The sequence below is a fragment of the Xanthomonas sp. NCPPB 3583 genome (assembly GCF_041475715.2).
GTDB lineage: Bacteria > Pseudomonadota > Gammaproteobacteria > Xanthomonadales > Xanthomonadaceae > Xanthomonas > Xanthomonas euvesicatoria.
Map to the genome: position 1 here is coordinate 4064892 of NZ_CM191263.1, position 57503 is coordinate 4122394.

At 62.7% G+C, this 57503-nt stretch carries 51 protein-coding genes (1 of these 51 only partly in view); 23 read left to right on the top strand and 28 right to left on the bottom strand.

The window, feature by feature from the left end:
• Positions 1 to 652: 652 nt before the first annotated feature.
• Genes rimI through pssA form a run of 3 tightly spaced genes read right to left on the bottom strand, consistent with a single transcriptional unit; the run spans position 653 to position 2383 of the window.
• Positions 653 to 1135 (bottom strand): ribosomal protein S18-alanine N-acetyltransferase, encoded by a 483-nt coding sequence (gene rimI / locus ACCQ07_RS17365; RefSeq protein WP_007964194.1) that lies wholly within the window; start codon positions 1133 to 1135, stop codon positions 653 to 655.
• A complete protein-coding gene (locus tag ACCQ07_RS17370) occupies positions 1132 to 1587 on the bottom strand; it encodes an alanine acetyltransferase (RefSeq protein ID WP_031424388.1) in 456 nt (151 codons plus the stop codon). Before ACCQ07_RS17370 ends, rimI begins: the two co-directional genes overlap by 4 nt.
• A 22-nt stretch (positions 1588 to 1609) precedes the next feature.
• Positions 1610 to 2383 (bottom strand): CDP-diacylglycerol--serine O-phosphatidyltransferase, encoded by a 774-nt coding sequence (gene pssA, locus ACCQ07_RS17375; protein WP_008576987.1) that lies wholly within the window; start codon positions 2381 to 2383, stop codon positions 1610 to 1612.
• Positions 2384 to 2514: 131 nt separating this feature from the next.
• On the opposite strand from pssA, the gene ACCQ07_RS17380 reads away from it, so the two are divergent.
• From ACCQ07_RS17380 to ACCQ07_RS17390, 3 genes are all read left to right on the top strand, one after another.
• Positions 2515 to 2916: a DUF4124 domain-containing protein gene (locus ACCQ07_RS17380; protein WP_008576986.1), complete on the top strand. Its 402-nt coding sequence runs from the start codon at positions 2515 to 2517 to the stop codon at positions 2914 to 2916.
• Between the two features lie 344 nt (positions 2917 to 3260).
• The gene (locus ACCQ07_RS17385; protein WP_008576984.1) at positions 3261 to 4955 is read left to right on the top strand and encodes a proline--tRNA ligase; all 1695 of its coding nucleotides are present in this window, start codon (positions 3261 to 3263) and stop codon (positions 4953 to 4955) included.
• Between the two features lie 143 nt (positions 4956 to 5098).
• Positions 5099 to 5560, top strand: coding sequence for an H-NS histone family protein (locus tag ACCQ07_RS17390; protein WP_014091070.1), 462 nt, complete (start codon positions 5099 to 5101; stop codon positions 5558 to 5560).
• Between the two features lie 56 nt (positions 5561 to 5616).
• Here ACCQ07_RS17390 and ACCQ07_RS17395 read toward each other — a convergent pair whose 3' ends face one another.
• Positions 5617 to 6876, bottom strand: coding sequence for a threonine/serine exporter family protein (locus tag ACCQ07_RS17395; protein WP_008576981.1), 1260 nt, complete (start codon positions 6874 to 6876; stop codon positions 5617 to 5619).
• A 168-nt stretch (positions 6877 to 7044) separates the two neighbouring features.
• Between ACCQ07_RS17395 and ACCQ07_RS17400 the strand changes: the two genes are divergently transcribed.
• From ACCQ07_RS17400 to ACCQ07_RS17415, 4 genes are all read left to right on the top strand, one after another.
• Complete coding sequence (locus tag ACCQ07_RS17400) at positions 7045 to 8157, top strand: MlaE family ABC transporter permease (protein ID WP_008576978.1); 1113 nt, start codon at positions 7045 to 7047, stop codon at positions 8155 to 8157.
• A gap of 85 nt (positions 8158 to 8242) precedes the next feature.
• Positions 8243 to 9085 (top strand): ABC transporter ATP-binding protein, encoded by an 843-nt coding sequence (locus tag ACCQ07_RS17405; protein ID WP_029820283.1) that lies wholly within the window; start codon positions 8243 to 8245, stop codon positions 9083 to 9085.
• A gap of 2 nt (positions 9086 to 9087) precedes the next feature.
• Positions 9088 to 10014 (top strand): MlaD family protein, encoded by a 927-nt coding sequence (locus ACCQ07_RS17410; RefSeq protein WP_008576973.1) that lies wholly within the window; start codon positions 9088 to 9090, stop codon positions 10012 to 10014.
• Positions 10011 to 10655: an ABC-type transport auxiliary lipoprotein family protein gene (locus tag ACCQ07_RS17415; RefSeq protein WP_011348603.1), complete on the top strand. Its 645-nt coding sequence runs from the start codon at positions 10011 to 10013 to the stop codon at positions 10653 to 10655. Before ACCQ07_RS17410 ends, ACCQ07_RS17415 begins: the two co-directional genes overlap by 4 nt.
• Positions 10656 to 11208: 553 nt before the next feature.
• Here ACCQ07_RS17415 and ACCQ07_RS17420 read toward each other — a convergent pair.
• A complete protein-coding gene (locus ACCQ07_RS17420; protein ID WP_008576968.1) occupies positions 11209 to 11808 on the bottom strand; it encodes an alpha-ketoglutarate-dependent dioxygenase AlkB family protein in 600 nt (199 codons plus the stop codon).
• Positions 11809 to 11923: 115 nt separating this feature from the next.
• Between ACCQ07_RS17420 and ACCQ07_RS17425 the strand changes: the two genes are divergently transcribed.
• Positions 11924 to 13573 (top strand): electron transfer flavoprotein-ubiquinone oxidoreductase, encoded by a 1650-nt coding sequence (locus ACCQ07_RS17425; RefSeq protein WP_372363496.1) that lies wholly within the window; start codon positions 11924 to 11926, stop codon positions 13571 to 13573.
• Positions 13574 to 13603: 30 nt separating this feature from the next.
• On the opposite strand, the gene ACCQ07_RS17430 is transcribed toward ACCQ07_RS17425, so the two are convergent.
• Together ACCQ07_RS17430 and ACCQ07_RS17435 are read right to left on the bottom strand one after the other, a co-directional pair.
• The gene (locus tag ACCQ07_RS17430) at positions 13604 to 14236 is read right to left on the bottom strand and encodes a CoA transferase subunit B (RefSeq protein WP_372363497.1); all 633 of its coding nucleotides are present in this window, start codon (positions 14234 to 14236) and stop codon (positions 13604 to 13606) included.
• Positions 14236 to 14967, bottom strand: coding sequence for a CoA transferase subunit A (locus ACCQ07_RS17435; protein WP_008576961.1), 732 nt, complete (start codon positions 14965 to 14967; stop codon positions 14236 to 14238). The genes ACCQ07_RS17430 and ACCQ07_RS17435 overlap by 1 nt, the downstream gene beginning before the upstream one ends.
• A gap of 134 nt (positions 14968 to 15101) precedes the next feature.
• Between ACCQ07_RS17435 and ACCQ07_RS17440 the strand changes: the two genes are divergently transcribed.
• Both ACCQ07_RS17440 and ACCQ07_RS17445 read left to right on the top strand, forming a co-directional pair.
• Positions 15102 to 16448 (top strand): phosphohexomutase domain-containing protein, encoded by a 1347-nt coding sequence (locus ACCQ07_RS17440; RefSeq protein ID WP_136733937.1) that lies wholly within the window; start codon positions 15102 to 15104, stop codon positions 16446 to 16448.
• Between the two features lie 46 nt (positions 16449 to 16494).
• The gene (locus ACCQ07_RS17445; protein ID WP_014091078.1) at positions 16495 to 17898 is read left to right on the top strand and encodes a mannose-1-phosphate guanylyltransferase/mannose-6-phosphate isomerase; all 1404 of its coding nucleotides are present in this window, start codon (positions 16495 to 16497) and stop codon (positions 17896 to 17898) included.
• Positions 17899 to 18187: 289 nt separating this feature from the next.
• Here the strand turns inward: ACCQ07_RS17445 and ACCQ07_RS17450 are convergent, their stop codons facing one another.
• The 5 genes from ACCQ07_RS17450 to rfbB all read right to left on the bottom strand — a co-directional run bounded on the left by ACCQ07_RS17450 (position 18188) and on the right by rfbB (position 23146).
• Positions 18188 to 19354 (bottom strand): nucleotide sugar dehydrogenase, encoded by a 1167-nt coding sequence (locus ACCQ07_RS17450; protein ID WP_008576953.1) that lies wholly within the window; start codon positions 19352 to 19354, stop codon positions 18188 to 18190.
• A 340-nt stretch (positions 19355 to 19694) separates the two neighbouring features.
• A complete protein-coding gene (rfbD, locus tag ACCQ07_RS17455) occupies positions 19695 to 20597 on the bottom strand; it encodes a dTDP-4-dehydrorhamnose reductase (protein ID WP_039416342.1) in 903 nt (300 codons plus the stop codon).
• The gene (gene rfbC / locus ACCQ07_RS17460; protein ID WP_218555517.1) at positions 20594 to 21151 is read right to left on the bottom strand and encodes a dTDP-4-dehydrorhamnose 3,5-epimerase; all 558 of its coding nucleotides are present in this window, start codon (positions 21149 to 21151) and stop codon (positions 20594 to 20596) included. Before rfbC ends, rfbD begins: the two co-directional genes overlap by 4 nt.
• On the bottom strand, positions 21148 to 22035 hold the full coding sequence (gene rfbA / locus ACCQ07_RS17465) for a glucose-1-phosphate thymidylyltransferase RfbA (protein ID WP_011348611.1): 888 nt from the start codon (positions 22033 to 22035) through the stop codon (positions 21148 to 21150). The genes rfbC and rfbA overlap by 4 nt, the downstream gene beginning before the upstream one ends.
• Before the next feature lie 55 nt (positions 22036 to 22090).
• Positions 22091 to 23146 carry a dTDP-glucose 4,6-dehydratase gene (gene rfbB / locus ACCQ07_RS17470; protein ID WP_011348612.1) on the bottom strand — a complete coding sequence of 352 codons (1056 nt, stop codon included), beginning with the start codon at positions 23144 to 23146 and terminating at the stop codon, positions 22091 to 22093.
• Between the two features lie 235 nt (positions 23147 to 23381).
• Here rfbB and ACCQ07_RS17475 point away from each other — a divergent pair, with 235 nt between their 5' ends.
• The 7 genes from ACCQ07_RS17475 (at position 23382) to ACCQ07_RS17505 (ending at position 31349) form a co-directional block, all read left to right on the top strand.
• Positions 23382 to 24128 carry an electron transfer flavoprotein subunit beta/FixA family protein gene (locus ACCQ07_RS17475; protein WP_218555516.1) on the top strand — a complete coding sequence of 249 codons (747 nt, stop codon included), beginning with the start codon at positions 23382 to 23384 and terminating at the stop codon, positions 24126 to 24128.
• On the top strand, positions 24128 to 25072 hold the full coding sequence (locus ACCQ07_RS17480; RefSeq protein WP_065628121.1) for an electron transfer flavoprotein subunit alpha/FixB family protein: 945 nt from the start codon (positions 24128 to 24130) through the stop codon (positions 25070 to 25072). Before ACCQ07_RS17475 ends, ACCQ07_RS17480 begins: the two co-directional genes overlap by 1 nt.
• A 524-nt stretch (positions 25073 to 25596) precedes the next feature.
• Positions 25597 to 26700 carry a DegT/DnrJ/EryC1/StrS family aminotransferase gene (locus ACCQ07_RS17485; protein ID WP_011348615.1) on the top strand — a complete coding sequence of 368 codons (1104 nt, stop codon included), beginning with the start codon at positions 25597 to 25599 and terminating at the stop codon, positions 26698 to 26700.
• Positions 26685 to 27656 (top strand): glycosyltransferase family 2 protein, encoded by a 972-nt coding sequence (locus ACCQ07_RS17490; protein WP_011348616.1) that lies wholly within the window; start codon positions 26685 to 26687, stop codon positions 27654 to 27656. The genes ACCQ07_RS17485 and ACCQ07_RS17490 overlap by 16 nt, the downstream gene beginning before the upstream one ends.
• Positions 27653 to 28582, top strand: coding sequence for a WxcM-like domain-containing protein (locus tag ACCQ07_RS17495; protein ID WP_011348617.1), 930 nt, complete (start codon positions 27653 to 27655; stop codon positions 28580 to 28582). The genes ACCQ07_RS17490 and ACCQ07_RS17495 overlap by 4 nt, the downstream gene beginning before the upstream one ends.
• Positions 28569 to 29006, top strand: coding sequence for a GtrA family protein (locus ACCQ07_RS17500; protein WP_039416345.1), 438 nt, complete (start codon positions 28569 to 28571; stop codon positions 29004 to 29006). Before ACCQ07_RS17495 ends, ACCQ07_RS17500 begins: the two co-directional genes overlap by 14 nt.
• A 90-nt stretch (positions 29007 to 29096) precedes the next feature.
• Complete coding sequence (locus tag ACCQ07_RS17505) at positions 29097 to 31349, top strand: sugar translocase (RefSeq protein WP_071118786.1); 2253 nt, start codon at positions 29097 to 29099, stop codon at positions 31347 to 31349.
• Positions 31350 to 31533: 184 nt separating this feature from the next.
• On the opposite strand, the gene ACCQ07_RS17510 is transcribed toward ACCQ07_RS17505, so the two are convergent.
• From ACCQ07_RS17510 to ACCQ07_RS17565, 12 genes are all read right to left on the bottom strand, one after another.
• Positions 31534 to 32469 (bottom strand): NAD-dependent epimerase/dehydratase family protein, encoded by a 936-nt coding sequence (locus ACCQ07_RS17510; protein ID WP_011348620.1) that lies wholly within the window; start codon positions 32467 to 32469, stop codon positions 31534 to 31536.
• A complete protein-coding gene (gene gmd / locus ACCQ07_RS17515) occupies positions 32453 to 33493 on the bottom strand; it encodes a GDP-mannose 4,6-dehydratase (protein ID WP_011348621.1) in 1041 nt (346 codons plus the stop codon). The genes ACCQ07_RS17510 and gmd overlap by 17 nt, the downstream gene beginning before the upstream one ends.
• Before the next feature lie 111 nt (positions 33494 to 33604).
• Positions 33605 to 36121 (bottom strand): glycosyltransferase family 4 protein, encoded by a 2517-nt coding sequence (locus ACCQ07_RS17520; RefSeq protein ID WP_372363500.1) that lies wholly within the window; start codon positions 36119 to 36121, stop codon positions 33605 to 33607.
• On the bottom strand, positions 36121 to 38268 hold the full coding sequence (locus ACCQ07_RS17525; protein WP_372363501.1) for a methyltransferase domain-containing protein: 2148 nt from the start codon (positions 38266 to 38268) through the stop codon (positions 36121 to 36123). The genes ACCQ07_RS17520 and ACCQ07_RS17525 overlap by 1 nt, the downstream gene beginning before the upstream one ends.
• A 58-nt stretch (positions 38269 to 38326) precedes the next feature.
• Entirely contained in the window at positions 38327 to 39613 is a 1287-nt protein-coding gene (locus ACCQ07_RS17530) for an ABC transporter ATP-binding protein (RefSeq protein ID WP_372363502.1), read from the bottom strand.
• Positions 39610 to 40404 carry an ABC transporter permease gene (locus ACCQ07_RS17535; protein WP_007964836.1) on the bottom strand — a complete coding sequence of 265 codons (795 nt, stop codon included), beginning with the start codon at positions 40402 to 40404 and terminating at the stop codon, positions 39610 to 39612. Before ACCQ07_RS17535 ends, ACCQ07_RS17530 begins: the two co-directional genes overlap by 4 nt.
• Before the next feature lie 82 nt (positions 40405 to 40486).
• The gene (locus ACCQ07_RS17540; protein WP_372363503.1) at positions 40487 to 43606 is read right to left on the bottom strand and encodes a glycosyltransferase; all 3120 of its coding nucleotides are present in this window, start codon (positions 43604 to 43606) and stop codon (positions 40487 to 40489) included.
• A 372-nt stretch (positions 43607 to 43978) separates the two neighbouring features.
• Positions 43979 to 45166 carry a cystathionine gamma-synthase gene (locus ACCQ07_RS17545; protein WP_372363504.1) on the bottom strand — a complete coding sequence of 396 codons (1188 nt, stop codon included), beginning with the start codon at positions 45164 to 45166 and terminating at the stop codon, positions 43979 to 43981.
• Between the two features lie 99 nt (positions 45167 to 45265).
• Positions 45266 to 46636 (bottom strand): pyridoxal-phosphate dependent enzyme, encoded by a 1371-nt coding sequence (locus ACCQ07_RS17550; protein ID WP_008576911.1) that lies wholly within the window; start codon positions 46634 to 46636, stop codon positions 45266 to 45268.
• Between the two features lie 236 nt (positions 46637 to 46872).
• Positions 46873 to 47091, bottom strand: coding sequence for an HP1242/YdcH family protein (locus ACCQ07_RS17555; RefSeq protein WP_003484103.1), 219 nt, complete (start codon positions 47089 to 47091; stop codon positions 46873 to 46875).
• Positions 47092 to 47442: 351 nt separating this feature from the next.
• Entirely contained in the window at positions 47443 to 48333 is an 891-nt protein-coding gene (locus ACCQ07_RS17560; RefSeq protein ID WP_055026700.1) for an OmpA family protein, read from the bottom strand.
• Entirely contained in the window at positions 48330 to 48713 is a 384-nt protein-coding gene (locus ACCQ07_RS17565; RefSeq protein WP_042774027.1) for a DUF4398 domain-containing protein, read from the bottom strand. Before ACCQ07_RS17565 ends, ACCQ07_RS17560 begins: the two co-directional genes overlap by 4 nt.
• Positions 48714 to 48811: 98 nt before the next feature.
• On the opposite strand from ACCQ07_RS17565, the gene ACCQ07_RS17570 reads away from it, so the two are divergent.
• Positions 48812 to 49945: a PilT/PilU family type 4a pilus ATPase gene (locus tag ACCQ07_RS17570; protein WP_008576907.1), complete on the top strand. Its 1134-nt coding sequence runs from the start codon at positions 48812 to 48814 to the stop codon at positions 49943 to 49945.
• Between the two features lie 396 nt (positions 49946 to 50341).
• On the opposite strand, the gene maiA is transcribed toward ACCQ07_RS17570, so the two are convergent.
• Both maiA and ACCQ07_RS17580 read right to left on the bottom strand, forming a co-directional pair.
• Entirely contained in the window at positions 50342 to 51004 is a 663-nt protein-coding gene (gene maiA / locus ACCQ07_RS17575) for a maleylacetoacetate isomerase (protein WP_372164393.1), read from the bottom strand.
• Between the two features lie 31 nt (positions 51005 to 51035).
• Positions 51036 to 52094 carry a fumarylacetoacetate hydrolase family protein gene (locus ACCQ07_RS17580; protein WP_372363505.1) on the bottom strand — a complete coding sequence of 353 codons (1059 nt, stop codon included), beginning with the start codon at positions 52092 to 52094 and terminating at the stop codon, positions 51036 to 51038.
• Between the two features lie 308 nt (positions 52095 to 52402).
• On the opposite strand from ACCQ07_RS17580, the gene ACCQ07_RS17585 reads away from it, so the two are divergent.
• From ACCQ07_RS17585 to ACCQ07_RS17595, 3 genes are all read left to right on the top strand, one after another.
• On the top strand, positions 52403 to 53791 hold the full coding sequence (locus tag ACCQ07_RS17585) for a DEAD/DEAH box helicase (RefSeq protein ID WP_008576904.1): 1389 nt from the start codon (positions 52403 to 52405) through the stop codon (positions 53789 to 53791).
• A gap of 135 nt (positions 53792 to 53926) precedes the next feature.
• The gene (queD, locus tag ACCQ07_RS17590; RefSeq protein WP_008576903.1) at positions 53927 to 54280 is read left to right on the top strand and encodes a 6-carboxytetrahydropterin synthase QueD; all 354 of its coding nucleotides are present in this window, start codon (positions 53927 to 53929) and stop codon (positions 54278 to 54280) included.
• Between the two features lie 191 nt (positions 54281 to 54471).
• Complete coding sequence (locus ACCQ07_RS17595) at positions 54472 to 54807, top strand: phasin family protein (protein ID WP_014091104.1); 336 nt, start codon at positions 54472 to 54474, stop codon at positions 54805 to 54807.
• A 112-nt stretch (positions 54808 to 54919) separates the two neighbouring features.
• Here ACCQ07_RS17595 and bioD read toward each other — a convergent pair whose 3' ends face one another.
• Positions 54920 to 55594, bottom strand: coding sequence for a dethiobiotin synthase (bioD, locus tag ACCQ07_RS17600; RefSeq protein ID WP_127166848.1), 675 nt, complete (start codon positions 55592 to 55594; stop codon positions 54920 to 54922).
• Between the two features lie 230 nt (positions 55595 to 55824).
• On the opposite strand from bioD, the gene msrC reads away from it, so the two are divergent.
• Both msrC and ACCQ07_RS17610 read left to right on the top strand, forming a co-directional pair.
• The gene (gene msrC / locus ACCQ07_RS17605) at positions 55825 to 56307 is read left to right on the top strand and encodes a free L-methionine (R)-S-oxide reductase MsrC (protein WP_005920832.1); all 483 of its coding nucleotides are present in this window, start codon (positions 55825 to 55827) and stop codon (positions 56305 to 56307) included.
• The gene (locus tag ACCQ07_RS17610; RefSeq protein WP_031424957.1) at positions 56304 to 56702 is read left to right on the top strand and encodes a TfoX/Sxy family protein; all 399 of its coding nucleotides are present in this window, start codon (positions 56304 to 56306) and stop codon (positions 56700 to 56702) included. Before msrC ends, ACCQ07_RS17610 begins: the two co-directional genes overlap by 4 nt.
• Positions 56703 to 56995: 293 nt before the next feature.
• On the opposite strand, the gene gph is transcribed toward ACCQ07_RS17610, so the two are convergent.
• Positions 56996 to 57503: the 3' portion of a phosphoglycolate phosphatase gene (gene gph / locus ACCQ07_RS17615; RefSeq protein ID WP_031424958.1), read on the bottom strand. 143 nt of this gene lie beyond the right edge of the window; only the last 508 of its 651 coding nucleotides appear in the window; its start codon lies beyond the right edge, outside the window; the stop codon is at positions 56996 to 56998.

Below are 57503 nucleotides of genomic sequence, written 5' to 3' on the forward strand. Positions count from 1 at the left end.
GATATGCATGCGTAATCACGCAAACGCTTGCGAGACACAAAAGAAGAGACAAAACGCTGCGATCAGGACACGCGGAGACAGCGCAAGGACACTGCAACGCAGCAAGATTGGGTGTCACGCCATGCGGGGTGCCACGCGAGAAGGCACGCCACCGTGCAAATACCTGTATTTTTCGACGTGCTCGTCGTTGCAATCCATTGCCGCGCTGCGGCATTGGACATACACCGCAACGAAAAAAGCGCTTATCGCCCCATGGCGAAACATTCGCCACCTCGCAGACGGACGTATCTGCCAACGCCCTGCGCGAAGCGCAAACCCATCGCCGCAGTGTCGCCGGCATTCCACATGACCACGTTGGGATCGATTGCACAGGCGCAGCATTGTGTTGACCCCACGCGTTTTGATACGCATGGGTCAGCGCTGCCCTTAATCAATTGGGCTACCGTGTCGCTGCGGACCTCATCAAGCCCGGTGGTAGTGCGCAAGACCAGCCCGTTGGGCAAGCGTGATGCCGCACGCGCCATGCGCAGGTGCGTCATGCAACCGCTCAGCGCAAGCATCGAATCGAAAAACCATCAGCGCCGGCATCCAGCGCAGCAACCGCACCGCAGCGACGCCAACCAGCCGCATCCTCAACGACGAGTGCGTGCGCTCAGGAAAACCCTTCGAAGAACAATTCGATCGCCATCACCAACGCGTCTTCGCGCCCGGTGTGGGATGGGTAATAGCGCGGGCGCCGGCCGATTTCGTTGAAGCCTTCGGAGTGGTACAGCGCGATCGCCGATGGATTGGACGGGCGCACTTCCAGGAACGCGCGCCGCGCACCGCGATCGCAGGCGCCCTTGATCAGCGCGCGCAGCAACACGCGACCGTGTCCTTGCGATTGCGCCTCCGGTGCGATGCAGACGTTGAGCACGTGCGCCTCGTCGGCGGCGATACTGATCACGCCATAGCCGATGACACGGCCGCCCTGCTCCATCACCCAGCCGGGGTAGCCGGCCTGTAGGCAGTCGCGAAAGATGTTGCGCGTCCACGGAAATGGATAAGCGCGCAGCTCGATCTCCATCACCGCATCCAGGTCGCTCTCGCGCATGGCGCGCAGCGAGGTGGGTTGCGGCGCGTTCAATGCGCTCACGCCGGGTCCCGGCGCCGACGCAGCGCGCGCAGCTGCGGCCACAGCGCGCGCTTGGCGGCCGGATTGCCGCGCAGTTCCGCCAGCGGCCAGGAGGCCATCAAGGCCTGGGTCGCAGGATCGCCCGGATTGCAGCCGGACGCGCGCAGCAAGGCCATCTGCAGGCGATCCGGCATGCCGACACGGCTGCGCCGTTGCGGCGCCGACGCTGGCGCAGTGCTGGGCGCGCGGGGCGCTTGGGCCGGTGCCGCCGGTGCATTTCGCCGCGCAACGGGCGCATTGGCCGTTGCAGGGTACGGCGCACGTTCCATACGCGTCGGTGCGGCCGTGGGTGCGCGCTCGGCAACCTCGACAGGCGCCGGCAATGCATCGACCGCAGCGCGGTCCAGATACACGGTGTGCCCCAACGCCTGCAGATACGATACCTGCAGTTCGGACCACATCGGCTCGCTCATCGCCTCGCTCACAAAAACCGGCTCATGGCAGCTCGGGCACGCGCCGCCAGCGTCGCCACAACCACATCAACGGACCCGACAAGGCGTACAGAACCCCGATCACCAGCAACGAGCGCGCCAGATCGATCACCAACAGCGCAATCACCACCGTGGCGATCGCCAGCGCCAGGAACGGCACGCGGTCGGCACGCGGGCCGCGCGCGCCGCCCTTGAAGCTCCAGAACCGGATCCGGCTGACCATCAGCAACGCCGCCACCACCGTGACCGCCAGCGCCACATAGCGCAGCTGCTCGCCATCGAAGCCCAGGCTGTCGTCGGCGAAGGCCCAAACGAAGGACATCATCAGACCAGCCGCCGCCGGGCTGGCCAGGCCGATGAACCAGCGTTTGTCGACCACGCCGACCTGGGTGTTGAAGCGCGCCAGCCGCAGCGCCGCGCAGGCCGCATACAGGAAGGCAGCCGACCAACCGACCCGGCCCATCACGCTACTGTCGTACTTCAGTGCCGACAGCGACCAGTGGTACATCACCAGCGCGGGCGCCATGCCGAAGCTGACCAGATCGGCCAGCGAGTCGTACTGCACACCGAATTCGCTGCTGGTATTGGTCAGACGCGCCACCCTGCCATCCAGCCCGTCCATCACCGCAGCCACGAACACCGCCATGGCGGCCTGGACGAACTGCCCATTGGCGGCGGCGATGATGGCGTAAAAACCGGAAAACAGCCCGGCGGTGGTGAACAGGTTCGGCAGCAGGTAAATCGTGCGCGAGCGCGGGGGCGGTCTCATCTCATCCATCCGCCAAGTGTAGGGCCTGAGGTCTGTCCGGCGGTAGCGCGCTAGCTGGTTCAGCGCCCTGCGCGCCCATCACTTGCCAGCGCCCGCTGCGGATGCTGCAATCGCGGCGGGAATCATCCAGGGGAAGCCACATGCAGCTGTCGTCCGGGCTTTGCGCCCTGTTGATGCTGGTCAGCGCCGCCGCCGGCGCGACCGATCTTTATAAGTGGAAGGACGCCAAGGGCGTGACCCACTACACCGAAACCCCGCCACCGACCGGCCAGCGCTATGAAGCGCGCCGAATCGATGCGCGCAGCGGCACCGCCGCCATCGCTGCAGCAGAGACGGCCGCGCCCGAATCGGCCGACTGCCTCACCGCGCGCCGCAATCTGGAACTGCTCAGCGGCAAGGGCGAGGTCTCCATGGCGGCCGGCGCCGATGGCAAGCCTGGCGCCGTCCTGGACCAGGAAGCCCGGGCGACCCAGAGGAACCTGGCCGACGCCGCCGTCAAGGCCTATTGCAAGCCGGCAGCCCCAGGCGGCCCGGCCACCTGAGCCGGGAAAAGCTCCCAGGGGGACGGGAGTTGCCGTCCCGCCGCAGGGCTGGGGTTCAACGCCTGGTGCCGCGACCACCTGCAGAGCCAGCGCGCCCGACCTGATGGCAACACATGCGTAGGTGGTAGAAAGCGCGCCCCCGGGGCCGCATGAGCGCCCGGCACCGGTGATGGATACGTGCGGACGACTGCGCGGTCTACGGCGCACGTGCGCCGGCAAGCCGGCCACTCGAGCCGCCCCGCAGGGGCCTGCGCCGGCCAGCGACAACCGGCAACGCGCGCCTGGCGATGACCGGCAGGGCGCGAGACTGGCAAACTAGCGGCTTTCCGCCCAAGCGAAGCCCGATGCGTCTTTCCCAGTTCCACCTGCACACCACCAAGGAAACCCCGGCCGACGCCGAGTTGGTCAGCCACCGTCTGATGCTGCGCGCGGGCATGATCCGCAAGCTGGCCTCCGGGCTGTACACCTGGTCGCCGCTGGGCCTGCGCGTGTTGCGCAAGGTCGAAGCCATCGTGCGCGAAGAGATGAACCGCGCCGGCGCAGTGGAAGTGCTGTTTCCCACCATCCAGCCGCGCGAGCTGTGGGACGCCACCGGGCGTTGGGAGAAGTTCGGCGGGCAGCTGCTCAAGATCAAGGACCGCAAGGAACAGGAGTTCTGCTACAGCCCCACCGCCGAAGAGGCCGCGGCCGAATTCGCGCGCCAGGAAATCAACAGCTACAAGCAGCTGCCGCTGAATTTCTATCAGATCCAGACCAAATTCCGCGATGAGATCCGCCCGCGCTTCGGCGTGATGCGTGCGCGCGAGTTCCTGATGAAGGACGCGTATTCGTTCCATCTCACTGACGAGGACATGGCACGCGAATACGACAACATGCGCGCCGCCTACACGCGCATCTTCACCCGCCTGGGACTGGATTTCCGCGCCGTGCAGGCCGATTCCGGCGCCATCGGCGGCGATGCATCGCAGGAATTCCACGTCATCGCCGACTCCGGCGAGGACTCGCTGGCGTTCTCCACCGGCTCCGATTACGCCGCCAACGTGGAAACCGCCAGTGCGGCACCGCCGGCCCCGCGCGCCGCGGCCAGCGAAGCAATGCAGCAGGTGGCAACGCCCACCCAGAAGACCTGCGAAGACGTGGCCCAGTTGCTCGGCATCGCGCTGCAGCGCACGGTCAAGTCGGTGGCGGTGATGACCCAGGCCGGCTTCGTGCTGGTACTGGTGCGTGGCGACCACGCGGTCAACGAGATCAAGCTGGCCAAGGTGCCCGGGCTGGCCGATTACCGCCTGGCCAACGAAAGCGAAATCCGCGAACACCTCGGCTGCGAGCCGGGCTTCCTGGGCCCGGTCAACACCGCGCGTCCGGTGCGCGTGGTGGCCGACCGCGATGTCGCCGCACTGGCCGATTTCGTGGTCGGCGCGAATGTGTCCGGCGCCCACCTGGTCGGCGTCAACTGGGGCCGCGACCTGCCCGAACCGGAGACCGTGGCCGATGTGCGCAACGTGGTCGAAGGCGAACGCGCGGCAGACGGCGGCGAACTGCGCCTGGCTCGCGGCATCGAGGTGGGCCATGTGTTCCAGCTTGGCAGCCAGTACGCGCAGGCGCTGCAAGCCACTGTCATCGACGAAGGCGGCAAGGCGGCGGTGATGAAGATGGGCTGCTACGGTATCGGCATTTCGCGCATCGTGGCCGCGGCGATCGAACAGAACCACGACGATGCCGGCATCATCTGGCCCGCGCCAATGGCGCCGTGGCAGGTGGTGGTCTGCGTGATCAATCCCAAGCAGGACCCACAGGTGCTCGCCGCCGCCCAGGCCTTGCTGGACCAATTGCTTGCCGCCGGCCTGGATGCCGCCCTGGACGATCGCGGACTGCGCCCGGGCGCCATGTTCGCCGATATGGAACTGCTGGGCATTCCGCATCGGGTGGTGGTCTCGGAACGTGGATTGGCGGCTGGCACATTTGAATATCGCGCCCGTACCGCCGATGCAGCGGAAAGCCTGGATAAAGCAGCGTTATTCTCCCGCCTGGCGCATTGATCAAACCCCGGGTATCGGCTTCAAATGGATGAACACAAAGCGCCGAATTATTTCGGCGCATTTGTCACACCGGTTTTCTCACTTTATGATGGCCACCGCTGCCATGGACCGGCATTCTTTTTCTCTCATCTTCCGGAGCAGTGATGTCGATCGATCTTAGTGGCCTGTCGGCCAAGCAGTTGAGCGCCCTGATCAAAAATGCAAAGAAGCAGCAGACCGTGGTTGCCAAGCGCGCGCCGATCGCCAAGGTCCGCACGCAGCTGGTCCGCGCTGCAAAAGCCCAGGGTTATTCCATCGAAGAATTGTTTGGCGCTTCTGCCAGTGCCGGTCCGGGCCGTCCGGCGGGTGCCGGCAAGCCGGGTCCGCGTGCCGGCCGCAAGCTGGGCAAGGTGCCGCCGAAGTATCGCAACCCCGCCAACGCCCAGGAAACCTGGACCGGCCGTGGCAAGCAGCCGCGCTGGCTGGCCGAGTTGACCGCCGCCGGCAAGAAGGTGGAAGACTTCCTGATCAGCAAGGTCGGCGGTGCGAAAAAAGCAACCGCCAAGAAGGCCTCGCCGCGCAAGGCCGTCACCAAGCGCGCCGCCAAGAAGTCCAAGGCTGCCTGATTCAAACCAATAAAAACGCCGGCCATGCCGGCGTTTTTATTGCGGGGTGTTTGCCCTTATAAATTCTTGCGGGCCGGAATGAGCAGATTGCCAAACAGCAATCCGGCCATCAATGCCATCACGATATTGGTCACCGCCAAGAGTGCGGCTTGTCCGACGCTGACATCCTGTTGCTGCACCAAGGTCAAAAAGCCACGCAAACTGACGCTCCCGGGAACCAGCATGATGATGCCGGGCAACCGGATCAGCGCACCGGGCTTGTGGACCACGCGCCCGAATAAATTGCCCGCAGCGGTCAATGCCATTGCCGAAGCGAATACCCCGGCCGGACCACCCCAGGCATGTCCTGCATAACGCGCGATGACATAACCTGACATGGCCGCCGCCATGATCCATAAATAATCGCGTCGATTGGCCTTGAACAGCACCGCGAACGCATAAGCGGCCACCACCAGCGAGGCCCATTCCACCCAGCCGGCCTGCGGCCGCAGCGCGGCCACCTGGGGATGCAGGCCAACCAGCTGGGTCAGGGTCACCGCAATGACCGCACCTACGGTCAGCTTGAGCACCGTGGTGACCGCACCGGCCAGACGCGCGGTGCCGGAGACCCAGTGCTGGCTGGCCAGCTCGTTGAACGCATTGGTCAATGACATGCCGGGCAGCAGCACCACCAGCGAGGCGATGATCACCGTGTTGAGGTTCAACGGCCCGATCAGCGAGGCCACCAGCGCGGCCACCACGCCCGCCAGCAGACCGGCCAGCGCCTCGCCGGCTTCCTTGGTGGCAGCGCGCTTGTCGGTGTACTGGGTGAGCAGGCCGATTGACATGCCGATCGCCCCGGCCGTGGCGATATCCAGCCATGGCAGCTTCCACAGCCCGGCCACGCCGGCGGCGGCCAGCCCGAACGCCAGCACCTGCAGGGTCTTGCCGCGCCGGTCCACCTCGCGGTCCAGCCGGCGCAATGCGGTATGTCCTTGCGCGATGCTCATGCGGCCGTTGGCCACGCTGTCGGCCACATAATCGGCCACGCTGAGCTTGTAGAGATCGTTTTCGCCCGGCGCCAGGCGAATCACCCGGGTGATGTCGCTGGAACCGATCGCCTTGGTGGGGTCGCTGAAGCTCAGGATGATGCCGGTGGGGTTGGACCAGGGCTCGCAGTCCAGGCCCAGCTTCTGCGACAACCCCACCACCGCTGCTTCCAGCCGTTGCGCGGTGGTGCCATAGGAATGCAGGCGCCCGGCAATTTCGGACACGAAGGCGACGCGCTGGGCGTAGGTGGCGCTGGCGGACGGGAGGACGACGGTGGCAGCGGACATGCGTGGCGGGTCGGATCGGAGAAACGCCGTGTCCGGCGAGGCCGCCAGTGTATGCCGCAGCGCGCGTAGCCGGCGCCCTCATCGACGGCCATCGGCACACCGCTGCGGTTGCGTCCCCATCCGTCGCTCACATTGGCCCTGTATGCTGGCGCCACGGACAGGCCACCCATGATCAAACCGCAACCTCCACGCATCGAACAAGACTCGCAGGATCAGGCACAGGTCCGCCTCGCTGGCAGTTGGGTCCTGGCGACCGCCCTGCCTCAGGCAGAACTGCTGCAGGCCGTACCTGACGGGGTGCGCCGCATCGACGCGCGCGGCATCCAGCAGCTGGATTCGGCCGGCGTACTGCAGCTGCTGCGCTTTGCCGGCCGCATGGGCCTGAAGGAAGACGCGATCGATTTCCGCGATGAGCACCAGGCACTGGTGTGCACCATCGAGGAACTCAACGACGAGCGCCCCAAGCCCAAACGCGATTACGGCTTCGTCGCCGCGCTCGACCGCCTGGGCCGGGCCACGCATCGCGTCGGCCAGGACATCTTGGAGTTGAACAGTTTTCTGGGCGAAAACCTGGTCAAGATCATGCGGCTGATCCACGAGCCGCGGCGCTTCCGGCTGACCTCCACCGTGCATCACATGGAGCAGGTGGGCCTGGACGCGGTGCCGCTGGTGGTGCTGCTGTCGTATCTGGTGGGCGCGGTGATCGCCTTCCTGGGCTCGACCATCCTGCGCGACTTCGGTGCGGAAATTTACGTGGTGGAGCTGGTGTCCATCGCCTTCCTGCGCGAATTCGCGGTGCTGCTGACGGCAATTGTGTTGGCAGGCCGCACCGCCAGCGCCTTCACCGCGCAGATCGGCGCGATGAAATCGCGCGAGGAAGTGGACGCGATCCGCACCCTGGGCCTGGACCCGATCGACCTGCTGGTGATCCCGCGCCTGCTCGCGCTGATCTTCACCCTGCCGCTGCTGACCTTCATCGCGATGATCGCCGGCCTGGCCGGTGGCGTCACCGTGGGCGCGTTCGACCTGGATATTCCGCCGCAGATGTATCTGGCGCGCATGCACGAAACCATCCAGTTGCGGCATTTCCTGGTCGGGCTCTCGAAGGCGCCGTTGTTTGCGCTGGTGATCGGCCTGATCGGCTGCCTGGAAGGGCTCAAAGTCAGCGGCACCGCGCAATCGGTGGGCGAACGCACCACGTCCTCGGTGGTGCAGACGATTTCCCTGGTCATCATCCTCGACGCGATCGCGGCGTTGTGGTTCATGAAGATGGGGTGGTGATGAAGCCGGGATTAGACATGCGTGATTCGGGATTCGTACAAAGCCGCAGCGCGGCGCTTGCACTGGTATTGGAGAGGAAGGTGCTGTGACCACTCCCGAATCCCCACTCCCCAATCCCGGCCCACAGGCCGAGGCCGACGACGAACAGCTGGCGATTTCCGTGCGCGGGCTCACCAACCGTTTCGGTAGCCAGACCGTGCACGAAGACCTGGATCTGGATGTGCGGCGCGGCGAAATCCTCGGCGTGGTTGGCGGTTCGGGCACCGGCAAGTCAGTGCTGATGCGCAGCATCCTGGGCCTGCGCGAACCCGATGCCGGCAGCATCCAGGTGCTGGGCGCGGACGCGCGCTCGGACCGGTTCGCCGACCGCCAGCATATCACCCGCAACACCGGCGTGCTGTTCCAGGACGGCGCACTGTTTTCGTCGATGACCGTGGGCGAAAACGTGCAGGTGCCGCTGAAGGAACACCATGGCGAGTTTCCCGAGCGCTGGTATTTCGAACTGGCGCTGCTGAAGATTAAGCTCGCCGGCCTGCCGGCCGATGCGCTGGACAAGCTGCCTTCGCAATTGTCCGGCGGCATGCGCAAGCGTGCCGGCCTGGCACGTGCGCTGGCGTTGGATCCACCGTTGCTGTTCCTGGACGAACCCACCGCAGGGCTGGACCCGATCGGTGCGGCCGCCTTCGACCGTCTGATCCGCACCTTGCAGCAGGCCCTGGGCCTGACCGTGTTCCTGATCACCCACGACCTGGATACGCTGTACGCCATCTGCGACCGCATCGCGGTACTGGCCGACCGCAAGGTGATCGCCAACGCGCCGCTGGCCGAGGTCGAGCAGATCGATCACCCCTGGATCCAGGACTATTTTCACGGTCCGCGCGCCCGCGCCGCGCGCGCGGCCAAGACCGACTCCACCGAGACCGCCTGAGCATGGAAACCAAAGCCAATTACGTCCTGATCGGCGCCTTCACCATCGTGGCCGGCCTGGCCCTGCTGCTGTTCGGGCTATGGGCCGCCAAGTACTCCTCCGACCGCACCTGGCAGCAATACCGGGTGGTGTTCCGCGAGGCAGTGACCGGCCTGTCGGTCGGCAGCCCGGTGCAGTACAACGGCATCGCGGTCGGCTCGATCACCGAGCTGACCCTGGCGCCGAACGACCCGCGGCAGGTGGTCGCGCATGTGCGCGTCAACTCCACCACGCCGATCAAGAGCGACACCCGCGCCAAGCTGGCGATCACCAGTCTGACCGGCCCGTCGATCATCCAGCTCTCCGGCGGCACGCCCGAAGCGCCGGCGCTGACCAGCATCGACAAGAGCGACGCGCCGATCATCCAGACCACCCCGTCGGCGCTGCAGAACATCACCGACACCGCCAATCGCATCGTCGAGCGCATGGACCAGATGCTCTCGGACAAGAATGTGGCCAGCATTTCGGCCACGCTGCAGAACCTGGAGAAGATCAGCGGTGGCATCGCCGATCGCGACGAAGGCATGCAGGCACTGATCGTCAGCGCGCGCGACGCCGCGCGCAATCTGGACACCACCCTGACCACCACCAACGGCACCATCAAGCGGCTGGACCAGAACCTGGTGCAGCAGCTGCCGGGCATCCTGGAAAAACTCGATGCCACCCTGGTCAAGCTGGATTCGGCCGCCGGCAATGCCGACAACATCCTTGGCGAGAACCGCGCGGCCATCAATAGTTTTGCCAACGATGGGCTGGGCCAGCTCGGCCCCACACTGACCGAATTGCGCGGCCTGATCCGCGACCTGCGCCGGGTCAGCGACAAACTGGACAACAACCCTGCGCGCTACCTGCTCGGCCGCGACGCACCCAAGGAGTTCGAACCGAAATGACTGCCATGCGTGTGTTGCGTCCCCTGTTGTGCGTGTCGTTGCTGGCGCTGGGCGGCTGCTCGGTGCTGGCCGGAGGCGACAAGAAGCCGGCCACCATCTACGCCCCGACGGTGCGCGTGACGCCCAATCCCACCTGGCCGCAGGTGACCTGGCAGCTGGTGGTGGCCAAGCCCAGCGCCGCACGCGTTATCGACAGCCCGCGCATCAATGTGCGCCCGACCCCTGGCGAACTGCAGGTCTACCACGGCGCTGGCTGGGCACAGCCAGCCACCGACATGCTGGAAGACAGCGTGGTGCGCGCGTTCGAAGACTCCGGCAAGATTGCCGCGGTGGCCCATATCGGCACCGGCATCCGCTCGGACTACAAGCTGGCGATCGACCTGCGCCGCTTCGAATCCGATTACGCCGGCCAGTCGCTGCCCTCGGCCACGATCGAGCTCAACGCCAAACTGCTGCATTCGACCGACCAACGCGTGGTCGCCTCGCGCACCTTCCTGGTCGCGCGCCCGTCCACCGGCACCGATACCGCCGCAGTCGCGGTGGCTTTCGAGCAGGCGCTGACCCAGATCACCACCGAGCTGGTCGGCTGGACGCTAACCGCCGGGCAACAGGACAGCCAGAACGTGCCGCGTTCGTTGTAAGCGCAAGCGACAGGCTTGAAGCGGCTGACAGGCGACGTCACGCCGGTCTCTTGCAGAGCGGCTGATCTGTGCCATGGCTGCAGGGCGCTTACCCGCCCACCATCGCCAGCCACGCTGCAAGTACGTCCCTGCATGCTTCCTGGCGGCATCCATGCCGCCAAGGGCTCGGCGAGGCTAGGCGGGCAAGGACCAGTTGAGATGCTCGGTGTGCACAGCTTTCAAAAAAGCACGTAGCGGCTTCTCGACGCGGTCTGCTCGTTCTTCAACACAGCAGCCAGTCGACTGTCTGGGCGGGGCGTCCTCGCTCTTCAATCACGTCATCAATGCACTTTCTGGTGCGGTGTCCTTGCCGCTTGCGGGACCGTTGGCGGCATGGATACCGCCATCGAGCCCGCATGGATGGGTTCACGGCGTGTTACGCAAGCGGTGAGGGAACCGCGCACTCGATCCACTCATCGTTTGACCTGGATTGCTGGTTGCGCCCACGCAAGCTGCGGCCGACACGCCCACCGGGCTCACTGCCCAGGCGAGCGCGCTGCAAGTTGCTAGCCGCTCATGGCTGGGACACGCGCACCGCGATCTGACGAAAGGTCAGATTGATGCGCTCGTCGACCGGCTTGGCGGTGCGCGGCAAAGCGTGTTTGTAGTGGCGCTGGGTGTCGCCGCCCATCAGCAACAGGTCGCCGTGACCGAGCTCCAGCATTTGCTTCAGGGCCGCATCGTCGCGGTGCTTGAACGCAAAGCGCCGCGTCGCACCCAGGCTCACCGAGGCAATCAATGGCTGCGCGCCCAGCTCAGGCTCGTCGTCGCTGTGCCAGCCCATCGCATCGCTGCCACTTCGGTAGCGATTGACCAGCACGCTGTTGAACCGGTGACCGGTTTCGTCCTCCAGCCGCATGCGCACGGGCTGCAGCACCTCCAGCCAGGGCTGTGGCGAGAACCGTGTGCCCGAGTAGCGATAGCTCGCCTCCGGATCGCCGATCCAGCTGCTCAGGCGCGGCGAATCCACCATGCGTCCGAACATCCGGATGCGGTGCACCTCCCAGTGCGCCTGCGCCAGCAGCGCCTGCATCAGCGCATCGGCCTGCGCGGGCGGCAGCCAACCGCGCCACCAGTTGATCTCCGCCCCCGGCAATGCCACCCGAATCTTCATTCCGGAAACGCTAGCACGCAGCCCCGCATGGCGCGGATGAATCGACCCGATTTGCCGCCGTCACATGCAATCCCGGAAAATGCGCAACAGCCATCGAGCCAACGGGAGCGGAGCAATGTCGGAAGCGGGAGTGGGCGCACACGCGTCAGAGGCGGTCGAGCGCGACGTCATGGAATACGACGTCGTCACCGTCGGTGCCGGTCCGGCCGGGCTGTCGTTCGCGATCCGGCTCAAGCAGCTCGATCCGAACATCAGCGTCTGCGTGATCGAAAAATCCAGCACCATCGGCGCGCATATCCTCTCCGGTGCGGTGATCGAGCCCGGCCCGCTGGATGCATTGCTGCCAGGCTGGCGCGACAATCCGCCGCCGATCTGCGTGGCGGCCACCGACGACGAATTCTGGTTCCTCGGCAAGGACAGCGCACGCAAGTTCCCGGTGGTGCCGCCGGGCATGCGCAACCATGGCAACTTCATCGTCAGCCTGGGCGCGATGTGCGCCTGGCTGGCGCCGCAGGCCGAAGCGCTGGGCGTGGAAATCTATCCAGGGTTCGCCGCCGCCGAAACGCTGCACGACGACAGCGGCCAGGTGGTGGGCGTGCGCATTGGCGACATGGGTATTGCAAAAGACGGCACGCACAAGCCCGGCTACACCGCCGGCATCGACATCCGCGCCAAGGTCACCGTGCTGGCCGAAGGCGCGCGTGGCCACCTGACCAAGCGGCTGCTCAAGCGCTTCGACCTCACCGCCGACAGCGACCCGCAAGGCTATTCGATCGGCATCAAGGAGCTGTGGCAGGTGCCCGAAGGCCGCGTCACGCCCGGCAAGATCGTGCACACCATTGGCTGGCCAGCCGACAACCGCACCTACGGCGGCAGCTTCGTCTATCACCTGGACAACAACCAGATCGCGCTCGGTTATGTGAGCGGGCTGGACTACAGCGACCCGGCCTACCAACCGTGGGAAGCCTTCCAGCAATGGAAGAACCACCCCATGATCAAGCCGCTGCTGGAAGGTGGCAGCATTGTGTCTGCCGGCGCCCGCGCACTGGTCAGCGGCGGTTGGCAATCGCTGCCGAAAGTGGACATGCCCGGCGCCTTGCTCATTGGCGACACCGCCGGCCTGCTCAACGTGCCCAAGATCAAGGGCACCCACCAGGCGATTCGCAGCGGCATGCTGGCCGCCGAACACCTGGTGCAATCGCAGCTGGCGCCGCAGGGTTTCGATGCCACATTGCGCGCCTCCGACGTCATGGCCGAGCTGAAGCAAGTCCGCAACATCAAGCCCGGTTTCAAGAAGGGCCTGTGGTTCGGCCTGCTCAACGCGGCCTGGGAAACCGCGCTCAAGGGCGCTTCGCCGTGGACGCTGAAGAACAAACCCGACTGGTCGGCGCTGCACAAGCTCGGCGAGTACGAACAGCCCAAGCGCGACTACGTCACCCGCGATCTCGCCCCGCGCGATCGCCTGCAAGCCGTATATTTCGCCGCCACCGAGCACGATGAAGACCAGCCGGTACATCTGAAGGTGTTGGACACCGATGTATGCGCCACCCGCTGCGTGACCGAATACGACAACCCCTGCACCCGTTTCTGCCCGGCCAACGTCTACGAAATGGTCGCAGACACCGCCAGCCCCTCCGGCAAGCGTCTGCAGATCAACGCGGCCAACTGCGTGCACTGCAAGACCTGCGACATCAAGGACCCGTACGAAATCATCACCTGGGTCACGCCGGAGGGTGGTTCTGGTCCGAACTACCAGAATCTCTAAAAGCCAGGGGCCTGACAGGCCCCTGCTTATTTATGCGGCAATGAATGCAACGCCTGTTTTTTTGCGCAGTTCCTCCAGCTCCACTCCATCGGCGTGTTCAACCAGCACCAATCCATCTGCAGTGACATCGAACACCGCTAGATCGGTAATGATGCGGTCCACCACGCCGACGCCGGTCAGTGGCAGGTCGCATTCGCGCAAGATCTTGTGGCTTCCGTCCTTGGCGACGTGCTCCATCAACACCACCACGCGTTTGACGCCGGCCACCAGATCCATTGCACCGCCCATGCCCTTGACCATCTTGCCGGGCACCATCCAGTTGGCCAGATCGCCACGGTCGGTGACCTGCATTGCGCCGAGAATCGCCAGGTCGATGTGGCCGCCACGGATCATCGCGAATGAATCGTGGCTGCCGAAATAGCTGGCACCGGCGCGGGCGGTCACGGTCTGCTTGCCTGCATTGATCAGGTCTGCATCCACTTGGTCTTCGCTTGGAAACGGGCCGATGCCAAGCAGGCCGTTCTCCGACTGCAGCCACACATCCACACCGTCGGGGATGTGGTTGGCGACCAGCGTCGGCAGGCCGATGCCCAGGTTGACGTAGGCACCATTGGTCAATTCGCGTGCCGCGCGTGCGGCCATCTGGTCTCTGGTCCAGGCCATCACTGCTGTCCTTCGCGCACGGTGCGCTGTTCGATGCGTTTTTCCGGCGTGGCGTTGAGCACCAGGCGGTCCACGTAAATGCCGGGCAGATGGACCTGATCCGGATCGATATCGCCCAGCTCCACGATGTCCTCGACCTCGGCGATGCACACGCGTCCGGCCATGGCGCAGGCGGGATTGAAATTGCGCGCGGTCTTGCGAAATACCAGGTTGCCGGCGGTATCGGCGCGCCATGCCTTGACCAGCGCCACGTCGGCCTGCAACGCGGTTTCAAGCACGTAATGCTTGCCGTCGAACTCGCGCGTTTCCTTGCCCTGGGCCACGATCGTGCCGTAGCCGGTGGCGGTGTAAAACGCAGGAATGCCCGCGCCACCGGCGCGCAAACGCTCGGCCAGGGTGCCTTGCGGATTGAACTCCAGCTCGAGCTCGCCCGCCAGGTATTGGCGTTCGAATTCCTTGTTTTCGCCCACGTAGGACGAAATCATCTTGCGGATCTGCCGGGTGGCCAATAATTGACCAAGCCCGAATCCGTCGACGCCGGCGTTGTTCGAGATCACGGTCAACCCGCCGATCCCACTGTCGCGCACGGCTGCAATCAATGCCTCCGGGATTCCACACAACCCAAAGCCGCCCACCGCCAGGGTCTGACCATTGGCCAGTACCCCGTCCAGTGCTGCCTTGGCATCGGCATAGCGTTTGCCGCTTGCCGCACCACGTCCGTCACTGCGCATCACCGCCCTCACCTCGCTGATGTGAAGCGCCCATTCTATCCGCTGACTGTTCCCTGTCCCCGGTCGCAATTCCGCCACACCCAAGACACGGCGCAGCCGCTAAACTCGGGCGTCCCCCACTTCAGGATTTGCCCATGACGCTACCCGCCTTCAAGGCCTACGACATTCGCGGCCGTGTGCCGGATGAACTCAACGAGGACTTGGCCCGCCGCATCGGCGTGGCGCTGGCGGCGCAGCTGGATCAAGGGCCGGTGGTCCTGGGCCACGACGTGCGCCTGGCCAGCCCGGCGCTGCAGGAAGCGCTTTCGGCCGGCCTGCGCGCCAGTGGCCGTGAAGTGATCGACATCGGCCTGTGCGGCACCGAGGAAGTCTATTTCCAGACCGATTACCTCAAGGCTGCCGGCGGCGTGATGGTGACCGCCAGTCACAACCCGATGGACTACAACGGGATGAAGCTGGTCCGCGAGCAAGCGCGACCGATCAGCTCGGACACCGGTCTGTTCGCCATCCGCGACACGGTCGCGGCCGATACCGCAGCGCCGGGCGAGCCCACCGCCAGTGAGCAGAGCCGCACCGACAAGACCGCGTACCTGGAGCACCTGCTCAGCTACGTGGACCGCAGCACGCTCAAGCCGCTCAAGCTGGTGGTCAATGCCGGCAATGGCGGCGCCGGTCTGATCGTCGACCTGCTTGCGCCGCATCTGCCGTTCGAGTTCGTGCGCGTGTTCCATGAGCCCGATGGCAACTTCCCCAACGGCATTCCGAACCCGCTGCTGCCGGAAAACCGTGACGCCACCGCAAAGGCGGTCAAGGACAACGGCGCCGATTTCGGTATCGCGTGGGACGGCGACTTCGACCGTTGTTTCTTCTTCGATCACACCGGCCGCTTCATCGAAGGCTATTACCTGGTCGGCCTGCTGGCCCAGGCGATCCTGGCCAAGCAGCCGGGCGGCAAGGTCGTGCACGACCCGCGCCTGACCTGGAACACGGTCGAGCAGGTCGAAGAAGCCGGCGGCATTCCGGTGCTGTGCAAGAGCGGCCACGCCTTCATCAAGGAAAAGATGCGCAGCGAAAATGCCGTCTACGGCGGCGAGATGAGCGCGCACCACTATTTTCGCGAGTTCGCCTACGCTGACTCCGGCATGATTCCGTGGCTGCTGATCGCCGAACTGGTGTCGCAGTCGGGCCGTTCGCTGGCCGATCTGGTCGAAGCGCGCATGCAGAAATTCCCCTGCAGCGGCGAGATCAACTTCAAGGTGGCCGATGCCAAGGCCTCCGTTGCCCGCGTGATGGAGCATTACGCGTCGTTGTCGCCGGAGCTGGATTACACCGACGGCATCAGCGCCGATTTTGGCCAATGGCGTTTCAACCTGCGGAGCTCCAATACCGAGCCGCTGCTGCGCCTGAACGTGGAAACGCGCGGCGATGCCGCACTGCTGGAAACGCGTACGCAGGAAATTTCCGCCTTGCTGCGCGGCTGATCTACCATTCTCCCCCACCTTTGACGCACTGGAGTTTCCCCCGCCCATGAGCGACGTCCTACCCATTATCTTGTCCGGCGGCTCCGGCACGCGCCTGTGGCCGCTGTCGCGCGAGTCCTATCCTAAGCAATTCCTGCCGCTGGTCGGCGACAAGAGCATGCTGCAGTCCACCTGGTTGCGCGCGGCTCCCGTCGCAGGCCACGCCCCCATCGTGGTCGCCAATGAAGAACACCGCTTCATGGCCGCCGAGCAGTTGCAGCAGTTGGGCGTGAAGCCTTCGGCCATCCTGCTGGAGCCCAAGGGACGCAACACAGCGCCGGCAATTGCCGTTGCAGCGCTGGAAGCGACCCGTGACGGTGCCGACCCGCTATTGCTGGTGCTGCCTTCCGATCACGTTATCGGCAACGAAGCTGCATTCCAGGCTGCAGTGAAGGTTGCCGCAGATGCGGCGGCGCAAGGCAAGCTGGTGACCTTCGGCATCAAGCCGACTGCGCCCGAAACCGGCTATGGCTATATCAAGGCCGGCGCCGGTACCGGTGCAAGCGCAGTCGAGCGCTTCGTCGAGAAGCCCGACCTCGCCACCGCACAAAGCTACCTGGCAAGCGGCGAGTACTACTGGAACAGCGGCATGTTCCTGTTCCGTGCGTCGCGTTACCTGGAAGAGTTGCGCAAGTTCCATCCGGCCATTGCCGATGCGTGCCAGAAGGCGTGGGAAAACGGCAAGCGCGACGCCGATTTCACCCGTCTGGACAAGGACGCCTTTGCCGCCAGCCCGTCGGATTCGATCGATTATGCCGTGATGGAAAAGACCGCCGATGCGGTTGTGGTGCCCTTGGACGCGGGTTGGAACGACGTCGGTTCGTGGTCTTCGCTGCTGGATGTTTCCAACCAGGATGCGCAAGGCAACGCGCACCATGGCGACGTGATCCAGCTCGATTGCCAGAACACGTATGCGTACGGCTCGCGCCTGATCGCCATGGTTGGGCTTGAGGATGTGGTGGTCGTTGAAACGCCGGACGCCGTGCTGGTCGGCCACCGCGACCGCATCCAGGAGGTCAAGGACGTCGTCAGCCAGATCAAGACCGCTGGCCGTTCCGAGGCCACCTGGCATCGCAAGGTCTATCGCCCATGGGGCGCTTACGATTCCATCGACATGGGCCAACGCCACCAGGTCAAGCGCATCACCGTCAAACCGGGTGCAGTGCTGAGCCTGCAGATGCATCACCACCGCGCCGAACACTGGATCGTGGTGAGCGGCACGGCCGAAGTGACGCGTGGCGAAGAAGTGCTGCTGCTGACCGAAAACCAGAGCACCTACATCCCGCTGGGCGTCACCCATCGCTTGCGCAATCCGGGCAAGCTGCCGCTGGAATTGATCGAGGTGCAGTCCGGCAGCTATCTGGGGGAAGACGATATCGTGCGCTTCGAAGACACCTACGGCCGCGCTTGATCGCGCGTCTCACCGTAGACGGCAATATCGACGGCGGCCTTCGGCCGCCGTCCTGCGTTATCCGTGGCCACGTTTATCGCGATACGGTTCGCGCGCGGATCAGAGGCCACACGCCTCATTGGCTGTGTCGCACACCTGTGAATGCGGGCAACGCAGCTGCATCGCCCACGGTTCGCCACCGCGGGTACCTGCCTGCGAGGCGGTAAATAGCACCGCATCGCCGTGAATCCCATGGGCGGCCTGGCGGGTGGCATCGCCACCGCCAGGACTTAATAAGCGCCTGTCTGGCTCAGTTGTCGCCGAACAGGTCGCGCGTATACACCTTGTCCTGCACATCCTGCAGCGCGTCGGCCATGCGGTTGCTGATGATGACATCGGCTTCGCGCTTGAAGGCCTCCAGGTCGTTGACCACGCGCGAGCGGAAGAACTCAGGATCGCTCAGCGTCGGCTCGTACACGATGACGTCCACGCCCTTGGCCTTGAGGCGCTTCATCACCCCCTGGATGCTGGACGAACGGAAATTGTCCGATCCGGCCTTCATGATCAGCCGATAGATGCCGACCACCTTGGGATTGCGCCGTAGCACGTCGGCGGCAATGAAGTCCTTGCGGGTCGTGTTGGAATCGACGATCGCCCGGATGATGTTCTGCGGCACGCTCTGGTAGTTGGCCAGCAACTGCTTGGTGTCCTTGGGCAGGCAGTAACCGCCATAGCCGAAGGAAGGATTGTTGTAGTGACTGCCGATACGCGGATCCAGGCAGATGCCCTCGATGATCTGGCGGCTATCCAACCCATGGGTAAGCGCGTAGGTGTCCAGTTCGTTGAAGTAGGACACGCGCATCGCCAGGTAGGTATTGGCGAACAGCTTGATCGCCTCGGCCTCGGTCGGCTCGGTGAACAACACCGGCACGTCGGGCTTGAGCGCGCCTTCCTGCAACAGCCGCGCGAAGGTTTCCGCACGCGCCGAACGCTCGCCGACGATGATCCGGGACGGATACAGGTTGTCGTACAACGCCCGGCCTTCGCGCAGGAATTCGGGCGAGAAGATGATGTTGTCAGTACCGAACTGCGCGCGCAGCTTGGCGACGTAGCCGACCGGAATGGTCGACTTGATCACCATGGTCGCCTGCGGATTGATCTCCAGCACCTTGGCGATCACGACCTCGATCGACCCAGTGTTGAAATAGTTGGTGTCCGGATCGTAGTCGGTGGGCGTAGCGATGATCACGAACTCTGCGCCGGCAAACGCCTCCTTGGCGTCCAGGGTGGCCTTGAAGTTCAAGCCACCCTGGGCCAGCGCGGCTTCGAGTTCCTTGTCGACGATCGGCGAGCGGCCTTCGTTGAGCAGCTTCACCTTGGACTCGACGATGTCCAGCGCCACTACCTCATGGTGCTTGGCGAGCAATACGCCATTGGACAGACCGACATAGCCGGTACCCGCGACAGCGATCTTCATTGGAATTCCTTGCGACATTGGATGGGGGAGGATGTAGCGCGCTGCATGCAGGTCGCGGCGTAATGACGGGACGGCCGAGCCCGCAATGGGGCTGGCGCGCCCGCTGGGGGATACGCGAGAACCTGCACGGTGCCGGCTGATGCGATACAGCGCACACCTGCATGCATCCAACGTATGCATCGTGCGTGGCATCCGCTTCAGCGGCACATCCACGTCGGCCGCGACCTGCGTGGAGCAGATCGCCGGTCCGGCGCGGATCAACCCTGATGGTAGCCGAAGCGAAGTGCAAGCTATGAGTCGGTGCTGAAGCCGCACCGATCGATGGCACCACCGACGACGCTCATCGTTGGGCGAGCGTGTCCAGCACCTGGCTCAGTCCATCCTGCCAGTCCGGCAGGCGGACGCCGAAGGTGTCCTGCAGGCTGTGGATATCCAGTCGCGAATAGGCCGGGCGCGTGGCCGGCGTGGGATAGTCGGCGGTGCTGATCGCCTCCACGCGCGGCGCACGGGCGAGCAGGCCGCGCGCGCGCGCCTGCGCGAAGATGGCTTCGGCGAAGCCGTGCCAGGTGGTCTGCCCGGCGGCGGTCAGATGCCACAAGCCGGAGGGTTCGCCTGGCTGGCGCAGCGCGTGCGCCGTGATGTCGGCGATTAACGCCGCTGGCGTTGGCGTGCCGATCTGGTCGGCGACCACGCGCAGCACGTCGCGCTCGGCGCCCACGCGCAGCATCGTGCGCAGGAAATTGTGTCCATGCGCCGCGTAGACCCAGGCAGTGCGGAAGATCAGATGACGGCCGCCGGCCGCCTGCACTGCCTGCTCGCCGGCCAGTTTGCTTTGCCCGTACACGCCGAGCGGCGCGGTGGCATCGTCCGGCCGATAGGGGTGCGTGCCCTGTCCATCGAAGACATAGTCGGTCGAGTAATGGACCAGGGGCACACCGGCGCGCGCGCACCATTGCGCGATGACCGCCGGCGCCTCGGCATTGGCACGGAAGGCGGCATCACGCTCCTGCTCGGCACGATCGACGGCCGTATAGGCGGCTGCGTTGACGACGCAACTTGGCTGCAAGCGGTCTAGCAAGCCGGGCAATGTTTCCGGCGCATCGAAATCCGCGGTCTCGCAGGTCGTACCGTCAGGTAGCTGCCCGCTACGGGTCGCTGCCACCACCTCTGCCCCGCCCCTTGCAAGTGCACGCAACAGCTCTGTACCGACCTGTCCGCTGGCACCAACCACCAACGTGATCATGCTGGGAAGGTTGGCAAGCGATCAGGCGGCACATCGGCCAGAAATGGTGCAGCTGCGTCCTTGGTAGAGAGCACAGGATTGCTGATCGGCCAGTCGATACCGATCGCAGCATCGTCCCAACGAACGGCGGCATCGGCCTCCTTGACGTAGATATCGGTGCACAGGTAACTGAACAGTGCTGTTTCCGAAAGCACTGCAAAGCCATGTGCAAAGCCCTCCGGTATCCAGACTTGGCGACGGTTCTCAGCGCTCAGCAGGACAGCTGTCCAACGCCCGAAATGAGGCGAGCCAGACCGCAGATCAACAGCAACGTCATACACCTCACCGGCAAGGACGCTAACCAGCTTGCCCTGTGGACGTGGCCACTGATAATGCAGACCACGTAGGACACTCTTGGCGGAGGTGGAGACATTACTCTGCACAAAGTTCTGCGGCAGGCCGTGCTGCTTGAAACGCTCGGCATTCCACGTTTCGAAGAAGTATCCCCTAGCATCTCCAAAGACTGTTGGCTCTATCACAACGCAGCCAGGCAACGTCGTTTCGATCACTTTCAACGGACCACTCCGCGCTTGGCTAGGGCGTTTAGATACTTACCGTAGTCATTTTTAGCCAGCGGCGCCGCAAGGCGCTCCAGCTGTTCGGTGTCGATCCAGCCCTGACCAAATGCGATTTCCTCAGGACAGCACACCTGCAGACCCTGCCGCATCTGGATGGTTTCGATGAAGTTGGCCGCTTCATGCAAGGACTGATGCGTACCGGTATCAAGCCACGCATAGCCACGCCCTAGCGGCTCGAGATGCAGCTTGCCGGCTTCCAGATAGCAGCGATTGAGGTCGGTGATCTCCAATTCGCCGCGCGGCGATGGCTTCAGGGCAGCCGCATAGTCGCTTGCTCTTCCATCGTAGAAATACAAACCCGTTACCGCATAGTTCGAACGGGGCTTCTCAGGCTTTTCGGCGATATCGATCACCTTGCCCTGCTGATCGAATTCGGCAACGCCGTAGCGCTCCGGGTCGTTGACCCAGTAACCGAACACGGTCGCCCCCTGTTCACGCGCATCGGCGCGGCGCAGGGTCTCGGTCAGGCCATGACCGTGGAAGATGTTGTCGCCCAACACCAGGCAGCTCGGCTTGCCGTCCACGAAGTCGCGGCCGATCAGATACGCCTGCGCGAGCCCGTCTGGACTCGGTTGCACGGCGTACTGGATATTGACACCCCATTGCGAACCATCGCCCAGCAACGACTGGAACAGCGCCTGCTCGTGCGGTGTGTTGATGATCAGGATGTCGCGGATGCCCGCCAGCATCAGCACGCTGAGCGGGTAATAGATCATCGGCTTGTCGTACACCGGCAGCAGCTGCTTGCTGACGCCCTTGGTGATTGGATACAGACGGGTGCCGGAGCCGCCTGCCAGGATGATGCCTTTGCGTTGTGTCATGAGAGCTTCCTTGGAAGGTCGGCACGCACCTGAGCGGCCACCAGAGAGAGGGATGTCAGGACGCCGCGCCGATACGTTCCAGACGGTAGCTTCCGTCCAGCACGCCCTGTACCCACGCCTGATTACCGAGATACCACTCCACCGTCTGCGCGATGCCCTGCTCGAAGGTATAGGCAGGCTCCCAACCCAATTCGTTCTTCAACTTCGAAGCATCGATCGCGTAACGACGGTCGTGCCCGGGCCGGTCGGTCACATGGGTAATCTGGCTCGCGCGTGGCTTGCCGTCTTCGCGCGGACGATGCTGATCCAGCAATGCGCAGATGGCCTGCACGACCTCGATGTTCTGCCGCTCGGAATTGCCACCGACATTGTAGGTTTGGCCGACCCTACCGTTGCCCAGCACCGTACGGATCGCCTCGCAGTGATCGCTGACGAACAGCCAGTCACGCACCTGCTTGCCGTCGCCGTAGACCGGAAGCGGCTCGCCAGCCAGCGCCTTGGCGATCACCAGCGGGATGAGCTTTTCGGGGAAATGATATGGGCCGTAATTATTCGAGCAATTGGTGGTCAGCACCGGCAGCCCATAGGTGTGGTGGAATGCGCGCACCAGATGATCCGAGGCGGCTTTCGACGCGGAGTACGGTGAGTTCGGCGCATATGGCGTGGTCTCAGTGAACTTGCCGGTCTCGCCCAGGGTGCCGTAGACCTCGTCGGTGGACACGTGCAGGAAGCGGAACGCATCCCGACTCGCATCCGGCAACGCCTTCCAGTAATCACGCACTGCTTCGAGCAGGGCCAAGGTCCCGACGACATTGGTCTGGATGAAGGCGCCAGGCCCATCGATCGAACGATCGACATGGCTCTCGGCAGCGAAATTCAGCACCGCATCGGGCCGGTGTTCTTGCAGCAGGCGGGTGACGAGCGCACCGTCACCGATATCGCCCTTGACAAAGACATGGTCAGGATTGCCCTCCAACGACGCCAGTGTGTTCAGGTTTCCCGCGTAAGTCAGGGCGTCCAGATTGACCACGCGGACGCCGCGGGACACCGCTTCCAGCACAAAATTGCCGCCGATGAAACCGGCGCCGCCGGTTACAAGCCAAGTCGTCACTGTTTACCCCTTGTGTGCTGGTCACGCGAACCGTGCCGCGCTTTTTAAACCACACAGGATATACGGTCCCAGCCGCATCCGGCTTAAGCGCGGCACGTGCTGCGGCAAGCTTGGTGGTGCACCGCACCACCCATACGCCATCGCATGGTTCGCTTCACCCGGTTAGAATGCCCCCACTCCCGTGCCTGCCGCCGCGGCCGGGCCTTCCCGCAATAGCTGAAGGATCTCGTACACGATGAAAATCCTCGTCGCCTACAAGCGCGTGGTGGACTACAACGTCCGCATTCAGGTCAAGCCGGATGGCTCCGGCGTGGTGACCGAGGGCGTCAAGCTCTCGCCCAACCCGTTCGACGAAATCGCCCTGGAAGAAGCATTGCGCCTGCGCGATGCCGGCATCGGCACGGAAGTCGTGGTCGCCACCCTGGCGCCGGCCGATGCGGCTGCGCACCTGCGCAACGGCCTGGCCATGGGCGCAAATCGCGCAATCCATGTGGTGACCGATGCGGCTGTTCAGCCGCTGACCGCCGCGCGCGCGCTGCTCAAATTGGTCGAGAAGGAACAGCCGGATCTGGTCATCCTCGGCAAGCAGGCCATCGACGACGACGCCAATCAGACCGGCCAGATGCTCGCCACCCTCTGGGGCCGCCCGCAGGCCACCTTCGCCGGCAAGCTCGTCGTTGCCGATGGCAAGGCCACGGTGACGCGCGAGGTCGATGCCGGCCTGGAGACGCTGGAAGTGGACCTGCCGGCAGTGATCACCACCGATCTGCGCCTGAACGAGCCGCGCTTCATCAAGCTGCCGGACATCATGAAGGCCAAGAGCAAGCCGCTGGAAACGCTGGCGTTTGCCGACCTGGGCGTCGACGCGCATGACAGCCTGACCACCACGCACTACGCCGCGCCGTCCAAGCGCAGCCGCGGTGTGATGGTCAAGGACGCCGCCGAGCTGGTGGCCGCACTCAAGCAGAAGGGGTTGCTGTAATGGCCAAGGTTCTCGTTGTTGCCGAACATCTCAACGGTCAGCTCAATGCGGCCACCGCCAAGACCCTCAGCGCTGCGCTGGCGATCTCGGCCGACTCAATTGATGTGGTTGTGCTGGCTGCCGACCCGGCCGCGGTTGCAGCGCAAGCCGCGCAGTTAGCCGGTGTTGCCCGAGTGCTGACGGTGGCGAACGCCGCAAACGAACACGCCATCGCGCAGGTGCTGGGGCCGCAGATCGCCCAGCTTGCCGGCCAGGGCTACACGCATGTCTTTGGACCCTCCACCACCTTCGGCAAGGACCTGATGCCGGTCGTGGCTGCACTGCTGGGCGTCAACCAGATCTCCGATCTGATGTCGGTCGAAGACGCTTACACCTTCAAGCGTCCGATCTATGCAGGCAACGCCATCATCACCGTCAAGGCCCCGGCCGAGCAGATCGTGGTCGCGACAGTGCGCAGTGCCTCTTGGCCGGAAGCGGCCGGCGGTGGAAGCGCGACGGTCGAGGCGGCCACGGTGGAGGCCGCGTTGCCGACCCATACCCGTTTTGTCGGTCTGGCAGCAGGCAGCTCCGACCGCCCCGACCTGCAGAGCGCAAAGCGCGTGGTCTCTGGTGGCCGCGGCGTCGGCTCGGCCGAGAACTTCCAGCATATCTACAGCCTGGCCGACAAACTCGGCGCCGCCGTAGGCGCCTCGCGCGCGGCAGTGGACGCAGGCTACGTACCCAACGAGCTGCAGGTCGGCCAGACCGGCAAGATCATCGCTCCGGAACTGTATGTGGCCATCGGCATCAGCGGCGCCATCCAGCACCTGACCGGCATCAAGGACGCCGGCACGATTGTGGCGATCAACAAGGACCCGGAATCGCCGATCTTCGAGATTGCCGATATCGGGTTGGTGGGAGATTTGTTTACGCTGCTGCCGGAGTTGGAACAGGCACTGGCCTGAGTGTAGCCGCCGCGGGCGTTCAGCTTCGCGGCGCCTTCAGAATTGTGTGGAATGGCGGGCAACCTTTCCGCCACGTTGGCTCGTGCCGCTATAATCCGCGATCACTTCGCGGGATACCTTGGATGCCCTTTCTGAGCTTCCAGGCCCCGGCCATTCGACGGCTGAAATCCCCTCAGCACTGCGTCGCCGCTTTTGCTGCTGGAACTGACGACTCGGCAAATCCAGATGCTGCGGATGAAGATACGATAGACAGCGTGGCAAAGAGTCAGTATTTGCCGGCCGGCATGGCATACGGACTGTTTCAATCATTCCAGGGCGGGCGCTTGTGCTCGCTTGAGCGCGTCGCCCCATACCGCAGGTTTGGCGCAATACCAGATAAGTGGGGTCGGCACCCCCGCTCACTAGCCGAAGTCAGCTAGCCCGCTGACACCTGCCGCACACGATATCCTTCCGGTCAAAGATCCCTCCTGCGGCATGCCGCAGTATTTCAATCCAACCGCACATCACTTGATACTTCGGATTCCATGGACGCCCTGATTCCCGTCAACTCGTTATCCCGCCACATTGCACCCATACAGGATGCACTGTCTCAGATTGCAACCACGATCGTTGCAAGTGGCTACTATGTGCTTGGTCCGAACGTCAAAGCTTTTGAGCAGGAGTTCGCCAACTACTGCGGCAGTCGTCATTGCGTCAGCGTTGCCAATGGAACCGACGCTCTTGAGCTATCCCTAAAGGCACTGGGCGTCGGCCCCGAGGATACGGTGGCGGTTGTTGCCAATGCGGCGATGTACGGCACCAGCGCGGTCCTGGCCTGCGGCGCTTCACCGGTCTTTGTCGATACGGAAGCGGGGACCGGGCTGATGGCCGTACCTGCGCTGGAAGCGATGCTCGCCGGCGACTGTGCACCGGCAGCTGTGATCGTGACCCATCTCTATGGCCAACTGGCTGACATCGAAGCGATCGTCGCGCTGTGTCAACCGCGTGGCATAAAGGTCGTAGAAGACTGTGCACAGGCACATGGCGCAGAACGAAATGGCCGCCGCGCTGGTAGCTTTGGTGATATTGCTTCCTTCAGTTTTTATCCCACCAAGAATCTGGGCGCCCTGGGAGATGGCGGCGCGATTGTGACAAACCATGACGACTTGGCTATCCGTGCCGCACAACTGCGCCAGTATGGATGGACGGCCAAGTACACCAATACCCTGCGTGGGGGCCGCAACAGCCGCCTCGACGAATTGCAGGCAGCCATGCTGCGCCACATGCTTCCCCTGCTGGACGGCTGGAACCAGCGTCGCCGGGATATCGCAAACCGTTACGCTCAGGGATTGTCCAATCCAAGAATCGAAGTTTGCGGCGTGGTAGGGGCCGACAATGTGGCGCATCTGTATGTCGTGCGCTGCGATGACCGCGAGCAGCTGCGGTCGCACCTGCAATCCGCCGGGGTGCAGACGGAGATCCATTACCCGCTGTGCGACCATCGTCAACCCTGCCATGAGGGTGCATTCGATTCAGTGGTGTTGCCAAACACGGAAGCCGATGCGGTGCGCGTGACGACGCTGCCATGTTTTCCGGAGCTGACCGATGAAGAAATTGATCGGGTTGTCGAAGCATGCAACCGGTTCTGAGCAAGGTGCAGTCACCTTCCCTCAGTCTGGTCGTCCCGATCTACGGCAATGAAGGCTCGATCGACGACCTCCTGCAGGCTGTCGATTCGATCGCTCGCAGCGTCAACGGGAAGTTTGAAGCCATCTTCGTGGTAGATGGTAGTCCCGATCGCAGCTACGCCCTGCTGCGCGATAAATTGCCTGCCGTCGCTTTTAGTGCGCAGCTGGCGACCCTGACCAGAAATTTCGGCGCTTTCCCGGCAATCCGCACCGGCTTGCAACTCAGCCGCGGCGAATTGACCGCGGTAATGGCGGCCGACCTACAGGAACCTCCCCAGTTGGTCATCGATTTTTGGCAGCGCTACGCTAGCAAGCGATATGACGTTGCCTTCGGCGTGCGCGAGGCGCGGAGCGATCCTGCGGCCTCGAAGCTGGCGTCGACCCTGTTCTGGGCGACCTATCGGCGCATGGTCATCAAGGACATTCCCAAGGGTGGCGTGGATATCTTCGCTGTCAGCCGTGACTTCCTCGAACGGCTGTTGCTGTTGAACGAAGCTCATTCCAGCCTGCTCGCGCAACTATTCTGGCTGGGCGGCAAGCGCGAATTTGTCAGTTACCAGCGACGCGAGCGGCAGCACGGCAAGAGCGCCTGGACCTTGAGCAAGAAACTGCGGTATCTGTCCGATAGCGTCTTTGCTTTCACCGACCTGCCAGTCCGCATGCTGACGGCGCTGGGCCTGATCGCGCTGGCATTTACCACGTTGCTCAGTGCGCTGGTGCTGGCTGCGAAGTTTTCCGGACTCGTCGCAGTGCCGGGCTATACCCTGACTATCTTGACCATTCTCTTTTTCGGCGCACTCAATTCATTGGGACTGGGTATTGTAGGTACATACGCTTGGCATGCCTTCGAAAATACCAAGGCACGTCCATTGTCAATCATGCAGTCAGTCGAAAACTTCGAAAAGGATAACCAGTGAGCTATTTCGTGCACCCCAATGCTCTTTGCGAGAGCGCCACCATTGGCGAGGGCACCCGCGTCTGGGCATTTGCCCACGTACTGCCAGGCGCTCGCCTTGGTCGTGACTGCAACATCTGCGATGGCGTATTCATTGAGTCCGACGTCGTGATCGGCGATCGTGTGACGGTCAAGTGCGGCGTGCAACTATGGGATGGCGTGCGCTTGGAAGACGATGTCTTCGTAGGCCCTAATGCAACCTTCACCAACGATCTGTTCCCCCGCAGCCGGGTATATCCCGAGAAATTTCTCGGCACTTTAGTGGAATCAGGCGCGTCGATTGGGGCCAACGCGACAATCCTGGCTGGCACCACTATCGGCAGTGGCGCGATGATTGGCGCAGGTGCAGTGGTCACGCGCTCGGTGCCGCCCAATGCCATCGTAGTTGGCAATCCTGCGCGCATTGTGGGTTATGTATCCGACAAGGACGCGGATCAAGCGGCTTCACTGCCCGTCGTTCAGGGCATCACCGACACCATCGTTCCCGGCGTCAAGCTTTACCAGATGCCCAGCTTTTCCGACATGCGCGGATCTCTGTCAGTCGGAGACTTCGACAGCTTCCTTCCCTTCAATGCGCGGCGGTACTTTCTTGTCTACGGTGTACCCACCCAGGAGACCCGTGGCGAGCATGCGCACAAGCGCTGCCATCAGTTTCTCGTATGCGTTTCCGGTTCGGTCAGGGTGCTGGCAGACGACGGTGCGCGCCGCATCGATGTCGAACTCAACTCACCGAACCAGGGCATCCATCTGCCGCCGATGATCTGGGGCACACAGTACAAGTACTCCAAAGATGCCGTGCTGCTGGTGTTTGCGTCCGAGCCCTACGACACCGATGAGTACATTCGCGATTACGCGTCCTTCAAGAGTCTGGCGAATGCGGGCGGATGAGTCCCCACATGCCGATGCCCTGCTTCGGCGGCATCGGTCATTGTTCGCTGTGGCCCTACGCTTCCTGTTGGGCGGAGCACTCAACACGGGCCTGACCCTGGCACTGTACTGGGTGCTCCTTGATTTTATGTATTACCAGTGGGCTTATCTTGCGAGTTTCTGTGCAGGCATATTGCTCAGTTATCTAATCAACACCCGTTACGTCTTTCGTGCTCAACACAGCTGGTTGAAATTTGCAGCGTTTCCGGTCATCTATCTGGTGACCTACGCAGTTGGAGCCCTGGCGCTGAAAATCAGCGTAGGGCATCTAGGCGTGCCGGCGGCAGTCGGCCCGCTGATCTCCATCGTTGTCACGCTGCCAGTGTCGTTTATCCTGAGCAAGTTATTGTTGCAGCCTCCCAAGCCAGACTCCCACCAAGGCTGAGACATACACAGCGTAGAATGTTGCCCTACCTCCCGCCTGCCTGCCTGCCTCCCGTTGGCGCGGCGCATCCATTCTTGAATCGTGGATTACATGATTACCCTATTTCCTGCCACGGCGCCGGCCAGTCCCCTGATCAAGGCCGAATGGCTACCCCTGCTGTTAGGTGCCGTTATGTCCGTCGTGGCGGGCAGCCTCCTGCTGGTCGGCTGGCCGGCTGGCCTCTTGTCCTTGCTGGATTACCCATTCTCGTATAAGGGCGACGCCTTGAGCAGCCTCTGGCTGACGCAGCGAGCGATGGAAGGATGGATTTTTGAGAACGACCGCAGCGGATTCCCATTCGGCTCCTCCTTCCTGGATTATCCTGGAGCAGATTCCGGCAGCTTTCTGTTCCTGAAGCTCGCCGGCATGCTGACCGGCAGCAGTGCCGCCGCAATCAATCTGTTCTTCCTGCTGGGTTTTGCCGCGAACTTTCTGACGGCATATTGGGTAATGCGCTGGCTGCGCGTCGGTCGTTCGCTGTCCTTTACCACTGCCATACTCTTTACGTTGGCACCGTTCCATTTCCTGCGGTTGCAGCACATCTTCTACACCTGGTATTTCGGCGTCCCGATCTACTTCATGCTTGCGATTCGAATTGTGCGCGCCGATGTATCGCTGGATTTCTGGAGCGCGCGGCCCGCACGTAAGATCACGCTTGCCGCGCTGTACCTGATCCTGAGCTGTTTCGGCGTTTACTACACAGCATTCGGTCTGATCCTGATTGGAACGGCTTGCCTCATGGCGCTGTTCCAGAAGAACTGGACGTCCATCAGCCGCCTCGCAGCACCCGTCATTTTCTTCCTCGCGCTCGGTACGCTGGCAAATGTCGCACCCAATGTGATCAACGATCAGATCAACGGTCACAACCCGGAAGTCGCTGCTCGCGCGCCAGCAGAGTCCGAGATCTACGGCGTGAAGTTGATGCAGTTGATCCTACCGCGCCCCGACCACAGGCTACCCAAGCTGGCCAATGTCACGGCCCGGTACATGGCCAGCACACCGTTGATCAACGAGAACACGACCGCCTCCCTGGGCCTGATCGGTTCCATCGGCCTTGCCATCCTGGCGCTGGTCACGTTCGCGCGCCTGGCCGAGCAGCGCAATGAAGAACGCATTGCCCTGTTGGCGATTCTCTCCGGCGTCCTTCTGGCATTCATGACCATCGGCGGACTTGGCTCACTCTTCGCGCACCTTGTATCGCCCTCCATCCGCGGCTGGAATCGGGCCAGCATCTTCATCACATTTAGCACGCTGGCTGCGGTGGCCATTGCAGTGCAGATGTTATCCGACAAGGTGGGGCGTCGACACCACATGACCATTGCCTCGATCGCTGCGGCCAGCATGCTGGTCATCGGCATCTGGGATCAGACCTCAGCTGTGTGCGGCCAGTGTCAGTCCAGCGCGCGCACTGCGTACGAGCAGGACAAGCGTTTCATCCGCAGCATTGAAGCTGCCCTCCCTTTCGGTGCAGCAGTTTACCAGTTGCCCTACATGCCCTTTCCTGAAGTGCCGCCTAAGAATGCCTTGCACACATATGACCTTGCGGTGGGATTCGTCCACTCGCAGCACTTAAAGTGGAGCTACGCAGGCATGAAAGGCCGTGAGGGCGACCTGTTCTACCGGAATCTGGAAACCCAACCCGCCGCAGCGCAGCTCCAGGCAATCGGTCGCTTCGGCTTCGACGCTATCTATATCGACAAGCGCGGTTATGCCGACCAGGGAGCGCAAGTCATTGCTGAATGGACACAGGCCATTGGCGCGCCGCCAGCAATGACTCGCGAAGATGGAGCGGTTGTGGTCTTTCGTCTCCCAGGGGGGGCGAAGCCTGCAAGCATCGAAGCTGCCAAAGAGGCGGCGTTCGCCGAGCCTGCCGTAGATACCAGCATAACCCTCCCCTCGCTGCGCAGCCTACTGACACAAGGCTGGTCGTCAGATGAGGCATGGGGCGTCTGGTCCGCAGGTACAAGCTCATCGCTGAGCTATCGTGTCACCCCGACAACAGTCGGCAGAACAACAGTAATTTTGCGTGGTAACCCGTTTCTGGCTGGCCCCCATCAAGCGCTTCGCATCCGTGCCTCGGTCAACGGCGTTCAAGCGCTCGACACCCTAGTCACTCCAGCACAAGCCCTGCCGCTGGCACTACGGATTCCCGTCACAAGCCGCCAGCCGGGTGAAGTGGTGCATATCGTCCTGAACTACGAAACACCGGTCTCTCCCGCTAAGATCGGCATATCCGCAGACCAACGGCTGCTTGCCTTCGGGCTGACAAGTCTTGAAATCTGCAAGGCCGATTGCGACAGATAAGCTGCCGTGGCCGCACGATCGCCAGTGTCGCCTGCCACTTTCAGCTGGCGCAGCTCCTCGCGGCCGGCGGTTCATCAGTGCTTACCATAACGCCGAACCAATTCGCAAGGCGGGGCTTCGGCTGAATTTTCCAGCCGAAGCTCGATTGCCTTCAATTCCCTTGGATTGTTCTAACTGCCCAGTCCTAGTGCTGGCAGCTAGCTTCGAGCATCCAGCGCAGCGTGTCCTCTAGCGCAAGACTCTGCCAATCGCCGATCAGCTCCTGCAATCTGGCATTGCTGCCAAGCAACTTCTTGACTTCATTCTCTCGAACGAATGCAGGGTTCACCTGGACGTCAATGTCGTGGCCAGTGATTTTCGAGCAGATCCCGATGATGTCCCCCAGCGAACTGGCGACACCCGAACACACATTGACGATCTGCCCTTCGGCCGCCGGTGCCTGCAGGAGCTTCCGGTAAGCCAGCACGACCGATCTGACATCGCCGAAATCGCGCCACACTTCGGTGTTGCCCAACTCGATGGAAGAGGCATGAGATGCGAAATGGGAAACGATCTTGGGAATCAGGAAATTGGTCGCCTGACCGACCCCGGTATAGTTAAAAGGGCGGGCAATCACCAGGGATAGCCGCTCGCGCCACAAGCTGGCGACATATTCCATGGCGAGCTTGCTCACCGCGTAGTCGTTCGCGGGCGCGGGTGTGACCGCCTCGTCGATCACGCCCTCAGTTGCATTGCCGTAGACATTGGCACTGCTGGCGATCAGCACCCTTTCCGGACGGTGGCGGCTTGCGGCCAACGCCTGCAAGAGGTTCCGGGTGCCGAGCAGATTGACACGATAAAAATCGTCAGCATCCCCGTGACCGACAAAGGCCACTGCCGCTAGATGTACAACGTAGTCGGCTTGGGCATGCGCAACGATGCGAGCGACGTCGGCAGCGTCGCGCAGATCCATCGGCCAGAACTCGTCGGTACCAGCCGTGCCGGTACCATCCGAACGCGTTCCGACGCCGATGACCGTGCAGCCCTGTTCCTTGAGCTGCTGGGCCATGTAGCGCCCGGTGAACCCGGACGCTCCGCTTATCAGAACCCGCTTACCCGTCAGGTCAGAATGAGAAGCCACGCTCGTTCCTCTTCAGATCAGCCTCGACCATCATCTGGCACAGCTGCTCCAGCGTGGTTTCAGGCTTCCAGCCGAGGATACGGGCCGCCTTTTCGGGATCGCCGATCAGCAGCTCCACTTCTGCAGGGCGGTGGAACTTCGAGTTGATGCGCATGACCACCTTGCCGGTGGCAATGTCCACCGCAGTCTCTTCAGCGTCCTCTCCACGGAACTCGACGTCGATGCCTGCGCCCTTAAACGCCATGCCGACAAAATCACGCACGGTTTCGGTGCGATTTGTCGCGAGCACGAAAGTGTCCGGCTCCTCGGCTTGCAGCATCCGCCACATACCTTCCACATACTCGCGCGCAAAGCCCCAGTCACGCTTGGCGTCCAGGTTTCCCAACTCCATGCAGTCCAGCAGCCCGAGCTTGATCTTAGCCACCGAGTCGGTGATCTTGCGGGTAACGAATTCCCGGCCGCGCAGTGGACTTTCGTGGTTGAACAGAATTCCGCTGGATCCGAAGATATCGTAGCTCTCGCGATAATTCACCGTAATCCAGTGGGCATACAGCTTAGCAACGCCGTATGGGCTACGTGGCCAAAACGGCGTGTCTTCCTTTTGAGGGACTGCCTGGACCTTACCGAACATCTCCGAAGTCGATGCCTGGTAGAACCGGATCTTCGGGTTCACCAGACGAATCGCCTCAAGCAGGTGCAGTGCGCCGATACCGGTAATCTGCGCTGTCGTTGTCGGCTGATCGAAACTGACTCCGACGAAGCTCTGGGCAGCGAGATTGTAGATCTCGTCGGGCTGGATCTTCTGGACCATCGCGATCGTCGTCCCCAGATCCGTGAGGTCGTACTCCACCAACTCCAGATTCGGATGTTTCGCGACACCAACCTCCTCGAGGCGCCAGAAGTTGACTGAACTGGTCCGTCGGTACGTGCCATATACCTTGTAACCCTTGCCAAGCAACAGCTCGGTCAGATAGGCACCGTCCTGCCCGGTGATGCCGGTAATGATTGCAATCTTGTTAGTCATCTACATTCTCTTCGGAAATTGGTGAAAGCAGCCCCGCTCTGGATCACGCCCATACGCGTCCGGAGCATCGCCGTGCAGGAAAGCAACGGCGCCATCATAACTTGCCTGACCTCAATCGGCCTCCTGGATCGGATATACCAGACTGGCGGCCGGCTTCAGAAGTGCGGCGGCAAGCTGATCGGCGCTCTGCGCCCAGGTCAACCAGGACAGCTCGTCAGTCCGCGGATGCGCGTTCTGTGCATGCAGTTCGAGCCATTTTTCGATGGCGCTCGCTATCTCCACCGGCGTGTGTCCTGCGAAGTAGGTTGCATGCTCGCCAGCAACCTCGCGGAACACCGGGATATCGCGGACCAGAATTGGCAGTCGTCGCTGTCCCGCCTCGATTAGTGGCAAGCCAAAACCTTCACCCTCAGAGGCGGCGATGAGGCAGGTGCAGGCCTGGTAGAGCTTTTCCAAGAGTTCGTCGCTGGCGGAGCTGAGCCAAAAAAGATTGCGATGCAGCTGGGGATGCGCTTCCAATTTTTCGCAAAGCTCGTCCACCATCCAGCCCTTCTTGCCGACGATCACCAAGGCGACCTCCTGCCCTGCAGACCATAGATGCTCGAATGCGGCCAACACGCCGGCATACCCCTTGCGAGGTTCGAGCGTACCCACCATCAAGAAACTCCTCACCTGCTGCAGGCGAGAGAGAAGCGCGTCGGCATGATCCGGCATGCCCCGACTGGGAGCACTTCCTTCAAGATCAGCGCCAAGGTGGAACCACGCGACGTCCGGCTGCTTGCCGATTCCATTCTCCAGCATCCATGCAGTCACATCATCTGCAACGGACTGCGAAATACAAATCAAACGATCAGATACATCAATGATGCCCCGCAACCAACGCTCGTGATCCCGGCCACCTTGGCCTGGCCACCACTGCGGATGTTGCACGGGCAGAATGTCATATACCACGAAACTAATCAGCACTCCCGTCAAACGGAAGTATTCGAACCAATCGGGAACCAAAGCAACAGCATCCCCAACGAGATCGAGACCAAGGAACACATCGCCGGCATGACATACTAGCGGAGAATCCTCCCCCATCTCTTGGCCAAGTAGGCGGCCAGCAAAGGTGTTGGCACACACATAGCTATGCGAATCGCGATCTAATCTGACTAGCTGGATCCGGTAGCCATTGAGTGGCCTGCGCAGCCACTCGTTTGAAATGGCACGCGTCACTCGCTGGATCCCTGTACGTAAATCATGCGCTGCTAACTCACTGACATCCAGCATGATCATCCGCGCCCCTGGAGCGATACTGCGGTCTAGCGCATCAGCCGCCGCGACTAGCGAGAGCACAGGTGTTTTTTCCTTTCCTAACGCGGCAATTGCCTGATCAAGCGCCGTCTCAGCGTCCATGCGCGCCAATGACTGTGCATGTACGCTTTCACATGCATCAAGGAATGCACCTGCGCTTTTCTCCCATGAAAAATATCCGACACGATGCGAGGAGAAATCGCGCGACTTCGAGACGGCCATATCATCCTGCAGCATCCAGCGGATCCTCTCAGACATCTCGGCGGTGTCGTGAGGATCGAACAGCATTGCGGGATCAGTGACAATTTCCGGGATGCTCGACGCATTTGCCGCAATAACAGCCGCACCACATGTCATTGCTTCCAGTACTGGCAGACCAAATCCTTCGTGCCAAGACGGAAACACAAAAAAACGACACTCGTTGTAGAGCGCCACCAATTCTTGATCAGTCACATAGCCGGTAAATATGATTTCGTCAGGTTGCAATCCTTCTATGGAGGCAACCTGCCTCAGCTCCTCGACGAGCGGCCCCGGCATACGCCCTGCCATGACTAAGCGAGCCGTCTTACGGATTGACGGCGGTAGTACAGCATATGACTCGATCAGCCGGCTGAGATTCTTACGACGATCCGCCCCGCCCGTATACAAGAAAAATTCGCCCTCAATTCCGAACTTTCCGCGAACCAATCGACGCGCTGGATGCAGTGCTTCCAGTTGAGCAAAAATAGTGTCACATCCTGCAGAAATATTGTAGATTCTATCGCCATCGAATCCTCCGATACGGCGTGCTTCTTCGACCGAACTCTCGGAAATTGCCAGCAGTGCGTCTGCTTTCTGCAGAAACGAGAACTTCTGCTCATATGACTTGCGATAGATTGGATCGTGATCGAGATAAACCTCGGGGTTTATCATCGGGATCAAATCATACATTGTTACGACAGTAGGAATTTGACAGACACGACCGACGCTGCTCACTGCGTTGTCATCGTAGCCCTCAAACAGGCTTGATACATGTAAAACATCTGGCCGCAGCGCCGCAAGCGCCGCCTCGCGAACGATCTCGGCCTGGCTGCGGCGCGCGTTATTTGCAGGATTGCAGGCCCGTACGGGAAGAGGAACGTGCCACACATGGATATTACTTTGTGGAATAAGCCGACTTAATGTGGTCCGGATATCTTTCACAGCATCGGGAAAAGCGCCATTCAGTGCGATATGGATATCGTGCCCCCGTGCGTCGCGCGCTACTGCAAGCGCCAACGCCAAGCTATAGCGCCCGATACCCCGGAAACGACTCTCCGACTGCGCTCCCTGCAGATCCATCACGATTCGCATCAAGCAGACTCCCCATTGCGTATGGCCAACATGCGCTCATAGATCTTATGACCACGGGCAGACAGCTTCGCTGCCGCGACCGGCTCGGCAACCACGGTGACATCCACGACCTGGCCGGGACGCGGCCGATCCTCCATCACTGGCTGAATCACGCGATCAATCCCAATATCCGCCGCGACGGCGCCCCTGACCCTGGCATGGACGGAAGGCGCCATACGCAACCAGTTATTCAGCACACGGGCAAGCGCCGGGCGCTTGAGAACACGACGAACCAGAGCAAGCAGGATCCGCTTCAGCGATGCACGAGGCCACCTCACCAAACGCGCCATCCCTCGTAAAGGACGCGTCAGACGCCATGACGCACTAGCCTGGACATCGTGCAGATTTTGCTCGGCAGTGCTGGCACGCAGGTACCAGTGGTGGGCATTTTGAAGTGAAGAATCGAGCTGCATGCGGAGTTCATCCAGCTGCTCACGGACGACCGTGAAGCTGGCACCGGAAGTCTCCAATCTCCGGCGAAGGTCGTGCATGTTCGAGGCGCCCGACAGCTGCAGATGATGCAACTCGCCGATAGTGCTTTTTAGCTCATCGACCTCACTGTTGAGCTTGTCGATGGCTTCTTCTCGCTCATTTGCACGCAGATACCAGTGATGGGCGTTACTCAGCGACTCACTGAGCTTGGCATCGACTTCTGCCAACCGTGCTTCGGCTGCCCGGATGGAGCGCTCATAGATGAGCAATGCGTGCTCCTGCTTTCGCAGCAGCCATACCCAGCCGGCTCGCTCTGCCTCGTCATCCTTCTGGCCGATCGCCTCTCTCAAAGCGCGAAATGTCCATTCCGCACGGGGGCGATTGAATATCGTGTAAAACCCGACCCGATAACGAGCCGGCAGCATGGAGATATCAAGGAGCGGACGGCGAACCGGCAATGGCGGCGCGATCTGGCCCTGCACCAATTCCCGCAGTGTTATCAAGAGCGAAAGAAGCAGGTCGTCTGGCCAGACGCAATCAACTGCGCTCGTCGAGACGGCACCATAGTCGATAAAGGTGGCAGTGCCGTTGTCATTGACAAGCAGGTTCCAACAGCGCAGATCGTTGTGGTAAAGCCCGGCCGCCTCCAGCGCAACAAGTTGCGCAATGATGGAATCGGCTATCTCCTCATAGGAATACGGGGTCTTGTCTTGGATCATCTCCGAAAGCAGACGCCCTGGCAGCTGCTCTCGCAGAATCCAGACGTCGCGACTGTCCTGCAGGTTGTGCATCAGAGCCGGCACAACCACTCCAGGAGGCGGATCGCGCAAGAAGCTCACTTCGTTTTCGTATTCTGCGAGATTGATCTTCTTCCTCGACGCCTCAACCAAGGACATCTGCTTGAGAATCACGCCATCGGCAAAGTAGTAGCGTCGCGTCCCTGCGTGACTGTTCATCGCATGAGCGTGTGATTCCGTGCGCCACGACAGAAATTCGCGGAAATCATTGCCAAGCAGCCAGTAACGGCTGCTTGCGAAATACAAGGGCCTGGCGATACCTGACAGATGCGTTCCCTGATGGGCCAGTACTCGGAGAAACGCATAGCGCTGCAGCAATTGCGCCGGGTCACCCGGCTGCGATGCACCCCAATACAGTGGTTCTTCCCGCACAGCAAGCTCGTATATGCCAACTGCAATGCAAGCGTCGATCTGCCCAATCAACCCGACAACAGGCTCCAGGCCATGCTCATGGATCAGGTGATGAAAGACGCTCAGCCCGAGGACGAGATCATATCTGCCAACCTCCAGCCCCCCGACGATGTCCTCGATCCGGGCGCATTCGAAGGTGGCGGCCACAAAGCCCTGCTCTTCCGCCAGCGCCCGGCAGACCGCCACATTGCGATCGAGAAAATCCGCACCATGGACGATGGCCCCCCGCGCCGCCAGGTTGAGGGAGAAATAGCCTTGTGCGCATCCAAGATCAAGCACCCGAATCGGACGCCCCAATGCAGTCCGCAGGTGGCCGACCACATCGAGGATGACCTCCAGGCGGTCCTCGCAACCACGTGAGCTACCGTCGGAGATTTCTGGATGGCCCAAAATGGGCTGATATTTTTCGGGTAGCGCAGCAACGAGATCGGCGATAGAACTGTTGCCCGGGGAAACGGAATGCGTCATCAATGGAAACCTGGAATTAGCGGCACGCCGGCGGCGCGGACACGGACACGGACGGCAATCAAGGAACGTCGGCGGAAAATTCGGCATTCAAGTCAACGATGCCCCAGAACTGCATGGGACGACTGACATCCAGCAAGATGGCATCATAGCGCCTGTCCAGGGGCACCAACTCGCCGAGCGGATCGCCGCTCGATATCCCCAACGACACCATGTAATGCCCCTCATTGACGCTCAGCGGCAATGCGAAATGGCAGGTAACCACATCGCCTGCGCGTGGAGAAAGCGTCTTCCGCCCGTCGCTCGCCAAAAATGAGTTTGTCCCATAGAGGAACAGCCCTTCGAGCGTCTTCAACAGCAGGCCTGGGACCACGTTGTCGAAGTCACGCTCGAAAACGATCTTCATGTGGAATTTCGTGACCGCACCGCTGTCGATACGCGCGGGAAAACGCTCACCACTACTCGTCACCGCATAGTCGACGATCTTCGCTCCGCCCTGACCCCAACGGTGCTCGTTGCGGTTATACGAAGGGCGGGTGTGGAATACGTCATCGATGCTTTCGCCCGGGATCGCTTCGATCGGAGCGTCCGCACGCGCAGGGTCCGAACTGCTCTTTCGCCCGAAAAGCTCGTCCAGATACAGATTGGAAACTTCACGCGCCGGGCCGTCGGCATAGACGCCGCCATCCTTGATGAATAGCACGCGTTCGCAGTGCTTGACGATGTCACCTACTGCGTGGCTCACCAGGATCAATGTGGTGCCCTGCTCCTTGAATTCCTGCACGCGCTTGAAGCACTTCGCCTGAAAATAGGCGTCTCCCACAGAAAGCGCCTCATCGACGATCAGCACGTCGGGGCGGAACGCCGTCGCTACGGCGAACGCCACCCGCACCTGCATTCCGCTGGAGTAGGTCCGCACTGGCGCATCGAAGTATTCGCCAACTTCGGCAAACCCCTCGATGCCGGGCATGGCCGCATCGATTTGCTGTTGGGAGTACCCCATCAAACCTGCTGAATGGTAGGCATTCTGCCTGCCTGTCAGGTCCGGATTGAATCCCATGCCCAGCTCCAGGATCGCAGCGATTCGCCCCGACCGGGCAATGACGCCTTCAGTAGGCTGCACGGTTCCGGTGATCAGCTTCAGCAGCGTACTTTTACCCGCACCGTTGCGCCCCACTACGCCAACGGATTCGCCGGTCTTGATCGAAAACGACACATTGCGCAGGATCCAATGTTCCTCGCGTGCCTGCACTGGAGCACCGAACCAACTGGCCGCCCGCAACCATTGACTGTTCCAGACCCGATAGGCCTTGCCAACGCCCTCGACACGCATTACCACATCGCTCATAGCGCATCCACCATTTCTTGACTGGCACGTCGGAACACCACCAACGACATCAGGCCCAATATCGCAGTGGCCGCACACAGCGGCATCAATGAGCGCCATTCCGGCGTTGTGCCGTAAAGCAGTACCTGCTGATACGCCGTCACCAGCGGAAACAGGGGGTTGAGTTTGAAGACCCTGGCGACGTCCTCGGGAAGAATGCTGATGTTGTAGACAATGGGCGTCAGCCAGAAAAGCGCCTGCAGCACCACTGGCACGACTTGGGCGATGTCGCGCATGAATACATTGAACACCCCCAGCAACAAGCCCAACGACATCGCGAAGGTCAATGTCAGCACCATCAGGAACGGCAACCAGAGGACCTGCTGCCCCGGATAATGACCAAGCACCGCAAACACGATGAAAATGGCGAGCAGCAGCAGGAGGTTGTTCACCAGCATCGCTCCTGCGGCAATGAAGGGAAGGCATATTCTTGGGAACGCCATTTTCTTCATCAGGTTTCCGTTTTCCACGAATAGCGAGACACATTTATTGATAGTCTCGTTAAACAGGCTCCAGCATAGTGTCCCAGACATCAAATACAGCGCATAGGCATATTTATTGTCGATTCCAGGCAGCTTCGCTGCGAGGACCTCGGAGAGGATCGTTGCGAAAATCAGTACCTGCATCAGCGGATGGATGATCATCCACAACGCACCAAGCTTGCTTTGGATAAAGCGCATCCTCAATTCGTTCTTGATCGAAGAGAAGATGAAGTATCGGTATACCCATAGGGGTCGCAGCAGGTCTTTCATGAGATTAAGCTTACCGAAGAGAGCGGGATCAAAATTGCCACGATCGCGGAAACCGAAAGAGAGAGGCCGAAAAGGATGACCATCACGAGCAGACCACCTCTGCAGGCCGCGGCGAGAAAATCGAAGGATCAGCATGCCGCTGCCACAGCAGTGCCCGGACGATGCTCCATAAGCGCAACGCAGATTGCTGGATCTCCACGTTGCCCCCAAGGGTCGGCAGGATCGCCGTGTTCGCACTGACGCCCTGGCTCTTGAGCAGGTTGAGATCGGCAACCCCCGCGACCAGGACGCGATCGCATCGCCTGAACGCACGGATCAGCGCAGGCTCCCAAGGATCGGATGCGGCAACTCGGCGCAATAGCACAACGACAATCCGGCCACGATCGAGTTGATCCTCCAACAGGCCAGCGAACCAATGACCATGATGCAGGATGTGAGGATAATCGATTACCACCGCATTGGTCAGCTGATGGCCGATGACAGGAAGGGAGCGGGTTGGGCAATGGCGCGGTTCAGACAGGGAAACCAGGCCTGCCGGCATCGTCGCGCCTGAATATATGATCGATGCGTCGATCTCAAATAGCGTTAACTCGCCAGCTAGGCCACTGAGCTCAGCGAAAACGCCACCCGAGCTCTGAGCTGGCGCGGAGGGCGCAATCCACGCGATGAGAGGCGTGGCAGTGCGAATCGGCCGAGCCCACAGGTCGCGAACAAACGCCAGGAGCCGCTGCGCCACATCCGCCCATTTGAAGTGGCCCTGCAGGAGCTGTCGACCACGACGGGTCCGCTCGTTGCGCTGCTCGGCGGGGAGACGGTGCACTTCGCGCAAAAGTCGGCTTAGCCCTGTCCGGGAGGGTTCAGCCCAGACCGAGTGAGGGAGCCCAAATACCGTCTCAGCAGGCGCGAATGTGTAATCAATCAACCAGGCGGTCTGGTCGTTGCAGAAATCGCATTGACCACCCCACGCAGTGGTGATGACAGCAAGACCAGACAACATCGCCTCTGCCAATGGCAGCCCAAAGCCCTCGGCCCGGCTTGGCGCAACCATCACGTCGCACTGCGAGTAAAGACGTTTCAAGCTGGCACTGTCGAGATCTTCCTCGATCAGAATCACATGAGGAAAGTCGGCCCGGGCGCGTCGTGCGCCATGCAGCAAACGACGAACTTCGTTCTGAGGGTTGGCGAAGGTCTTGATGATCAGCGATACGTCGTCGCGATCGCTGAAGGCATCGCCGTAGGACTGCAACAGGACGTCCACACCCTTGCGAGGAAGGCAGGAAGACACATGGAGAAAACTGAAACCACGTTGCTGCAACGAAGTACCCTCTGCCGCAGCAATTGATTCCCAGTGATCCACCCCGGCGCCACAAACGCCGAGTGGGATCGCGACCCCACTGTCCACCAATGCCTTGACCACATGTGTGGAAAGCGCGGAAATGCCTTGGACGAACTCGTTGAAATCGGCAACCCAAGCCTCGGGCACGGCCGATTCTTCCCAGGCATAGGCATGCAGCAGGTTGAAGCGGGAGTCCATGTCGGCAACGCGAGGCGGATACAGCAGCCTGCTGCACACGTCGGCCGCAACCGGCGCGCTTCCAGATGCGCGCGAATGAAGCCGCGCAATCTGCTGATCGGAAGCGAGGAATTCTGGATCGGCGTCGAAGTCTCCCGAGCCATCGGTCGAATGCAAGAGCACATTCAGCCCCTGCGCATCAAGCGCACGCGCCAGTTCACGATTTACCAGGGCGAGGCTATAACTGCTGTCAAACGGCCCTTCCACACGCCACGAGGGGAACTGGGGGAGCGGATGTTGCCTTCGCAACACGTCGCGCAGCAGATCTTCATTTGCATCCATGGCGACGGCCACTTGCACCAGGTCCGTATCCGCAACTGGCACGCGGCTGCCGCATGCGTGCGCCAAGTCCGTGACGAGCGCAGCACGCTTTTTCTGCAACGCCTCGCTCGTCTCTCGCCAGCCCCACTTAGCGGCCGGATGTAACTGGCCGTAGGCCTCGAACGCATCTAGCGCGCGCGACGCACTGCCTGCCCATGAGAATGCACGGGCGCGTTGTGGCCCATGGTGGCGGAGGCTGCGCGCAAAGTCCGTGTCTTCCAGAACGCGCCGCATCGCTCCAGCGATAGCTGCAGGATCGGTCGGATCGAACAAGGCATCGTCGCGCCCGATCACCTCCGGAATGCTACTTGCGCGTGCACCAATCACGGCGGTTCCACAGGCCATCGCCTCGAGCAACGGTAGGCCGAATCCTTCCTGCAAAGAAGGCAGGACGAACAGCTCAGCACCGCAATACAGTTCGACCAGCGACTGATCAGTCACGTGTCCCGTACAGACGATCCGGTCCGGCGACAACTTCAATCGACGCGCAACTAGCGCAAGCCGCGCGCGCTCCAACTCGTCCAGGTGGCCGGTGACCACCAGCTGATAACGTTCCTGCTTCTCTTTACCCAGCAGCGCATAGGCTGCGACCAAGGCCTCGAGATTCTTGCGAGGATCCATTGCCCCGCTGTACATCACGTACCCGCCGACAATCCCATGCTCGTGCGCAAATCGTCCACGCAGCACGCTATCGACATGGATCGGCCTGAAGATCTGCGAGGCCGCAGACGAGATATTGACCACGCGCTCCGGCGCTACCGACAACCGCTCGATTGCATCGTTCCGAACGTAATCGGAGATCGAGAGCAATACATCGGCCCGCTGCAGCGAGGCGACCTTATCTGCATACCATTCTGCGGCCCATGGGGTGGCAATGTATCGCGGATCATGGAGCGGGATGAGGTCGTACAAGGTTGCAGCAGTGCGTGCCCCCCCCGTTCCACGACCGATGGAGGTCACCGCTCCATCGCTCGCACCCTCGATCACGCTAGTGACGTGGACGATATCCGGCTGCAAGGCCTGCAGGAACGACTCGCGCATATGCTCGGAGGCCGTTCGCCGCCACGCGTTTGCCGGATCGCGCCAATGCACGGGCTGAGCCGTGCGGAACGCCACCACGCGCTCGCGTGGCAACAGAGCAGCAAGCGAATCGATCGCGTCGCTGGCAATATCGCCATTGATGACCAACCAGAACTCATGCGCGCGCGGCTCACGCAGCATCGCCTCAGCCAATGCAAGCGAATAACGCCCGATCCCTCTATGCCTGCTGGCGGTCTGGGCTGCCTGTAGATCGATGGCGATGCGCACGACTCAACGATCCCTGGCGGCCATCGCCCGACGCAGATCTTCGTAGATCCGGGCGGCACGCGCAGTCATGCGTCCTTGCGACGCCAGACCACTCGCCCTTCCATTGATCGCCAGGTGACCGGGCCCCATCAGGCCGCCAAATCCGAAACGTACCCCAAGGCGTTTGATCGCCATGAGTAGGCCCGGTGTCGCTGACAGCGCACGCATCAACCGGCGTTTCAGCGACGGTCGCACAAGGACATAGCGAATTGCCCCAGCCAGGACCGCACGTAGAAACCCGGTGCTCGGCAAAACTCGCGACGTGCGCGCCTTCATTTGGCCACTGCCAAGCCGCGCGATGAGCGCCAGGTTTCCGTTACGTGGATGTGCTGCTTAACGCGCAAGCGCCCACTCCAAATCCCCACGCAAATCCCCCACATCTTCAATCCCCACGCTCAACCGCACCAGCGCATCGTTGATACCAAGCTGGTCACGGCGGGCAACCGGAATGGAGGCGTGGGTCATGACGGCGGGATGGTTGAGCAGGCTTTCCACGCCGCCGAGCGATTCGGCCAGGGTGAACAATTCGGTCTTTTCGCAGAAACGCTTGGCTGCGTCGAAGCCGCCCTTGAGGACGATGGAGACGATGCCGCCGAAGCCGGACATCTGGGTTTTCGCGAGCGCATGCTGCGGGTGCGAAGCAAGGCCGGGGTAGATGACCTTTTCGATCGCAGGGTGGGTTTCCAGCCATTGCGCGAGCGCCAGGGCATTCTCGCAATGCGCGCGCATGCGCAGCGGCAGGGTCTTGAGGCCGCGCAGGGCAAGGAAGCTGTCGAACGGGCCCTGGACGCCACCGATGGAGTTCTGCAGGAACGCCATCTGCTCGGCGAGCTCGGCGTTGTCGCCAACCACCGCGATGCCGCCGACCATGTCCGAGTGGCCGTTGAGATACTTGGTGGCCGAGTGCACGACGATATCCGCACCCAGGCTGAGCGGGCGCTGCAGCATCGGGGAAGCGAACGTGTTGTCGACCACGATCAACAGGCCGTGCTTGCGCGCGATCGCGGCAATGGCAGCGATATCGACCAGTTTGAGCATCGGGTTGGTCGGGGTTTCGATCCACACCATCTTGGTGTCGGGGCGGATTGCAGCTGCGAAAACGGCCGGGTCGGTCAGGTCGACGAAGCTGAAATCCAGGCCGGCGGTGCGACGGCGCACGCGCTCGAACAGGCGGAAGGTGCCGCCGTACAGGTCGTCCATCGCCACCACGTGGCTGCCGGCATCCAGCAACTCCATCACCGTCGAGGTGGCGGCCATGCCGGAAGCGAACGCAAATGCGCGCGTACCGCCTTCCAGCGCGGCAACGCAACGCTCGTAGGCGAAGCGCGTGGGGTTGTGGGTACGCGAATATTCGAAGCCCTGGTGCTCGCCGGGGCTGGACTGCGCATAGGTGGACGTCGCATAGATCGGCGGCATTACCGCGCCGGTGCTCGGATCTGGCGACTGCCCTCCATGGATCGCCAGCGTTGCGAGCGACAGCGCGCGCTCGCCGTCATGGCTATGAGTGGTGCGATTGGACATGGAGGTTCCCGAAAAAGTGGGCGATTGTAACAAGCAGGTCTGAATGGCCCGTGCCGCGCGTCTCATCCGAGCGCGCGGCAGTGCCGGATTACTGCACGATCACTGCACGCGACGGCGCAGGTAGTTGAGCAGGTCGATGCGGGTGATCAAGCCAAGAAATTGCGTGCCGTCCATGACGATGGCGACCTGGCCACGGTCGAACACCGGCAGCAGCGCTTCGATCGGCGACGCGACGTCCAGACGATCCAGCTTGCTGACCATGGCAGTGGAAATCGGGTCGCGGAAACGGGATTCGTCGCCATAGACATGCAGCAGCACGTCGCTTTCGTCCACGATGCCCACCAGTTCGCCGTCGTCGATCACCGGCAACTGCGACACGTCGTACAACTTCATGCGCTGGTAGGCAGTAGTCAGCAGATCCTTCGGGCCCACCACCACGGTGTCGCGCTTGTTGTAAGGGCGCAGGATCAGGTCGCGCAGATCGCCATGTTGCGGGCGCTCCAAAAAGCCGTTGTCGAGCATCCAGTAGTCGTTGTACATCTTCGACAGATACTTGTTGCCGGTATCGCAGACGAACACCAGCACGCGCTTGGGCGTGGTCTGCTCGCGGCAATACTTCAGCGCCGCGGCCAGCAGGGTGCCGGTGGACGAGCCGCCGAGGATGCCCTCCTTGGCCAGCAGCTCGCGCGCGGTATGGAAGCTTTCCGCGTCGCTGATGGAATAGGCCTTCTTGACCCGCGAAAAGTCGGAGATATCCGGCAGGAAATCCTCGCCGATGCCTTCGACCAACCAGCTGCCGGACTTTTCGCTGACCGTGCCCTCTTCGATGTATTGGGTCAGGATCGAACCGACCGGGTCGGCCAATACCAGTTCGGTGTGCGGCGAGGCGCTGGCGAAGGCGCGCGACAGGCCGGTCATGGTGCCGGAGCTGCCGCAACCGAACACGATGGCGTCCAGTTGGCCGCCCATCTGCGCCAGGATTTCCGGGCCGGTGCCGAATTCGTGCGCGGCCGGGTTGTCCGGGTTGCCGAACTGGTTGATGAAGTAGGCGCCGGGAGTCTCGGCTGCGATCCTGGCAGCCAGGTCCTGGTAGTACTCGGGGTGGCCCTTGGCCACATCCGAGCGCGTCAGCACCACGTTGGCGCCCATGGCCTTGAGATTGAAGATCTTCTCGCGGCTCATCTTGTCCGGCACCACCAGGATCAACTGGTAGCCCTTCTGCTGCGCCACCAGGGCCAAGCCCAGACCGGTGTTGCCGGCGGTACCCTCCACCAGGGTAGCGCCGGGCTTGAGATCGCCGCGCTGCTCGGCCGCTTCGATCATCGACAGACCGATACGGTCCTTGATCGATCCGCCAGGATTATTCGCCTCCAGCTTGAGGAACAGCTCGCAGACGCCGGTGTCCAGGCGCTGGGCCTTGACGATCGGCGTGTTGCCAATCAGTTCGAGTACGGAGGAATGAATCGCCATCGGGATATCGTCGCTGCGCCACGCGGGCTAGACCGGTCATTATCCGACGAACCGCCGGGGAATGCTCATTCAGCATTGAACCGATTGCACAGGCCGATGAACGAACAGGCTCAACCGTTCGCCGATGTGCCCTCCGCCAGCAAACGCCGCTCCAACTAAAGACGCGGACGGTGGCAAGCCGACGAGGAGGCCGCCACCGCCCGCGACGGTGAACTTGTTCTAACGGTGGGGAAGGATCAGTGGGTGAGCTGGTCGTACATCCGGGTGAGCTTTTCTTTTGCCTGCAACTTCTCGCGCTTCATCTGGCCCAAGGTCACGTCGTCGATCGGGAGCACCCCGAGTTCGGCATCCATGCATTTCTTGTTCAATAGCTTGTGGCGTTGGTAGAGCTGCTTGAACTGGGGATCGGACTTCATCAATGCGTCGATTTCGGTCTGCGGTTGCCCTTCGAACATGGCGTTACCTCCTTCACTTAAAACAAGAACGCCCCGGCCAGCGAAGGCACGGGGCGCAGCTTGGGGATGGAAGACCAACGCGTTGCAAAGGCCGACACACCGGCGGAACCACCAACAACTGCTCCACCATGTTGTCTCGTTGCGTGCCTCTGCATCACTGGCCCGGCCCTCCGTACTTCCCGGGCCGCGGAGTTGCTGCCCGGAGGTACGACCCTACGCCGGTCGCCCAGGGGGTTCAAGACCGAAACGGCCGCATTTGCCGTTCCCTGCCTCAATCAGTGACCGCGGTTCAACCAGGCGTCATGCACGGGTTAAAAGACCTTAACTTCCAATCACTTGCAACAAATGACATCAGGGCGCGACAACGACCTCGGCCGCGCGGGTCTTGCTGGCCGCGCCTTTGGTGCCGGTGACCTGCAGCCGCGAGGCCGACACGCCGCCTGCCACCAACGCATCGCGCAGTGCTTCGGCACGCTTCTTGGCAATGGCTGGATCGGTGTCGAAGCCGACGATGCTGACCCGGCCCTTCTTGCCGATGTTCAGATATTCGGCCAATGCCTTGGCCTGCCCGGCGGCATCCCCGGACAACGCCGCCTTGCCACCGAAGGCGCCACTGCCCAGGGAAAACACTTCGCCGCGGCTGTCGAACTTGGCGGCCGGCAGCTTGGCCCCGGCGACCAGCTCGGCCTCCTCATGCGCCAGTTGCACCGCCTTCTGCTGGGCCGCGTTGAGCTTGGCGGTCTGCTTGCCGGCCACGCTGGTCAACGCCAGCTCGGCGTCCTGGCGGGCGAGCGCTTCCTGTTCGGCGGCCTGGCGTGCCTGCTCGGCGGCCTCGGCCTGGATCTGCGCCTGCACGCGCAGGCGTTCGGCTTCCTGGCGCGCCCGTGCGGCATCGCGGCGACTGGCTTCGATCAGCAAGTCGTTGCGCGTGCCTTCCAGGCGGTCCAATTCGCGCCGCGCCAGCGCGGTACGGGCGGTGAGTTCGGCGATTTCGACCCGCCGGTCGGCCAGAAACACCAGCTCGTCGCGGTCGCGGCGTTTGGCCTCGGCCAGCGCAGCCACGCTTTGCTGCGCCTGCAGCCGCTCAAAGCGCGCCAGATCATTGGTCTGCGGGTCGTTCTGTAGTGCGGCCAGGCGCCGGTTGAGCGCGTCGGCCTGCGGGTCGTCCTTGGCCGCCATCGCCAGCGGCGGCAACGTGACCAGGCTCAACACACCGAGATACAGCAGGGGGCGCAGTTTCATCGGCCGCCCTCCCCGGTATTGAGGGTGTTCTGCAACTGCGCCACTTCCTTCCTGCGCTGTTCCAGTTGAGCGGCGACCACCGCTTCTTCGCTGCGGGCCTTGGCCAGGTCGGCGTCGGCGGCGGCGCGCAAGGCGATCTGGGGCACCTGCTTGCGCTGGCGCTTGTCCAGTTGCGCCTGCTGGGCCTGCATCAATTCCTGGCGGGCCAGGTTGACCAGATCCGGGGCGTATTGGTCGGCATCGGCCTGGGTGGCGCGTTGCACGGCCTGTTCGGCGGCGGTGAGCTCCGGTGCCACCTGGGCGGCGGCCGGAGAGGAAAGGACCATGAAACAGGCGATGCCATACAGGGATCGCCGCAAGTATGCGAAGCTAGCCGTCATTAGGGGAGCCGTAGCGAGAAGTCTCGAGCACGGCCATTGTCGGAAGCCTGCGGCGGACTTGCAACGAGACGCTGCTGTTTGTTGGGGAACCATTGCGCATGGATATCGGCTACTTCCTGAAGCTGATGACCGAAAAGAATGCCTCGGACATGTTCTTGACCACCGGCGCGCCGGTGTACATCAAGATCGAGGGCAAGCTTTACCCGCTCGGCAATACGGGGTTGCCGCCGGGAATGGTCAAGAAAATCGCCTACTCGTTGATGGACGAAGGCCAGGTGCCGCAGTTCGAACGCGAGCTCGAGCTCAACATGGCCATCGCCCTGCCCGATGCCGGCCGTTTCCGTGTGAACGTGTTCAAGCAGCGCGGCGAGGTGGGCATGGTGATTCGCGCCATTCGCAGCCGGATTCCCAGCATCGAAGAGCTCAACCTGCCGCAGGTGCTCAAGGACGTCATCATGACCCCGCGCGGGCTGGTGCTGGTGGTGGGTTCGACCGGTTCGGGCAAGTCGACCTCGCTGGCGTCGATGATCGACCACCGCAACAGCACCACCACCGGGCACATCCTCACCATCGAGGACCCGATCGAATACCTGCACAAGCACAAGATGTCGATCGTGAACCAGCGCGAGGTGGGCCTGGACACGCACGCCTTTCAGAGCGCGCTGAAGAACGCCATGCGCGAGGCGCCGGACGTGATCCTGATCGGCGAGATCCTGGACGCCGAAACCATGGAGGCGGCGATCGCGTTCGCCGAAACCGGCCACCTGTGCCTGGCCACGCTGCACTCCAACAACGCCGACCAGACCATCGAGCGCATCCTCAATTTCTTCCCGGAAAGCGCGCACAAGAACGTGCTGATGAACCTGGCGCTGAATCTGCGCGCAGTGGTCTCCCAGCGCCTGGTCAAGGGCGTGGACGGGCGCCGCCGTCCCGCCACCGAGGTGTTGCTCAATACTCCGATGATCCGCGACCTGCTACGGCGCGGCCAGGTGCACGAGGTCAAGGCAGCGATGGAAGAGTCGCTGGAAGAAGGCATGCAGACCTTCGACCAATGCCTGTTCCGGATGGTGAAGTCGGGCGAAATCGAGCAGGAAGAGGCACTGCGCGCGGCCGACTCGCGCGACGGCCTGGCGCTGAAGTTCCGTCTCTCCGAGGGCGGCTCCGGCGAGCACGACCCGTATGCGGATTACGAAGCGGCCGCGGCACCGAAGATCAGTCACGGGTTCATCTAATCGGTTTAGCGGCGACGATCGGTGATCTTGCGTCACCGGGGGGCTGCTGGATCCTGGTGGTTAAGAGCGAACTCTGCGACGTGCTCCGCATTCGCGATGCCGATGCAACCGGCGCCCTCATCCGGCGCTGCGCGCCACCTTCTCCCGCTTGCGGATAAGGACGAGATCGGCGCCCCGCTTGCGGCAGGAGGAAAAGGCCGGCGGCCTCCCTCCTGCGGGAGAAGGGAGGGATCGGCGCTCGCACGGTGCTTTCAGGTGCCGGTGCCGAAGCTCTCAAACTTGCATTCCTATTCGCCTGGCGTGACGCCGACTGCCCGAACCGGGTGATTGCCTGCCCTTTTCCCGTGGCACGGAAGAAGGTCCCGAAGGGCGGATGAGGGCTGTGACAGCCTGCCCTCAGCCCACCGCGTCGGCCTGCATCTCCGGGCGCGCCGCGTCGAAGGCCGGTAACTGCAGGCAGGCCTGCTCGATGCGCCGCAGGGTCGGATACGGCGTCAGATCGACCTCGAACCGGTGCGCGTTGTAGAGCTGCGGGATCAGCACGCAATCGGCCAGGCCCGGTGCATCGCCGTGGCAGAAGCACCCGGTCTGCGCATCGCGCGCCAGCTGCGTTTCCAGTGCCGCAAAGCCCCGCTCCATCCAGCGCCGTGTCCACTGCTGGCGTTGTGCGCCCTCCAGCGCGAACTCGCGCTCCAGCACCTGCATGACGCGCAGGTTGTTGAGCGGGTGCACATCGCAGGCGATGAGCTGCGCCAATGCGCGCACCCGGGCGCGTTCGGCAGGCGCGCGCGGCAGCAGCGCCGTGGTGCGCGCGAATGCCTCTTCCAGATACTCCAGAATCGCCAGCGACTGCGTGATGACCACATCGCCATGCCGCAACGTCGGCACCAGTTCCTGCGGATTGAGTTGCGCATAGGCCGGCGCGTGCTGCTCGCCCCCATCGCGCACCAGATGCACCGGGCGGGCGATGTAATCCAGCACCTTCAGCCCAAGACCGATGCGCACGCGATACGCCGCGCTGGAGCGCCAGTACGAAAACAGCTCCAGGGCCGCGCTCATACGCGACCGCCTGTCGTCGCTGCGCCGCAGGTCATGGCAGCGGCTGCCGCTCGACGCGCTGTTCGATCGCACCGAAGATGCTGGCGCCACTGGCATCGAACATCTCGATCCGCACCATGTCCCCGAACGCCATGAACGGCGTGCTGGGCTTGCCGTCGCGCAGCGTCTCGACCACGCGTTGCTCGGCAAAACACGAGGCGCCCAAGGCGGTGTCCTGGTTGGCGATGGTGCCCGAGCCCACGATGGTGCCGGCCGACAGCGGACGGGTCTTGGCGGCGTGGGCGATCAGTTGGGCGAAGTCGAACTGCATGTCGTTGCCGGCTTCGGGCGCGCCGAACCAGGCGCCGTTGACGTGCGTGACCAGCGGAAGATGCACCTTGTTGTCGCGCCAGGCATCGTCCAGCTCGTCGGGGGTGACGAACACCGGCGACAGCGCCGAACGCGGCTTGGATTGCACGAAACCAAAGCCCTTGGCGAGCTCGGCCGGAATCAGGTTGCGCAGCGAAACATCGTTGACCAAACCGATCAACTGGATATGCGCGGCCGCCTGCTCGGGCGAGGCACCCATCGGCACGTCGTCGGTGATGACCACAATCTCCGCTTCCAGGTCGATGCCGTAGTCCTCGCTGATCACCTTGATGGCATCGCGCGGGCCATAGAAGCCGGCGCTGGTGGCCTGGTACATCAGCGGGTCGGTGTAGAAGCTTTCCGGCACTTCGGCATTGCGTGCGCGGCGCACCCGCTCCACATGCGGCAGGTAGGCACTGCCGTCGACGAACTCGTAGGCGCGCGGCAAGGGAGCGGCCAAGGCCTGCACATCCAGATCGAACACGCCGTCGGCGCTGCCATCGTTGAGCGAGGCCGACAAGGCATTCAAGCGCGGCGCCATATTGCTCCAGTCCTCCAGCGCGCGCTGCAGCGTGGGCGCGATGCCGGTGGCGCGCACGGCGGTGCGCAGGTCGCGCGAAACCACGATCAGGCTGCCGTCGCGACCGCCTTCCTTCAGGGAACCTAGCTTCATGACCATCCTGTGCTGTGGCTGATCGGACGATTGTACGGCCTGCCGCACTACTGGTTGCACCTGAAACAACTGACCGTGACCACAACCGCGAAACCGCGATTTTGTGCAGCGCGCCAAACGCGAGTACACTTGCCGGGTCTGCATGCGGCCGTCCGTTTCCCTTAGGGACAGCCGGCGAGGCCAGGATCGATCGATCCGCTCGCCCGCCCCACCCGACGCCTTTCGTGGTGCCGACAAACCCATCGCTCCTTGATCGGGTTGATCCACCATCTCGCAGCGCGGTTCACGGGAACGCTCCGAGCCTCACCTTCTTGCATCTGCAATGCGTTTGCGCTCCGGGCTTGGCTTGGCGGCGACGCTTTACTTGGAGCTTCCTGATGTCTTTTGAATCCCTGGGCCTTGCGCCCTTCCTGCTGCGCGCGTTGGCCGAGCAGGGCTACGAAACCCCCACCCCGATCCAGCAGCAGGCGATCCCGTTGGTGCTGGCCGGTCACGACCTGCTGGCCGGCGCGCAGACCGGCACCGGCAAGACCGCTGCCTTCGGCCTGCCGCTGCTGCAGCACCTGGGCACCGCGCCGCAGACCGTCAACGGCCCGCGCAAGCCGCGCGCGCTGATCCTGACCCCCACCCGCGAACTGGCCACCCAGGTGCACGACAGCCTGCGCGGCTACAGCAAGTACTTGCGTATCCCCAGCGCGGTGATCTATGGCGGCGTGGGCATGGGCAACCAGCTCGATGCGCTGCGTCGTGGCGTGGACCTGCTGATCGCCTGCCCGGGCCGCCTGATCGACCATATCGAACGTCGCAGCGTGGACCTGTCCGGCATCGAAGTGCTGATCCTGGACGAAGCCGATCGCATGCTCGACATGGGCTTCTTGCCGTCGATCAAGCGCATCCTGACCAAGCTGCCGCGCCAGGACCGTCAGACGCTGCTGTTCTCGGCCACCTTCGAAGAGAACATCAAGCAGTTGGCGCTGGAGTTCATGCGCAACCCGATGCAGATCCAGGTCACCCCGAGCAACACCGTGGCCGAGAGCATCACCCACCGCGTGCACCCGGTCGATGGCGCCCGCAAGCGCGATCTGTTGCTGCACCTGCTGGCGCAGGACAGCCGCGAGCAGACCCTGGTGTTCGCGCGCACCAAGCACGGCAGCGACAAGCTGGCGCTGTTCCTGGAGAAGTCCGGCATCAAGACCGCGGCGATCCATGGCAACAAGAGCCAGGGTCAGCGCATGCGCGCACTGAGCGACTTCAAGGCAGGCCGGGTGACCGTGCTGGTGGCCACCGATATCGCCGCGCGCGGGATCGATATCGACCAGCTGCCGAAGGTCATCAACTACGACCTGCCGATGGTGGCCGAGGACTACGTGCACCGCATCGGCCGCACCGGCCGTAACGGCTCCACCGGCGAGGCGATTTCGCTGGTGGCGCAGGACGAAGCCAAGCTGCTGCGCCAGATCGTGCGCATGCTGGGCCGCGACGTGGAAATCCGCGACGTGCCGGGCTACGAGCCGCAGACCCCGATCCGTTGGGGCAACAGCGCGCCGGGTCGCGCCGAGCAGCCGGGTGGCGAGCGCGCGCCGCGCAAGAGCCACGCCCGTCGTCCACATGGCGATGCACCGCGTCAGGCGCATGCGCATGCCGGCCCGAAGAAGCCGGGTGGCCAGCGCAGCGGCGGCCCGCGTCAGGCCAACGCTGGCGCGGGCGCAGGCCGTCGCGATGGTGGACGTGGCGGCAATGGCCGTCCGGCCAACCGCGGCGCCTGAGCGCTGGGCATGCGCTGAGAACAAGGGCCGCGATGCGGCCCTTGTTCTGTCCGTCCCGGCCTGCCCGGGCTCTTGCGGGATCCTGCCCTGTGCAGTCACGCATCTCTCCTTCTTCCTGCTTGCCGAATCACCATCATGGACATCTTCAAGGTCTTCACCCTGGAAGCCGCGCACCGGCTTCCCAACGTGCCGCCTGGGCATAAATGCGCGCGCCTGCACGGCCATTCGTTTCGCGTTGAGCTGCATGTCAGCGGCGAACCCGGCGCCGAGACCGGCTGGATCATGGATTTCGGTGACATCAAGGCGGCCTTCCAGCCGATCTACGACCGCCTGGACCACCATTACCTCAACGACATCGAAGGGTTGGAAAACCCCACCAGCGAACGCCTGGCGATCTGGATCTGGCAGCAGCTCAAGCCGGCGCTGCCGCAGCTGAGCGAGATCGTGGTGCACGAGACCTGCACCTCCGGCTGTCGCTATCGCGGTTAAGCGGCAGCGCAGTGGGGTGACCTGAAGCCGCCAGCTGGCGGCTTTTCTCATTTGAGCGGCCGCCTAAGCTGTTGATCTTAAAGCGCTTCTACGCACGTTTGGAAAATCTTCAGGAAACGTGTTGCATCGCAGCAACATCGGCGTATGCTGCAACGCAACAAACGGTCACGGCTTTCCCCAAGGGGTTCGCAATGTCGGCGCAGTTCGAAAACAGCTTCACCAATCAGTTCGCGTCTGTCGCAGCACGTGCCAACCAGTTGGCCTTGGAGACGCTGGAACGCAACGTCAACGCGACCAGCAGCTTCTTCGGCGAGTTCGCGCAGGCGCGCGATCTGGGCGCCTACCAGACGCTCTGGCCGAAAGGCTTGCAGGTTGCGCGCGACAACCTGGAACGCCTGGCCTCGGTCAATCAGGAAGTGGTCGGGCTGGGATTGAAGATGTCCAGCGAACTTGGGCAGTTTGCCAAGCAGCAGTTCGAAAACGGCAGCGACCAGGCCGGCGCATCAGGCAAGACCCGGCGTAAGTAAGCGCCAATAAATTCAGCGTCTTTGCATGGGTCCCTCCCCCCGTGCAATCCGGCCCGACAGATCCCTCCCTCTGTCGGGCTTTTTTATTGCCCGCGCGAGCGCGCCGTGCCAGCTAGCGCGGCAATTGCAGCCCGTGTGCCTGGGCGGCAGCGTCGGCGCCCGGTCGCCACGGGATCCGGCCCCAGCACGGCATCGCCAGGCGCTGGCGCAGCATGCCGATGTTCTCTTCGATGCGCTCCATCTGCGGATCGATTTCATTGGCGATCCACCCGATGCACTGCAGCCCATCGGCGGCGATGGCCGCAGCAGTGAGCCGCGCGTGGTTGATGCAGCCCAGCCGCACGCCGACCACCAGCACCACCGGCAGCTGCAAGGCGCGCACCAGATCGGCTTGGTCCAGGGTCGCGCTCAGCGGCGCGGCCCACCCGCCCACCCCTTCCACCACCACCACCTCGGCCTGCGTGCGCAATTGCGCGAACGCGTGTGCGATGGGCTCCAGCGCCAGCGTTACGCCGACATCGGCCGCCGCCAGTTCCGGTGCCAGCGGCGCCGGCAAGGCGTAGGGATTGAGCGTGGCGTAGTCCGGCTGCGGATCGCTGGCCGCCTGCAGCGCCAGCGCGTCTTCGTTACGCCAACCCTGCGGCGTGTGCTCGCAGCCGCTGGCCACCGGCTTCATGCCGACGGCGCGATGGCCGCGTGCGCGCAAGGCGTGCAACAGCGCGGTGCTGCCCATGGTCTTGCCGATGCCGGTATCGGTGCCGGTGACATAAAAAGCTGGATGCTGCATACGCCTGATCCTGCGGCCGCGCCGCCATTGCCGTGAGGGCGCGCAGCATACCGTGCGCACTGCACGTGCGGCTGAGGACGGTTGGTTGTCGTTTGCCTGCGGGGCCACGTTGCCCCTGTGCGCGCCGCTGGCTGCCTCGGCCAATGATCGCGACTCAGTGCTGGAAAGCTCCTGCGCGTTACCTGCCCGTCGCAACCACGCTGCAAGACGGCCACTGCTAAACTTTGCCGATGTTCGCCACCTCTTCGCTGACCGGCAGCAAGCCGGAACAATATGCCCAGCTCACCGCCCAGGCCCAGGCACTGGTGCACGGCGAGCCGGACCGGATCGCCAATGCCGCCAATCTGGCCGCGCTGATCTTCCATTCGTTGCCGTCGCTCAACTGGGCCGGCTTCTACTTCTACGACGGCCGCGAGCTGGTGGTGGGGCCGTTCCAGGGCCTGCCGGCGTGCGTGCGCATTCCGCTGGACAAGGGCGTGTGCGGTGCGGCTGCCAGCACCCGGCAGAGCCAGCGCATTGCCGATGTGGACGCGTTCCCCGGGCATATTGCCTGCGATTCGGCATCGCGCTCGGAGCTGGTGATTCCACTGGTCAAAGGCGATGCGCTGATCGGCGTGCTGGACCTGGATAGCCCGGAGCTGGACCGCTTCGATGCCGACGATCAACGTGGCCTGGAAGCCATTGCGCAACTCTTCGTAGACGCGCTGGCGTGACCACCGAGCGGATGCGCAACATCGGGCCCAAAAGCGCGGCATGGCTGCGCCAGGTCGGGCTGCGCACGCAGCAGGACCTGCAAGCGGTGGGTGCGGTGGGCGCATTCGTCAAGGTGCGCCGCGCGGGCTTCAAGCCCAGCCTCAACCTGCTGTATTCGTTGGAAGGCGCGTTGGCCGATTGCCATTGGCAGGACGTGCCCGAAGCGCGCCGGCATGCCTTGCTCGCCGAGTACGAAGCGGCCAGCGCGCTGCTGCCGGTGCGCGGGCGTGCCGTCGGCGGGCCGGTGGAAACCGTGCACTATGCGCGCGCCGACAACGACGATACGCACGGCGACGCGGCTACGGCAACCGACCTTTACGACGCTGCGGATGCAGAGCGAGCAGGCGAGGATTGAATCGGCCGGCAGCGCCCGGCAATCGGCTGATCGATGCAGCTGGCCCATGCGCGCGCTCATGCATGCAGCCTCGCGTCGCACTACGCATGGCTCGTTTCAGAGCCTGAAGCGCAAGGTCCTGCGACGACACGCACCGGTCGGCATGCATGGCTCACCACCGTGTCTTGGGTGCTGGCCGCTCAGCGGCACAGGTCGCTGTTGCACAATCTCCCGCTTCAGCGCAGACGCCCGAGCTTACGCCTACGGCCGTAACGCACGCCGCCGCATCGGTCGATCCGTGGTGCGCGCGTAGGTCAGCGCAACGCGAGCAGTTCACGCATGTCGTCGACGATGGTCACGGCACCGGCGCGTTGCACATCGAAACCGCGCAGGTAGCCGTAACGCACCATCGCTAGCGGCATGTTCGCGGCGTTTGCGGCGGCGGCATCGGTGGCCGAATCGCCAACCATCAAACACTGTTGCGGGCTGCGTTGAAAGTGACTGGCAAGCTGCAGCAGCGGTGCCGGGTCAGGCTTGCGCTGCGGCAACGAATCGCCCCCGAGCACACGGCTGAAATGCGCGGCGATACCCAGATGCTCCAGCAACGGCGCGATAAAACGCGCAGGTTTGTTGGTGCACAATGCCAGCGTGGCGCCCGCATCGCGCAGGCCGGCCAGCGCCTCGGCAACGCCCGGGTACAACTGCGGGTCGTGCAGCAGGCTCGCCTCGTAATGGCGCATCATCACCGGCATTTCGGCATCGGCATCGCGCGTGCTGCCGGCTTCGCGCAATGCGGTGGCAAGCAATACCTTGACGCCTTCG

Excerpts from the sequence above, each read along its gene's own strand:
- ACCQ07_RS17370 (WP_031424388.1), bottom strand. The coding sequence starts at position 1,587 with ATGAGCGAGCCGATGTGGTCCGAACTGCAGGTATCGTATCTGCAGGCG.
- pssA (WP_008576987.1), bottom strand. The coding sequence starts at position 2,383 with ATGGATGAGATGAGACCGCCCCCGCGCTCGCGCACGATTTACCTGCTG.
- ACCQ07_RS17380 (WP_008576986.1), top strand. The coding sequence starts at position 2,515 with ATGCAGCTGTCGTCCGGGCTTTGCGCCCTGTTGATGCTGGTCAGCGCC.
- ACCQ07_RS17385 (WP_008576984.1), top strand. The coding sequence starts at position 3,261 with ATGCGTCTTTCCCAGTTCCACCTGCACACCACCAAGGAAACCCCGGCC.
- ACCQ07_RS17390 (WP_014091070.1), top strand. The coding sequence starts at position 5,099 with ATGTCGATCGATCTTAGTGGCCTGTCGGCCAAGCAGTTGAGCGCCCTG.
- ACCQ07_RS17395 (WP_008576981.1), bottom strand. The coding sequence starts at position 6,876 with ATGTCCGCTGCCACCGTCGTCCTCCCGTCCGCCAGCGCCACCTACGCC.
- ACCQ07_RS17400 (WP_008576978.1), top strand. The coding sequence starts at position 7,045 with ATGATCAAACCGCAACCTCCACGCATCGAACAAGACTCGCAGGATCAG.
- ACCQ07_RS17410 (WP_008576973.1), top strand. The coding sequence starts at position 9,088 with ATGGAAACCAAAGCCAATTACGTCCTGATCGGCGCCTTCACCATCGTG.
- ACCQ07_RS17415 (WP_011348603.1), top strand. The coding sequence starts at position 10,011 with ATGACTGCCATGCGTGTGTTGCGTCCCCTGTTGTGCGTGTCGTTGCTG.
- ACCQ07_RS17420 (WP_008576968.1), bottom strand. The coding sequence starts at position 11,808 with ATGAAGATTCGGGTGGCATTGCCGGGGGCGGAGATCAACTGGTGGCGC.
- ACCQ07_RS17425 (WP_372363496.1), top strand. The coding sequence starts at position 11,924 with ATGTCGGAAGCGGGAGTGGGCGCACACGCGTCAGAGGCGGTCGAGCGC.
- ACCQ07_RS17430 (WP_372363497.1), bottom strand. The coding sequence starts at position 14,236 with ATGGCCTGGACCAGAGACCAGATGGCCGCACGCGCGGCACGCGAATTG.
- ACCQ07_RS17435 (WP_008576961.1), bottom strand. The coding sequence starts at position 14,967 with ATGCGCAGTGACGGACGTGGTGCGGCAAGCGGCAAACGCTATGCCGAT.
- ACCQ07_RS17440 (WP_136733937.1), top strand. The coding sequence starts at position 15,102 with ATGACGCTACCCGCCTTCAAGGCCTACGACATTCGCGGCCGTGTGCCG.
- ACCQ07_RS17445 (WP_014091078.1), top strand. The coding sequence starts at position 16,495 with ATGAGCGACGTCCTACCCATTATCTTGTCCGGCGGCTCCGGCACGCGC.
- ACCQ07_RS17450 (WP_008576953.1), bottom strand. The coding sequence starts at position 19,354 with ATGAAGATCGCTGTCGCGGGTACCGGCTATGTCGGTCTGTCCAATGGC.
- rfbD (WP_039416342.1), bottom strand. The coding sequence starts at position 20,597 with ATGATCACGTTGGTGGTTGGTGCCAGCGGACAGGTCGGTACAGAGCTG.
- rfbA (WP_011348611.1), bottom strand. The coding sequence starts at position 22,035 with ATGACACAACGCAAAGGCATCATCCTGGCAGGCGGCTCCGGCACCCGT.
- ACCQ07_RS17475 (WP_218555516.1), top strand. The coding sequence starts at position 23,382 with ATGAAAATCCTCGTCGCCTACAAGCGCGTGGTGGACTACAACGTCCGC.
- ACCQ07_RS17480 (WP_065628121.1), top strand. The coding sequence starts at position 24,128 with ATGGCCAAGGTTCTCGTTGTTGCCGAACATCTCAACGGTCAGCTCAAT.
- ACCQ07_RS17485 (WP_011348615.1), top strand. The coding sequence starts at position 25,597 with ATGGACGCCCTGATTCCCGTCAACTCGTTATCCCGCCACATTGCACCC.
- ACCQ07_RS17490 (WP_011348616.1), top strand. The coding sequence starts at position 26,685 with ATGCAACCGGTTCTGAGCAAGGTGCAGTCACCTTCCCTCAGTCTGGTC.
- ACCQ07_RS17500 (WP_039416345.1), top strand. The coding sequence starts at position 28,569 with ATGCGGGCGGATGAGTCCCCACATGCCGATGCCCTGCTTCGGCGGCAT.
- ACCQ07_RS17505 (WP_071118786.1), top strand. The coding sequence starts at position 29,097 with ATGATTACCCTATTTCCTGCCACGGCGCCGGCCAGTCCCCTGATCAAG.
- gmd (WP_011348621.1), bottom strand. The coding sequence starts at position 33,493 with ATGACTAACAAGATTGCAATCATTACCGGCATCACCGGGCAGGACGGT.
- ACCQ07_RS17520 (WP_372363500.1), bottom strand. The coding sequence starts at position 36,121 with ATGCGAATCGTGATGGATCTGCAGGGAGCGCAGTCGGAGAGTCGTTTC.
- ACCQ07_RS17525 (WP_372363501.1), bottom strand. The coding sequence starts at position 38,268 with ATGACGCATTCCGTTTCCCCGGGCAACAGTTCTATCGCCGATCTCGTT.
- ACCQ07_RS17530 (WP_372363502.1), bottom strand. The coding sequence starts at position 39,613 with ATGAGCGATGTGGTAATGCGTGTCGAGGGCGTTGGCAAGGCCTATCGG.
- ACCQ07_RS17535 (WP_007964836.1), bottom strand. The coding sequence starts at position 40,404 with ATGAAAGACCTGCTGCGACCCCTATGGGTATACCGATACTTCATCTTC.
- ACCQ07_RS17545 (WP_372363504.1), bottom strand. The coding sequence starts at position 45,166 with ATGTCCAATCGCACCACTCATAGCCATGACGGCGAGCGCGCGCTGTCG.
- ACCQ07_RS17550 (WP_008576911.1), bottom strand. The coding sequence starts at position 46,636 with ATGGCGATTCATTCCTCCGTACTCGAACTGATTGGCAACACGCCGATC.
- ACCQ07_RS17555 (WP_003484103.1), bottom strand. The coding sequence starts at position 47,091 with ATGTTCGAAGGGCAACCGCAGACCGAAATCGACGCATTGATGAAGTCC.
- ACCQ07_RS17560 (WP_055026700.1), bottom strand. The coding sequence starts at position 48,333 with ATGAAACTGCGCCCCCTGCTGTATCTCGGTGTGTTGAGCCTGGTCACG.
- ACCQ07_RS17565 (WP_042774027.1), bottom strand. The coding sequence starts at position 48,713 with ATGACGGCTAGCTTCGCATACTTGCGGCGATCCCTGTATGGCATCGCC.
- ACCQ07_RS17570 (WP_008576907.1), top strand. The coding sequence starts at position 48,812 with ATGGATATCGGCTACTTCCTGAAGCTGATGACCGAAAAGAATGCCTCG.
- maiA (WP_372164393.1), bottom strand. The coding sequence starts at position 51,004 with ATGAGCGCGGCCCTGGAGCTGTTTTCGTACTGGCGCTCCAGCGCGGCG.
- ACCQ07_RS17585 (WP_008576904.1), top strand. The coding sequence starts at position 52,403 with ATGTCTTTTGAATCCCTGGGCCTTGCGCCCTTCCTGCTGCGCGCGTTG.
- queD (WP_008576903.1), top strand. The coding sequence starts at position 53,927 with ATGGACATCTTCAAGGTCTTCACCCTGGAAGCCGCGCACCGGCTTCCC.
- ACCQ07_RS17595 (WP_014091104.1), top strand. The coding sequence starts at position 54,472 with ATGTCGGCGCAGTTCGAAAACAGCTTCACCAATCAGTTCGCGTCTGTC.
- bioD (WP_127166848.1), bottom strand. The coding sequence starts at position 55,594 with ATGCAGCATCCAGCTTTTTATGTCACCGGCACCGATACCGGCATCGGC.
- msrC (WP_005920832.1), top strand. The coding sequence starts at position 55,825 with ATGTTCGCCACCTCTTCGCTGACCGGCAGCAAGCCGGAACAATATGCC.